The organism is Peribacillus sp. AS_2 (assembly GCF_026891895.1).
In the GTDB taxonomy this organism is placed as follows: domain Bacteria; phylum Bacillota; class Bacilli; order Bacillales; family DSM-1321; genus Peribacillus; species Peribacillus frigoritolerans.
Map to the genome: position 1 here is coordinate 1 of NZ_JAPTGA010000007.1, position 57,671 is coordinate 57,671.

Sequence of the window (57,671 nt, forward strand, 5' to 3'; positions counted from 1 at the left end):
TTCATGTCAGGACTTTTTTCAGGTTAATTCCTTTTTGACCTTTCCGTACTTTCCTCCGCCCCCCACTTCAAAAGAAAGCGTCCCTTTTCTGGCAGAATCGATGTAGACCGCCAATTTTTCAGGAACGATTTCCATTAGCTGTTCAAGCGTAACTTCATGAAGGATATTCATCTCTGTTCCAAATGCCACCAGCAGTTTTTCCATGGATTTAGGTCCGAGTCCCGGGATGAAGTCGAGTGGCACTTGATGGATATACGGCGGCCTTTCCTTTCCGTCTCTTCTGTCCATCCCGGAAACGGAGAGTTCTTCAATCCTGGCCGATACCCCTTTAATAATGGATTTATTACCACACTCAGGACATTGTTCACTATCCCTCAATACCTGATGTAAGCACCCTGAACATACGGTTTGATGATACTTTCCCAATAAGGGGTTCAATCCATAATTAACGGTCACCTTGCGATTCCCCGTTTCTTTAAGGGCTTTTGCCAGCTCATTGAAACTTGGCTCTTCAAGCAGGACTTTTTGATATTCACGAGCGATTTTCCCAAGCGAATGCGCATCGGAATTTGTTACGAATACATAGGAGTCCAACTCCTCGATATCCTTGACCATTTCTGTATCCGAACTTAAACCAAGCTCGATGGCATCAATTAGCTCCGGATCGAATACTTCAGTCAGACTGGATCGCACCCCTTTTCCATATAAGCTTTTAAATGGGGTGAAAACATGTGCCGGGATAAACAGGCCGCCCAGTGACTTCACGGTTTTTTGCAGCGTTCTTCCATCACAATAAATCCTTTGGGAGCTCAAGGTGATATTTTTAACATGTCCGCTCATCCATGAGGAGAATTCCTTCATCGCTTTTAAAGTGGGAAAATAGGCGAGGACATGGATCGGCCCATTACAATTTTGATCATAAATTTCAATCTCCGATCCCGGAATGATGGTTGTATTCTTGTATTGAAGTCCGCCTTCAGTCTTTTCCGTGATTTCGCCATCAAGAATCCCCGCTTCGATCTCTTCGATAATTTCAGGAGAATGACAATCGATTATCCCGATTAGATCAAGGCCCTTCCTTTCACTTGCCACTTGCAGCACATTGCTGAAGGTTAACGTTTTAGCACCTGTTATTTTCACGGCCCTTCCGCTTCTCGTTCTGCCTATATGGATATGCAGGTCAGCGTAATACTCTTTCATTTATGATGTCATCGCCTTTTTCAACTGCAAATACTGAACTGCATATGCCGTTTTGGCATCCTGGATCTTCCCTTCATCCATATAAGTTTGAGCTTCCTCCAGCGTGAGTTCAAGCATCTCGACAAATTCATCTTCATCCAGCGGTGCCGCATTTTCTTTCTTTTTCAAATTGTGGGCCACATACAGGTGGACCAATTCATCGGCGAAACCTGGGGATGTATAGAAGGATATGATGTGCTCCATTTTTTCACATTCATAACCTGTCTCCTCTTCCAGCTCCCGTTTAGCCGACAGGACCGGTTCTTCGCCTTTTTCAAGCTTCCCTGCAGGAATTTCCACCAAGCTTCTCTCCAGCGCTTTACGGTACTGTTCAACCATGATGATTTTATTTTCTGACGTGAGAGCTATGACGGCAACCGCTCCCGGATGCTTGATTATTTCACGTTTACCCGTTTTCCCATCAGGAAGCTCTACATCATCCACTTGCAGGCTGATTACTTTTCCTGTGAAGATTTTTTCCGAAGACAGCGTTTTTTCTTCAAATTTTTTCATCGTGACCACTCCTCTGTTCTAATTGCAGCATGATTCCTCATACATTTTACCATAATAGAGATGGAGGGCGATTTAATGAAAGTTTACGTATTGGAAAAAAGCGTTACTTTATCCGGAAAGAGTTGGGAAATTATTCAAAAACTAAAGCAATTACAAAATCAATATGTTTATGTCAATGATTGGATTGCCGACATTCACGATCAGGTGCCACCCACTCCTTTAAAACGGATCAAGTGAATTCTTTGAGTGAAATGGATTTCTCCTTTACAATGAATGTAAAGGGAGTGGATAACATGAAAAAACGCAGACTAGGAAATTCTGACTTGCTAGTTTCTGAAATCGGGCTTGGATGCATGTCACTGGGGACTGTTGAAAATCAGGCATCCGAAATCATACAGGCCGCTTTAGATGAAGGAATCAATTATTTTGATACGGCCGATTTATATGATTTCGGTATGAATGAAGAAATCGTCGGAAAGAATTTAAAATCGGTCCGCGATAAGGTATACATAGCCACCAAGGTCGGAAACCGCTGGAATGAAAATAAAGATTCCTGGAGCTGGGATCCATCCGGCGCTCATATTAAAACGGCAGTAAAAGATAGCTTAAAGCGATTGAGGACTGATTATATTGATCTTTATCAGTTACATGGCGGCACCATTTCAGACAATATCGAAGAAACGGTAGAAGCATTTGAAGATTTGAAAAAAGAAGGCTATATCCGATATTATGGAATTTCCTCGATTCGTCCGAATGTCATCAAGGAATTCACTGAAAAGTCTGAGCTTGATTCCGTGATGATGCAGTTTAATCTGCTCGACCGCCGCCCAGAAGAGTGGCTGTCCCTTTTAGCCAACAAACAGATCAGCGTGATCGCCCGTGGGCCCCTTGCCAAAGGGCTGCTCAGTGAAAAAATGCTTGAAAAGGCAAATGAGGATGGATACCTTGACTATAGCTATCACGAACTTAAAGATTTGCTTCCGCAAATAAAGGACAAACTTTCCGATAGGAAGTTGAATGAAACGGCACTTCAATATGTATTGTCCCATCAAAGCGTAGCTACCGTTGTTCCAGGAGCAAGCTCAGTACAGCAGCTACGTGATAACTGCCAAGCTGCCAACAGCCCTTCACTGTCCACAACCGAGTTGGATATCCTGAAGCGGTTGACCAAAGTGAACAAATATGAAAGTCACCGGAATTAAAAAAGAAATGTCTTGACAAACCTTTAGGCTGCTCTATCTCCGTTTAACCAACGGGATAGTCAGCCTTTTTCCGTTCCACCTTTTTTCGCCTTCTTTACCAACTTCAAGTTTCCGATCATTCTAATTCCTTCCAAAACCCATTTAGCGGTTTTAAACTTATCATTGGACACCCTAAAATTAATGTTGTACAATTCAGTTGTGCACAATTAAAAATAACAAAGATAAGGGAGAAAAAAAGATGACAAAAACATTATTTACAACGTCTGTAACAGTCGATGGCGGAAGAGAAGGAACGGCAATTTCTGCTGACGGCAACTTCACGGTTGATATTGCGATGCCTGGAACACCAAGGGCTAAACAGATGCCTGAAGCATCTAATCCGGAACAGCTTTTTGCAGCTGGATATGCTGCATGTTTTGATAGTGCTTTGCAATCAGTTGGTAAAATTGAACGCGTTTCTTTCGATTCAAAAGTCACCGCAAGCGTCAGTCTATTGATGGGTGAGATGCATCAGTACAGCTTGGCTATAACTTTGGCTGTGAAGGGAACCGGGGTCGACAAGGAGACATTCGAAACCCTTGTTCATAAAGCGCATCAAATGTGTCCTTATTCAAAAGCAATCAACGGCAATGTGGACGTCGCCTTTGAAATAGATGTAGATTAAATCCGACAAAAAGACGCTTGGGGAACCCCAAGCGTCTTTTCTTTGCTAAAATTGCTGTAAAGTTTTCAATAGTTGGAGCAGTGAAGCTTTTAAATCCTCGACCACCTTCTTATCCTCACCCGACATTGCCGAAATGCGATCGGGAATGAAACAGGCCTCTGCCTGTAAACCAAGTCCCTTTTCCGTCAGCTTAATCATGACAGACCGTTCATCTTCAGTGGAACGTTCACGGACAATCAAGCCATTCTGCTCCATTCGTTTCAACATGGGGGTAAGCGTTCCTGAGTCAAGGGCAAGGAGCTCCCCAAGTTTTTTTACTGTAAGTGTATCCTGTTCCCATAATAGAAGCAGAACAAGATATTGAGGATATGTCACTTCAAGTTTATCAAGCAACGGTTTATATTTCTTCGTCATTTCCCGCGAACTTGCATAAAGCAGGAAACATAATTGGTCTTCCAGCACTTTTTCTATTTTATTTTGCATCCCATCACCAGCTAATAGTAGTCCATCCGATATGAAAGCATATCGAACTTATCTTTAATATAATCGTTATACTTTATAAAATAAAGGAATTCCTGAACAGAAAAAGGGAGCCAGCCCTTTTAAAATTTTAACTGCTCCCTGTTCTATTTATAGTTCTTCCAGTTCAGATTGCTTTCACCCAATAGTTCTTCGAATGATTTATTCTTCTCCCGCTGCTTTCTTTCTTCCCGTTTTTTTTCTTCTTCCGCTTCCCTTTTCTCTTGTTCAGCCTCATTAAGTTCTTTTTGCTTTTGACGAAGCTGGGACATGATATCTTGATTGATCATATCACCGAGTTTCAATGAAGATGAATCTTTATCTTGGTTTTTGCTTTGAGTTTGTTTTCGCGGCTGTTTCTTTTTCATCCTTAAAACCTCCTGGCCATTTATGAAATAATTATATCACGACTGCCGTTTTCCTCATCATGGTTTTCAAACAGTGTTTTCCCATTTCCCTCATGGTAAAATAAAGAAAATCATTCGAGGAGGTCCTTTCATGAAGAAATGGTGGTTTACACTGGCTGGAATCCTAGCGTATATCATCGGCGTCGGCCTTTATTTTTCCAATCGGATCATGTATATGAAAAAGAAGGAAGATGATTTTATCCAAAATCGTGAAATCATGGCTAAACGCCTGATCACGGAGGATTTTGATAATCTGCCTAAATCGGAAATTTGGGTATCGTCACCATCCGGATATTCCTTGAAATGCTTATTTATCGAACCCCATGACACCAAAAAGTGGGTGGTCATTTCTCATGGTGTGACGGAGAACAAAGTCAATTCGATTAAGTACATGAACATTTTTCTTAAGCGGGGCTTCAATGCGATCATTTATGACCACCGCCGGCATGGGGATTCCGGCGGCAAGACGAGCAGTTATGGACATTATGAAAAATTCGACCTGAAGGCCGTAATCGATGAATTGAAAAGACGTAAAGGGCCCGACCTTCATATTGGCATTCATGGAGAATCCATGGGGGCCGTAACCCTGCTTTTATATGCCGGAATGCTTGAAGATGGTGCTGATTTTTACATTGCCGACTGTCCATTTTCAAACTTCGAGGATCAGATCAAACACAAGCTCAAGCATGAAGTCCCATTTCCTTCTTGGACCGTATTTCCGCTCGGGCGTACGTTCATCAAACTCCGTGACGGATATTGGACCAATGAAGTGTCCCCAATCGATTATATGAAAAATATCCGAAAACCCGTGCTGTTCATCCATAGTGAAAATGACAGTTTCATCCCCGCTTCCATGACAGCGGAATTATATGCAGCAAAAGAGGGCCCAAAACAGCTGTACATCGCTAAAAAAGGGGCCCACGCTCAATCTTATAATGAAAATCCAAAAGAATACGAAGATCAAATCGATCAGTTTCTAAAAAAACTTGTCTGAGAAGAAAAGAGAGGGTGTCCACGATCCCCTCTTTTGCTTTAGTTAGATTTTATTAAAAAAGCTCATCCTCGGATTTAAGATTTGATTCGGACTTTTTAATTGAAAGCTGTTCGCTTCCGGAACAAAGTCTATTTTCATGACTTCATCAAGAAAAATCATTTTTGATTTCTCAACATATAGCGGAATTCCGTTCGTTTCCACTTTTTCGGTACCTTCTTCAGGTTCGTTGACCCACCATAGCGCCGTCACACCACTTACCACGCAGCCGCAGCCATCAGTATCATATTTCAACTGTAAATATCCTTCTTGTCCCTGTACCTTACCGGCTATTTTCCCAGCCGCTGTTTCCGTCCATTCAATATACATGATTGCTGCCTCCCAATGACTTTGTATTCCCCCATTATAAACGATAAAAACGTTTCTGTTAAAGAAACTGCCTCCTTTGCAAGCGTCAGCCGACACGAAAATCACTTTCTTCATTGACGGTGCTAACAAATGCCGATTCTCATACTCCTCCGTGATACCTTTCATCACGATGCCGTTTTAAAAGGCTGTCCCTTGGGGAACAGCCCTTCCGCTCATCATTCCATTATCCTTACATCCGCTATATCGGAAAGCCTGATATAGTGAGCCTGCTCAAACCGGTCAACGATATGAAGCTTTTGGGTGAGCTCATTATAATAATGGATCCTGCCGATTAACAGCTGATACCGGTTTCCTTCATAATGAGCAATCGTGACATCCTTTCTTTCCTCCATCGCTTCCCCCATTACCGCATTCATTTCTTCCAGTTGCTGCTCATCCAGGATGCGCTTCGTTTCATAGCCATCCTCCACCGCCCAATCACGGAGCATCTTCACATGTTCCGGCAACATCATCGATGTCCATTTGATACGGCCGCGATCACGAATCATTTCTTTTCCCTCCTTTCAAAGTCAGCCTTACGCCTTACGCCTTATGCCCACCAAGCAGCTTGCTTCGGTATACGGCTGTACCTGCTTCTGTATACGAAACGGCACGCAATAACGATTTGGCTCCATATTTGTGGCGGATTCGATCAACCGTGTAACTCAATTCTCGCTTCTTCCAGCGCGAAGCATCAAATAGAGTCAGCTGCATTTCATTATCATCCACAATATTCGAGAGTCTGACCTCTATGCTTCGAACCGTTTTTTGCTTATAGTTCTCATGGAAAAGCTCCAGGCAAACTTTATATAACTCCATCGTGATGTTGGTCGGTTCGTTAATCGAACGCGAACGATGGAAACCTCCGCCAAACTCATCCTTGCTGTAACCAATGCCTAGGCTCACCGTTCTTCCTGCCTTACGATGGGTGCGTGCCCTTCTTCCAACTTCTTCGCAAATTTCCAGCATGACCTGCTTTACCTCATGCTCATCCTTATAATCCCGCAGCAGGATTTGACTTTTGCCGAAGCTGACCTGCCCTTCGATGATCGCTGCCCCCATATCGGATAAATCTATTCCCCAGGCATGGTGGTAAAGCTGATTGCCCATAATTCCAAACTTCGCTTCAAGTAATTCAAGATCATAATTGGCAAGCTGCCCAACCGTAAATATACCCATTCCATGAAGGGTTTTTTCTACGCGCCTGCCGATCCCCCACATTTCACGAAGCGGGGAAATCGGCCAAAGTTTGCTTGGCACATCCTCATACTTCCATTCCGCAATCCCTTTATGTTTGGCTTCCAAATCAAGGCAAAGTTTTGCCATGAGCATATTCGGTCCAATTCCAATGGCACAGGGGAGCTGTAATTCCCGTTCAATTTCATCTTTTATCTTTTCAGCTATCATGCGGGCATCTCCCCATAAAGAAGCAGCACCATCGACTTTCACAAAACTTTCGTCCACACTATATACGTGAATCGCTTCTTTTGGCACATAACGGTTGAACAAGCGGGTGATTTCCGTAGAAACCCTTAAATAAGTCGCCATTTTAGGTTCAACGACGACAATCCTCGGGTCATTCGGGATCTCAAACATCCGCGAACCTGTCTTGATGCCAAATTCCTTCTTCATCTTTGGAGAAGCCGCGAGCACAATGCTCCCTGTCCTCTTCAAATCACCAACCACCGCCAAATAACAATCAAGCGGGTCCAGACCAAGCATGACCGCTGAACAGCTTGCATAAAAACTTTTCATATCGATACACATAATTGATTGTTTCGGCATCGTCCCATAATCCATCATTTCTTCACCCTAACAAGAATATATGTTCGCTTTATTATATTCATAACTTTAACCGAATATACGTTCTTATTCAATGGAAGTTTTCATACAAATTTCTACTTTTTATTGTAATTTCCTTGAAAAATATAATAGATACTAAAAATGGATAAAATACCAAATTTAAACTTAGTATCCAGATTGTTTTTTTTGAAAAAGATTAATTGGTAGCTTGAATAATTTTAAGTAGGTCCATATGCTCGTTTTTTTAAAATCCCTCCACCCTTTTCAACAGACTTTCGTCTATTCGGAAGCCAGTCTTAATGCTCATTTTTTGTAATGAAATTGTAACCAAAATTATGTCTATTTGTCATAATGGTATTGTAGGATAATATTGTTAAGAAATAATAGAGAGATAGATAGAGAGGAAATGAAAACTATGAAGAAATGGATCGCTTCAGCTGCTGTTGCATCTGCCATGATGCTAACCCCACTGCAAGCCTTTGCCAATATTGGAGACCAAACCCTCAGACCCGGAATGACACATAGTGATGTCAAACAACTACAACAACTATTAAAAACCAAAGGTTATTTCACATATTCAGGTTCACTGACTACATATTACGGCACCTATTCTGTATCAGCAGTAAAAAAATTCCAAAAAGCCAAAGGGTTGACTGTTGATGGAATTGCCGGCCGAGGCACATTTAATGCGCTTGGTGTTTATAATGTCAATAATACTAGCTTGATCAGCTATGCAAAAACCTTAATAGGCAAACCTTACAAGTGGGGCGGAACAACACCAACTGGATTTGACTGCTCAGGCTTCGTCTATTACGTATTCCAGAAATCTCAAGGAATTACCTTACCGCGTACAACATCATTGCTCTATTCCAATACAGGTTTAAAAGTATCTTCACCAGCTAAAGGTGATCTTGTATTCTTTGATACTTCTTCTGGAAGAACAGGAGTATCCCATGTTGGGATCTATATCGGAAATGGCCAATTCATTAGTGCCACGTCTTCTAAAGGAATAACCATTACGGATATGGATAATTCTTATTGGAAACCAAAATATTTAGGTGCGAAAACTTTATAAAATCCAGGACAAACAACCGGACAGAATTCAAAGTGATTCAGTCCGGTTGTTTTATTTTATATATAATATTTCATCCGTTACATCCTCAACAGTCACAATGAATGAAGAATCCAAGTTGGAACGATTCATCATTTCGATATTATAAACATGCTCTGAGGGTAAATGGACGACTTCGAGAACCATGAATCGCTGACTTTCCGCTTTGCTGACATGATCGAGAGCAGCAATGACCGCCCTTTGTTCGGCTAAGCTGTTTTCATCCGTCAAAACAAGAATCAATTCAGCTTCCGCTTTCCCAGGAAATGATTTCTTCACCCCGCCCCGGTACCATGGTTTCACTTTCATCCCGATTTCCAGTTCGGAATAATCAAGGTCATTACCATGTTGATCTTGAATATATGTATCATTGGTCACCTTATAGTACGTCCCTTTAATCAAAATCCTCTTATCGTCAAGATCCGTAATGAAACCTTCTTCCCCTTTATCAATGGATTCATCCATGTTCCAATCGGGGGATTGACAGCTGCCCAGTATAAAGGCGACAAATAAATATATATAAAGGTTTACAATCATCTTCATGAAAATCCCTCCTAATAGAAATAGACGGATTCCCAATGAAATAGTTACCCATTCAAATGATAACTTTGGTTAATTCAAAAGGGGAATGTCATCGACATTCCCCTTTACCTATTATTGGACCAATTTTCATCTGGAATCGAAAGACTAGCCTACTTTTTAAAAAATGCTTTTTTTCCTAAAGTTTCGGTGATCTTCGGAAACATGTTATACCATTTCCCAGCTAAATTCATCCAGCCAGGGAGATTGATTTCCCTCTTGTTGGTCAGCATCGCCGCTACGATTTTAGCAGCGACATCTCGAGGCTTAAGCATGAATTTTTCAACGTTCTTTAAGTATGTACCTGATTCATCCGCAATGTTAAAGAAATTCGTTTCTATAGGGCCAGGATTGACTGTGGTCACAAAAACATGATCTTCCATCAGTTCGAGCCGAAGTGCGTTTGAATAGCCAAGAACTGCGAACTTGGTAGAAGAGTACAATGTTGATTTAGGAGTGGCGATTTTACCGGCCTGTGAAGCGATATTGATGATATGCCCCGATTTTCTCTGCTTCATATACGGCAGAACCAGCTTTGTGCAGGCCATTAAGCCAATGACGTTGACAGCAAACATTGCTTTCGTTTCATTTAATTCCGTATCCTGCGCTTCTTTAAACGTGCCGAAACCAGCATTGTTGACCAACACATCCACTTGACCTATTTGCTCATGGATGTCATTAAAAACATTTGTCACCTGATCAGTGTCTGCAACATCAAGCTTATAGGCATATGCATCAATCCCATATTGGGTGATCAGTTCCTTCTTTAGCAGCAGTAATTTATCCATGCTTCTGGCCAAGAGGACGAGACGGCCTCCCTGTTTTGCACTTTGAATGGCAACTTCCTTGCCAATCCCTCCGGAAGCACCGGTAATAACAATAACTTTACCTTGTAACTTATTCAAAAAAAGCGGCCTCCTTCGAACATTAAGCGATTGAATACAGAATGACCCCTGATTGGATTTCTGTTTGGACTTCACCCAATTCTTCTAAATAGTCCAGCTGACCGACCGTTTCCGAAAGTGTCAGGCCCACCTCCTGAAGGTATACTTTCGGAAACAACTGCTGACACACTTCAAAGACAGATAAAGGCTTATCTTGAAGCATGCTTTTCACTTGCATGGCACGGTTATGCTGCCGATCGAATCTATATTGAATCAAGTCTGCAACTGCATCCCCTGCCACTTCAGATCCATGTCCTGAGTAAACAGTGGATATGGGGAAATCCAATAATTTTTGAAGTGATGCATTATATTGCAGTAACGGACGAGGCCTCATGCCTCCAGGCAGTAAAGGTGGTTCCATTAATGGGTTAGGTGAAATCTTGGCAAGCAAGTGATCGCCAGCGATCATGACCCCGTCACTTTCCCGGTAAAAAGATAAATGGCTTTGCGCATGCCCTGGAGTCTCGATCACTTTCCAGCCTGGAAGACCAGGAAGCTCATCCCCCTCAGCTAAATATCCATGCAGCTTCCGTTCACTAAGGAAACGGATTTCGTCGCGGTTATGGATCAGTTTATTTTTCAGCTCTTCTGCCACTCCGAACTTTTTGGCATAATCAAGAAAAAAACGATTATGGGTTTCAAGGAATTCATCACTGATAGTCAGCCAGCGCTGATTATTTTTGTGTCCATAAACCGGGATATCCTTTTCAAAGAAATCGAGTGCACCAGCATGATCGGGATGATGATGGGTTAAAATGATTTGTTCGATATCAGTCAGTTTCAGACCTAAATCCCCAAGACCGTTAGTCAAGGCTTCCTTTGAACGTTTGGTTTTCACACCAGTATCGATTAATGTTAAAGCATCCCCTTTAACGACATAAACATTCACATCACCCACTGCAAACGGCGTGGGCAAAGCAATTTTCGCAATATCTCCATTCCAATTCGCCATAATCTTTTCCACCTTAGAAAATTATATTTATATAAATCTTTCTATACGCTAAACAGGATTCTAAGTATAGCTATCATGTATAATTAACATTTTACATGTATTTTAAATCACTGTCATTATTTTCACATAATTCATGTCTACTTTTTATCGTCCATGCATATATTATCATTGACAGAGTACTGATATATCCTTCATAATCACAAGTAATTAAAGACGGCATGGCATTGATTAAGGCCAAGTAAATTTATGATGGCGTAAAGAGAGTGAAGCTCGGAATGTGCTGAAAGGCTTCATCGCCCCCTCATTATTGAACCTACCTTATGAGCCTTCAGGAAAACCTGACGTAATTCCCGCGTTAGAGGAATCAAGTGCAGCTTTTCTGTATTTATTATGGAAAAGTTGAACAAAGGTGGTACCACGGAAGCTAGACCTTTCGTCCTTTATTGGATGAGGGGTCTTTTTGTTTTTCATAAAGGCTCTTTTCGTAAAGATTGTTGTTTTTAAAACGAAACTATTTAAGGTTGATTGGAGCGGAAGTGCGAGACTCCTGCGGGAGCAGCGGGCTCACCGCCCGCACCAAGGAAAGCGAGCATCTTGAAGGGAAATCAACCACAACTCACTACCTGGTAAATAGCAACAAAGTATGTGAAAACAGCCTTCATAAAATGGCCGAAAATTCAAAAGAAAAAGGAGCGGGAAATATGAAAAAAATCGCGTTTATCGGAGCTGGATCGATGGCAGAAGCAATCATTTCGGGGCTGGTGACCCAACAGGTAATTGAACCAGAAAATATTTTTGTAACAAATAAATCAAATGATGATCGGTTCGTTTATTTAAAGGACCAATATGGTGTAACTGCAACACGATCACTGCAGTTATTAGTACAGGATGCGGACCTTGTCGTACTGGCGGTGAAACCGAAAGATATTTTAGAAACGATGCAATCAATAAAAGAATACATTCGTGAAGAAATGCTGTTCATTTCCGTTGTTGCCGGGGTTCATACAACAAGCTTGGAAGGAATCGCCAACAAGCGGTTTTCGATCGTCCGTGCCATGCCTAATACATCGGCAGCTGTAGGAAAATCAGCAACGGCCCTTGCGGCTAACTGTCATACGGAAGACTCGCAATTACAAACGGCGATTACCCTTTTTGAAACGGTGGGTACGGTGGCAGTGGTCGAAGAATCCCAGCTAGATGCGGTAACAGGCTTATCAGGCAGCGGTCCTGCTTATATTTATTACTTGGTCGAGGCATTGGAAAAATCAGCGGAAAAAATAGGGCTCGATTCCGAAACTGCTAAGCAATTGATTCTCCAGACATTGATGGGCGCAGCCGACATGTTACAGAAATCACCTAAAACGCCTGCCGTACTAAGAAAGGAAGTAACTTCACCAGGCGGAACGACTGAAGCAGGTCTGAAAGCACTACAAGCACACCAAGTGGAAGATGCATTCATTGCCTGTGTACAAGAAGCGACAGAGCAATCGAAGCGAATGGGCAATCAAATAAGTAAAGAACTGGCCAAATATGTAGTTTCGCAGTAAGCCCCCTGATGATGATCGGCTGTTGCCTGGCCACTCCTGCAGCAGTGGCAGGCAACAGCCCTTTTTATGATCCATACGCCTTATAAAATCTTCTGAAGTGAGCGTTACTTTATAATCAGCATATCATTTTCATCGAAACTCCAGTCCTTCGAATACGCAACCTCCCAATAGTAACCATCGGGATCTGAAAAATATCCGCTGTATCCTCCCCAAAAAACATGCTGAGGTGATTTCTCGATTGTTCCCCCAGCATTTTCAGCCCTGTTGATCACTTCATCCACTTCTTCAATTGATTTAGCATTATAAGCGAGTGTAAGACCCGGGAAACCATTTTTCTTAGGCGGTTCCATCTCATTAATGTCTTTTGCTAGCTCCTCTAAAGGATACAAAGCAAGTTTCGTACCGGCATTATTAAAAAAAACGATTGCGGGATCGTCCTCTTTAATCAATGTACGGAATCCCAACCCGTCCCGGTAAAACCTTAATGATTGAGTAATATCCCTGACACCTAAAGTTATAATGTTGATCCTGTTCATGCTAGTCCTCCTTTTCCATGTTTTAAGGGTAAATTCGACATCTGGATCACTTTTCCCTTTTTAGCTTGATTGACCAGCACCCACACCATAGCAAATGCTTCTTAAAGACCACTTTGCAAAAAGCAGCTCAACGGGGAATTCCACCTTGGATTGCCCCTCATGCAAATTACGTAGGAATTCCACTTTCTTTGCCGAATGAATACATGTTTTGTCATCTGTAAAGGAATTCCCCCATACTTATCGAATTCAACAAGCAAAAGGGGGAATCTCGATGAATACAAGTGCAGTTGCCCGGTTACTGAATGTTTCCCATAGTACGATTCAACGCTGGGTCACCCAATTGAACATGGAAGTAGAACGGAATCAGCTTGGCCACTACCAGTTTTCGGATGAAGACATTGCATTATTGAGAAAAATCCAAGATCAGCTTAACGAGGGCATCATTCTCCAAAAGGTCAGCATCTCAGAGAAAAAGATTAGAAAAGCAACCCTCCAGAAACACTCCGAACCGAATAAAGAACATGATCAACTGCTTGAACGGGTCATCAGGCTGGAAAATGGCCTGAAAACAAAAGCGGACGATGTTGTATCCTATCAGCTTTTACAGCACAGAAGTGAAATGGAAGAAATGCACAAACTCGTTAAAAAGCTTGAAGCCCGTATCGAAGCGTTAGAAACACCAACGGGACAGCACTTTGATTATTTCCTCGCGGCTGAAGAGGCTGCTGCCACTAAAAAGACGAAGAAAAGGCCATTCATAAAAATGATTTTCGGAAACAGAAAGAACGATAGTTCATCATGGAGCACAGCCGACAGCGATTGACATCTATTATCAAGATCTTTCATGAGCACCCCACGAATAACCATTTTTGTTAGGCAAAGCATCTCTTCAAAAATAGGACCCGATCTTATTAATTACCCCAAAATAAAAAGGCCCTGACCCAAGATTAAACTCACCTGGGTCGGGCCTTTTCATCATTTTAAATCAACACTGCACGGTCATTGATCATTTTTTCGCCTTTGATGCGTTGGAATTCGTTAAGCAATTTTTCGACGGTTAACTTCTGCTTTGCAGCGCCTCTGGCTTCAAAAATGATCTGTCCCTTATCCATCATGATCAGGGAATTTCCAAGATCGATTGCCTGCTGCATATTATGAGTCACCATCAACGTCGTTAATTGGTTCTTTTCGACGATTTCCTTTGTCAGGTTTGTAACAAGTTCTGCCCGCGAAGGATCAAGCGCTGCAGTATGTTCATCAAGAAGCAGGATTTTAGGATCGGTGAAGGTCGCCATCAGCAATGATAGTGCCTGACGCTCCCCTCCTGACAATAATCCCACTTTTGCAGTCATCCGGTTTTCCAAGCCTAAATGAAGGGTGCCCAAACATTCTTTAAAAAGTTCTTTCCGTTTTTTTGTCACCCCAAAGCCAAAACCTCTTCTATTGGTTCTGCCATAAGCAATTGCCATATTTTCTTCAATCGTCATATGCGGTGCCGTACCCAGCATGGGATCCTGAAAAACGCGTCCAATCATTTTTGCACGGGCATGTTCTTCAATGGCCGATACGTTTTCACCATCGATGATGACTTCACCGGCATCAGGGAGAATCTTACCGGAAATCATATTCATCAAAGTCGATTTACCTGCTCCATTACTACCGATGACTGTTACAAATTCACCTTTTGTCATCTGCAGTTCCAGATTTCCAAGGGCTAGCTTTTCATCTGGTGTTCCCTCATTGAACACTTTATAAATCTGATTTAACCGAAGCATATTCTTCCCTCCCTTTCGGTAAAGTGCCATCATGACGCATCTGTATTTCTTTAAGCCGCCTTTTCTTCCGGGTTTTTTCCTTTTGTTTATCGGAAATTTTTGGAATGACAAGTGCCCCGACCACAATAAGTGCCGTAATTAATTTAACATCTCCCGTTTCAAGGAATTCAACGCGAAGTGCCAAGGTTACGACGATCCGGTAAATGATCGCCCCTCCAATGACAGCCAGCGTAGCACGTGCAATCGTTTTTGCCCCGAATAGAGCTTCACCGATTATGACGGATGCCAATCCGATGACAATGATTCCAATCCCCATGCCTATATCGCTAAAACCGTTATATTGGGCAACCAGGGATCCCGAAAAAGCCACAAGTGCATTTCCGATTGCAAGTCCTAAGATCTTCATGTTGCCAGTATGGGCGGAAAAACTCTTGACCATTGCTTCATTATCACCAGTCGCCCGTAAGGCAAGACCAATTTCCGTTTTTAAAAACGCTGACATTCCCGCTTGGATGACTACAGCCACAACCAGCATAACGATTAATATGGCCCACGTTTTTGGCAGGCTGTCACCGAGACCCACGAATGATAAAAGACCATTCAACAAATTGTCCAGCCCAGTGCCAGCCCAGACATCCTGGATATTCGTGATAATGGTTGTTTGGGAAAGCAACGGAATGTTGGATGCACCCATGATCCGCAAATTGATCGAATAGAGCGCAATCATCATTAAGATACCTGCCAAGAGAGGATTGATTTTCCCTTTTGTATGAAGGAACCCCGTTATCGTCCCAGCGATGAACCCTGCCACCATGGCACACAACGTGGCTACGATCGGCGAGTAACCGTTAACGATCATAATCGCGGCAACAGAGGCCCCTGTCACAAAACTGCCTTCCACAGTCATATCCGGGAAATCGAGAATCCTGAATGTTAAATAGACACCAAGTGCCATGATTGCATAAATCATTCCCGACTCAAAAGAGTTGAATAAGGCTGAGAACATTTTTTTCTTCCTTCCCCGAACAAAAGCAGAGTTTATTTTACAAACTCAGCATCTGCTTTCCATTCTTCTTTTATTTCAACACCCATATCTTTTGCTGCTTTTTCATTGATGACCAATTTCAGTTTTTGTGGATATTGAACCGGAATATCTCCAGGCTTTTTACCATCCTTCAGGATTTCAACCGCTTTTTGCCCCGCTTCATAACCAATATCATAGTAACTGAAGCCATATGCTGCAAAACCGCCAGCATTCACGGAATCAAGCTCGCCGACAAATAAGGGGATATCTTGATCATTTGCCACGGAAATGACCGATTCCAGTGCAGAGACAACTGTATTATCAGTAATGATATAGAAAGCATCCGCTTTTCCGATTAATGATTCCGTTGCCTGTTTAACATCCGCTGAAGTCGAGACGGACGCTTCCACGACTTTCAATCCAGCTTTTTTCGCTTCCGCCTTAACATTCTTTATTTGGACGACTGAATTTTGCTCTCCTGTGTTATAAACCGTTCCAATCGTTTTGGCGCCAAGCTCTTCCGCTAGAAATTTCATTGACTTGGCAATGGCTTCAGGATGGGAATCCGTCGTACCCGTCACATTTCCGCCTGGTTTTTCCAGAGAAGTGACAAGCTCCCCCGCTACAGGATCGGTAACCGATGTAAAGACGATCGGAATATCCTTGGTCGCATTTAAAGCACTTAGAGCACTAGGAGTCGAATTCGCAAATATCAGATCCACTTTATCCCCAACGAAGTTATTGGCAATCGTTTGGCTGTTGTTTTGGTCACCCTGAGCAATTTGAAGATCATACTTAGCATTGATGTCACTATCCTTCAATGCCGCCTGGAAGCCTTCATATGCTTGATCCAAGGAATCATGTTGAACGATTTGTGTTACCCCAATGTTAAAGGTATCCTTTCCGCTTTCATCCTTTGCCGCATCTTTTTCCTTTTCATTTCCACACCCAGCCAATAATAAACCTGCGACCAATGTCATGGCTGCAGTTGAATATAATTTCTTTTTCATATTTTCCCCCCGCTTTTTCCTTATTTAAAATAATGTTTTTCTATCGACGCCAGCTTTTTTCGCTTTTATTTCCTAAATTATAATCGTTTAGTCCCAATTATTCCAATATATTTTTTAACTTTTTAGAATTTTTTGAGTTCTGCATGTAAAACATGAAAAAAGCTGCTGTGAAAGGTATGGTAACTTTCACAGCAGCTTTTGAAAAATCAATGTTCGACAACCTGGCTGACAATTTCGGTAACGGTAGCCCGATCAATTTTTTCTTTACCTTCTTTTAAGGCTTTCAATGTAGCTTTTGCCAATTCCAAAGGTATCTTACAGAATTGGATGATGTCCTTCGTTTCAATCTCTTCAATGTACGCATCGGCTAATGCAAGATTACGCTCCGTATGGGCAAACATCTCGTCGAAACCCCAGCCATCCGGATAAAAGTTCACACCACGTTCTGCATCTTCCTCGCGGTTACGCAGGATATTGACCGTTTGGAGTCCACGGCCAAATGCGATGGCAAGTTCACGGTCCGTTTCGGTTCCATCGTACCAGTTCCACATATCAGACAGCATGACCCCGACTAAACCTGCAACATAATAAGTGTAATCATCGAGTTCCTCTTCATTATGGATTTGCCAGTCCTTAATAACCCATTTTGCCATGCCTTCGGCCATTTCCTTTGTTGACTCCAAGACTTTATCTTTTGCACCGGGTGGACAAAATTCAACCCAGTCCGAAAGAAACAGGGTCACCTCGGGCAGTTCATCCTTATATGGTTCAAATAACTTTTGTAGATTCTCTTCCTTGAAATCCGCATCCGGCAGCTCACTAAGGGCCTGTAACAAAGAAACCTTACTATCTGCAGGAAGACTTGGGTGGTCCTCGATCTCATCGATGGCGCGCATGCAAAGGTATGCAGCTCCAATACCCTCTTGCAATCCCTTTGGGAGATAACTGATTGGAATGAAAAAAGTCCGGCTTGTTTTTAGCAGAAAATCCATCGCTTTAGTATGTAGGTCACTTTTGTCAGTCATATTTACACTCCTTTAAATATCCAATGAACAATTGATTAATTATATCAAACATTGGCTTTGATTTCAGCTGTCCGATTCCTCTGAATACAAAGGAACTTTAATCGCCATCAGATCTTCACCCATGATCGTATTTGCAAAGATTGCTTTGCTTTCCTCTTTTAGCCTCTCAGCATCCTCTGGAGTATACCGTGAGCTGATATGCGTAAGGATTAGATGCTTAGCTCCCGCTTTCAAGGCCGTTTCTGCAGCCTGAACGGTGGTCGAATGATAATAGGCTGATGCCATTTCAGCTTCTTCCGCTGAAAATGTAGCTTCATGAACAAGGTAATCCGCCGATTCAGCAAGAATGAGCGTATTGCTACACATTCTTGTATCACCAAGAATCGTGATGATCCGGCCTTTTTTTGGAGTACTGATATAGTCCTTCCCATTTATGACACGGCCATCATCGAGACAGACTGTTTGTCCATTTTTCAATGCTTTAAAAAGAGGCCCCGGCTTCACACCTTCGGAACGCAGCCGGTCGACCAGCAGGCTACCCGGACGATCTTTTTCCACAATCCGATAACCGATGCTGTAAATGCCATGATCAAGCGACTTGGCAGTCACTGTGAATTGTTCGTCCTCAAACACTGTGCCTTCTTCTATTTCGATGATTTCCAAGGGATATTTTAAATGAGTCCCACTCACCTGTAAGCTCGTCTTAATGAATGAATCTATGCCTTGTGGACCATATACGGTCAATTTATCCACTCCGCCCTGAAAAGATCTGCTGCTTAAAAAACCAGGCAGTCCGAAGATGTGGTCACCATGTAAATGGGTGATGAAGATCTTTTCAACCTTTCGCGGTTTGACCGCCGTTTTTAATATTTGATGCTGTGTTGCTTCCCCACAATCGAATAACCAAATAGTCCCTCGTTCTTCCAATAATTGAAGGGCGATTGATGTCACATTCCGCGCTTTGGCCGGAACGCCAGCGCCTGTACCCAATAAAACGAAATCCACTCATACTACCTCCGTTGCAAATACTTTATGCCTTAACTATAGCATAACCAAGGTGCTCTTTCATTTATGACCCATTAAAACCGAAACCAAATTAAACTTTTAATGAAATCTGAGAAAAAATGCGCAAATTGATTGCTTTGAGGGAAAGCTAAACGTAAAATTAGAAATTGGTACACATACGGGAATTCCAACTTTATAGACAGATTTAACGGAAAGTTGAGGTTTTAACATGACAGAAAACAATAAACCCACAGCATTGATCATGATTTTTGGTGCTACCGGAGATTTAGCGAAAAGGAAATTGTTTCCTTCCATATATCGACTATTTCAAAAAGAGAAAATCAATAAGTTCGCGGTCGTCGGTGTGGCAAGGAGGCCATTGACGAACGAGGAGTTCCAAATAAGTGTCAAGGACTCGATTCTTACGTTCGGACATGCGGAAGAAAAGGTAGATGAATTCATTTCCCATTTCCATTATCACTCCCATGACGTCTCAAGTTCGGAATCATATTTGCAATTAAAAGACATTGCCGAACAATTAGACGGACAATATCAATTAGAAGGAAACAGGATCTTCTATTTGGCGATGGCACCTGAGTTTTTCGGAACGATTGCCGAACAGATTAAAGCTCAAGGCCTGAGTGACACGGATGGATATAAACGCCTGGTCATCGAGAAGCCATTTGGACACAGTTTTGAAACAGCACAACAATTGAATGAGCAGATTCGGACTGCATTCGCTGAAGATGAAATTTACCGCATCGATCATTATTTAGGTAAAGAAATGGTACAAAATATCGAGGTCATCCGTTTTTCCAATGCCCTTTTCGAGCCGCTATGGAATAACAGATATATATCCAATATCCAGGTTACTTCAAGCGAAACACTCGGCGTTGAAGAACGCGGGCGTTATTATGAAACCAGCGGTGCCCTAAGGGATATGGTCCAAAACCACCTGCTGCAAATGGTGGCCTTGCTTGCAATGGAACCCCCGATCGCTTTGACGACTGAAGAGATTCGAAGCGAAAAAGTACGGGCATTGCGTTCACTTCGACCAATGAAGGTCGACGAAGTCAACCAATACTTCGTTCGTGGCCAGTATGGTGAAGGAACGATAGACGGTCAAATGCTTCCGGCCTACCGAAATGAACATAATGTAAATCCCGAATCCAACACAGAGACCTATGTTGCGGGTAAATTGATGATTGATAACTTCCGTTGGGCCGGTGTTCCTTTTTATATCCGTACCGGTAAGAGAATGGATGTCAAATCAACGAATATCGTTGTTCAATTCAAAGATATTCCAATGAATCTGTATTATAAAACGGAAGAAACGCTGAATCCGAATCTTCTCGTCATCAATATCCAGCCTGACGAGGGTATCACATTGTACTTAAATGTCAAAAAATCCGGGACGACATCCAATACAAAGCCAATGAAGCTGACCGTCTCGAACAAAGGGATCGAACACATCAATTCTCCCGAGGCATATGAAAAGCTATTGTTTGACAGCATGCGCGGGGATGCTACAAACTTTACGCACTGGGACGAGGTTGCCCTCTCATGGAAGTTCGTCGATACCATTTCCAATGCATGGGAAAATACTAAAGAAGAGTCTTTCCCTAACTATGAAGCGGGATCAACAGGTCCACTTGCATCCGATGAACTTCTGGCGGAAGATGGACATATTTGGTGGCAAGTCAAGAAAAACGAAAATAATGATTGAAATGAAAAAGGGATGCAGATTTGAATCTGCATCCCTTCTTCTTCATGAAACACTCTTCCTCAGCAATTTATTCCGGATAATATGAAACATTTGCTTGGACTTGGACATTTCTTCCCCTTTTTCTGAATTGAGCCAAAATGAAACACCGGATTCTAAGGCAATGAAAAATAAAAAAATGGCTACAGCCCACCAGATGATGAACATAAAGTCCTCCGCTCCTTCTCTCTCTTTCTGCCTACTGTATTCTACGGCCCGCCCATCTCTTTCAATGTTTATATTCCTTTTTCCACAGGTGTTTAAACCTAAAAAAGCAAGGATGAATGTCATACATCATACTACGATTTCCCTAAAATAGGTAAATTAATTGGAACTATTTACAACTAGTTCATTTTTACCATTTTTACCTTATCTAAAAAGCATGGTAAGCCTTTGCTGAGGATACACTAAAAAAGGTGCTTAGTGACAGTACCGCTAACTTCGATGTGGAGGGATTAAACGATGGACATTCGTGAAGGGTTAATTCCAACAGCGTTGGGCACAGCCGTGACAGCTGCGGGTTATGCAATGAAGCAGACCCGGGGTTCAAACAAAATGGTAGCTAATACGGTTTTTGGTTTCGGTTTGGCACATGTTGTATTAGGGGTCATTGATCTTGTAGAGCATCGGAGATAGTAATAAAAGGGGGCGCCAAGCGCCCCCTTTTTACATGAAACAAAAAAGCCGGCTTAAAGGGGATCTCCTTTAAGCCGGGCTTGAACTTTTTATTTTTCCATCCATTCGGTATGGAACGTTCCTTCTTTATCAATGCGTTGGTAAGTATGAGCTCCAAAATAGTCACGCTGAGCTTGAATCAGGTTGGCTGGCAGCGTTTCTGTACGATAGCTGTCGAAATAGGCAAGTGCCGATGACAAGCAAGGAACCGGGATTCCGTTCATCACAGCCGTTGATACTACCTCACGTAAAGCTCCTTGATAGCTTTCGACGATCCCTTGGAAGTAAGGATCTAGAAGAAGATTGTTCAAGTTCGCTTCACGATCGTACGCTTCCTTGATTTTTTGGAGGAATTGTGCACGAATGATACAGCCGCCACGGAAAATCATCGCGATTTCCCCATATTGCAAGTTCCAGCCATTTTCTTCTGATGCTGCTTTCATTTGTGCAAATCCTTGTGCATATGAACAGATTTTGCTCATATAAAGTGCTTTTCGGATACTTTCAATCAAAGCCTTTTTGTCGCCTGTAAATGAATCGGTTTTTGGACCACGAAGGATTTTACTCGCTTCGACACGCTCGTCCTTGATTGCTGAAATAAATCGGGCAAACACGGATTCCGTAATGATTGGAAGCGGAACACCAAGATCAAGCGCACTTTGACTTGTCCATTTACCTGTACCTTTTTGGCCAGCTTTATCTAAAATGACATCGACCATCGGCTTGCCGGTTTCTTCATCATATTTTTTGAAAATATCAGCAGTAATTTCAATTAAATAGCTATCAAGTTCCCCTTCATTCCATTCAGTAAAGACTTCATGGAATTCTTCAGCAGATAGTCCAAGGAGATTTTTCAGAAGGAAATAAGATTCGGAAATCAATTGCATGTCCCCGTATTCAATACCATTATGTACCATTTTAACATAATGACCTGCCCCATCCGGTCCGATATACGTGCAGCAAGCATCACCATCGACCTTAGCTGAAATATCCTTCAAAATCGGTGCTACAAGTTCATATGCTTCTTTTTGACCTCCAGGCATGATGGAAGGACCTGTTAGAGCTCCTTCTTCCCCACCTGACACGCCTGTACCGATGAAATGGATGCCAAGCTTGCTTAACTCCTCATTGCGGCGCTGAGTGTCCTTGAAGAAGGTATTCCCTCCATCAATAACGATATCACCTTTTTCAAGCAACGGTTTTAATTGCTCGATTGTTGCATCCGTTGCCGCTCCGGCTTTAACCATCAATAAAATTTTCCGTGGTGTTTCCAAAGAATTGACGAATTCTTCAAGCGTATAAGCGGCTGTTACGTTTTTGCCTTCCGCTTCCTTCATCATCTCGTCCGTTTTTGATCCTGAGCGATTAAATACGGAAATTGAATATCCCCTGCTTTCAATATTAAACGCAAGGTTCTTGCCCATTACGGCTAGTCCGATAACGCCAATCTGCTGTTTTGTCATGATTCATCTTCCCTTCTCTCTATCTTTACACAGCTTGTACGCTATTCTTTGTCAAAAGAAGGATCTTTCCTCCTGGATTGCTCAAAGAAATCTTTGCTGAAGCTAGTGTCTGTTCCTATTGAACGTTTTTTCAAGGGTAATCCCTTTTTAATAATATTTTCTCCGTACTTATTTTGCAAGTGTTCCATCGCATCATACAGAGGTTCTTTTTCTGCATCCTCTTGAAAGGAGAAAATATCCAGTTGCTTGAAGGCCGACTCTTTTTCGATGACATCATAGGCTGTGACACCAAGAAGCCTGATTCCTTCCCCATTCCAATTTTTCATGAAGAGATCGATAGCTTCATCCAAAATATCCTTTTTTTCAAAAACTGGATTTGGAACAGTCCTGCTTCTCGTAATTGTCCGGCGGTCTTTGTAACGGATCGTCACACCTATTTTTTGACCAAGGAGGCGTTTATTTCTCAAGCGGACGGCAACTTTCCCGGAAAGCTTTTCCAATACACCGATCAATTCTTTTTGATTGGCGGAGTCATGCGGAAGAGTTGTCGAGTTCCCGATGCTCTTATGCTCAAAAATCGCTTCGGGATCCACTACCCTTGGGTCAATTCCATTAGCCCTATCTTTCAAACGGATGCCATTGATCCCAAGAAGCTGTTTAAGTTGACTATCATTGGCGTGTGCAAGGTCCCTGATCGTCATGATCCCGATAGTTTGAAGCTTTTCCGATGTCTTATCCCCGATGCCATGCATTTCGCCCACTTGTAAAGGCCAGAGCTTTTCCGGAATGTCCCGTTTCCTTAATACGGTGATCCCCATAGGTTTCTTCATATCAGAAGCCGTTTTGGCCAAAAATTTATTAGGGGCAATCCCGATACTGCAAGGGAGATCCATCGTATTAAAAATTCTTTCCTGAATGCTATTGGCTATATCTAAAGGCGAACCCAATTCGGCGCATTCACTGATATCCAGATACCCCTCATCAATCGAAACCGGTTCAACCATCCCTGTATATTGCCTCAAAACATCGAAAATAGCCAGTGATGCCTTTCGATAGCGCTCGAAATTCGGTTTCTGAATGACTAATTGCGGACATAATTTTTTCGCCTGCCAAATCGGCATGGTCGTTTTAACCCCGAACTTCCTCGCCTCATAGCTGCAGGTGACGATTATGCCCCTTCTCTCTTCAACATTGCCTGCAATGGCAAGCGGTTTGCCTTTCAATGAAACATCATATGACATTTCCACTGAAGCATAGAAACTATTCATGTCTACATGGAGAATGACCCTGCCATTTTTGGGATACATGTCCTTCATGTTTGACCGTCACATCCTTGTAAAAATAAAAAACATTTCTATTAAAGTATCCCTATTTATCTTTGGTAACCACGCTGAAAGATGCTTCCACTCCAAGAAAAACAGCCATCATATCATTGATGACTGTACATATATCCTTCAATACTTTGAACATCTTGACCTATTATGGGTGATTATTCCCCTGAAACTTCTTTGATGATAGTGATGACCATTTCAGCTAGCTTCGTTAATTCCTCAACTGGAATTCTTTCATTCGTAGTATGGATATCTTCATAGCCCACTGCGAGATTGACAGTAGGGATGCCAAAGCCTGCAATGACATTTGCATCGCTTCCACCGCCGCTTTTAACCAGCTCGCATGGACGGCCGATTTTCTCTGCTGCCTTTCTTGCGATTTCGACAACATGGTCACCAGCACCATATTTAAAACCAGGATACATGACGGTAACTTCAACTTCAGCACGTCCGCCCATTTCAATGGCTGCAGTCTCGAAAGCCTCTTTCATTTTCGCTACCTGTATTTCCATTTTTTCAGGGATCAAGGATCTTGCTTCTGCAAGGATTTCAACATGGTCACAAACAATATTGGTTTGCTGTCCCCCCTGGAAACGTCCGATATTGGCTGTCGTTTCTTCGTCGATTCTGCCTAATGGCATTCTAGAGATTGCTTTGGCTGCGATCGTAATGGCCGAAACGCCTTTCTCTGGAGCGACACCAGCGTGAGCAGTCTTGCCTAAAATGGTTGCGGACACTTTCGCCTGAGTAGGTGCAGCAACAACCACATTGCCCACTTTTCCATCACTATCAAGTGCAAAACCGAATTTAGCCGTTACAAGGGAGCGATCCAATGCCTTTGCCCCTACCAAGCCAGATTCTTCACCGACTGTAATGATGAATTCAATTGTACCATGTTCGATATTCTGTTCTTTCAACACTTTAAGCGTTTCTAACATGACCGCCAATCCAGCTTTGTCATCCGCCCCTAATATGGTCGTTCCGTCTGACACTATGTATCCATCTTTGATGGAAGGCTTGATTCCATTCCCCGGTACAACCGTATCCATATGGGAGGTGAAATAAATGGTATCTACGCCTTCTTTCGTTCCTTTTAAAGTACATACTAAATTCCCTGCACCATGACCGGTGACTGCTGTTGTATCATCTTCAAAAACTTCTACACCAAGTGCCCCGAATTTTTCTTTCAGCACTTTGGCGATGGCTGCTTCATTTTTCGTTTCGGAATCGATCTGCACCAATTCCATAAATTCATTAACTAAACGTTCTTCATTAATCATAAAATAAAACCTCCAAAAAAGTTTTCCTCTTCAATTATACTTCTAAAAGCGGCGCCCCGGCAAATAATGTGGCATGCTGGTCCTAAGACCGTTTTAAAAAGTGAATGATGACTTATTTCAAAATGATATCTTCCCCCGTATGGAAAAGAGCCCAAAACAGATCGTTAGGGCTCCTTGTAAAGATTGATCACAACGGGATATTACCGTGTTTTTTCCATGGTCGAGTTTCTTTTTTGTTGCGTAGCATATCAAGAGATTGAATGATCTTAATCCTGGTTTCACGGGGATCGATAACATCATCCACCATCCCAAGACTTGCGGCGACATATGGATTGGCGAACTTCTCACGGTATTCTTCAATTTTAGCTGCTCGTGTCGCTTCCGGATCCTGGCTATTTTGAATTTCACGCGCAAAAATGATATTTGCCGCTCCAGCAGAACCCATTACAGCGATTTCAGCATTCGGCCATGCAAACGTAAGATCCGCACCGATGGATTTACTATTAAGAGCCACATAAGCTCCTCCGTATGCTTTTCGCAGAATGATCGTCAATTTAGGTACTGTTGCTTCCGAATAAGCATATAGCAGCTTTGCACCGTGGCGAATGATTCCGCCATGTTCTTGTTTAACGCCGGGGAAAAACCCTGAAACGTCTTCAAACGTAATAAGCGGAATGTTAAACGAGTCACAAAAACGAATAAAACGGGCAGCTTTATCTGATGAATCTATATCAAGCCCCCCTGCCAATACCTTTGGCTGGTTACAGACAAGCCCCACTGATTTCCCTTTGATCCGCGCCAAGCCGACCACTATGTTTTTCGCAAAGCCCTCTTGCACTTCCATAAAGGAATCCTCATCGACAACCTGCTCCAATACTTTCCGAACATCATATGGCCGGATCCCTTCATAAGGGACTACATCCGTTAAGTCCGGCCGGTAGTCATCTCCCTCATCCGCTTCCAAAACCGGCGGCTTCTCTTCATTATTTTGTGGAAGATAGCTCAAGAGACGTCTAACGTCTGCCAAAACTTGCTCCTCAGATGCTCCTTTGAAATGGGCATTACCGCTTATGGTATTATGTACAGCCGCTCCGCCCAATCCTTCGGATGAAATCTTTTCGCCTGTAACCGTTTCAATGACTTTAGGACCTGTTATGAACATTTGGCTCGTTTTTTCAACCATGAAGACAAAGTCGGTAATGGCTGGGGAATATACGGCTCCGCCTGCACAAGGTCCCATAATAACCGAAATCTGTGGAATGACCCCTGAATATATGGAATTCCGGTAAAATATTTGGCCATATCCGTCAAGCGAAACTACGCCTTCTTGAATTCGCGCCCCACCAGAATCGTTTAAACCGATGAAAGGGGCGCCATTTTCCGCTGCCAAATCCATAACATTGGCAATTTTCAGGGCATGCATTTCACCGAGTGCACCGCCAAAAACAGTGAAATCCTGTGAAAACAGATAAATGTCGCGGCCGTTGACCTTTCCGTAACCGGTGACAACCCCTTCTCCCGGCCCTTCTTCCTTTTCCATGCCGAAATTGGTATTACGATGTTTGATGAAAGGATTAAGCTCGATGAAAGTACCTGGATCAACTAGAAGTTCAATTCTTTCCCTTGCCGTAAGTTTACCCTTTTCATGCTGCTTATCGATTCTTTCTTCACCGCCGCCCATTTCCACTTTTCGGCGTCTGTCATATAGGTCATTGATCGTATCATAAATGTCTGTCATTTCTGCTCCTCCTTTGATAATGCTTGTTCACAAAGCTCATATAATACTCCCGCGGTAGACTTTGGATGAACGAAAGCAACATCCGCATTGTGCGCTCCCTTTCTTGATGAATCATCAATCATGCGCAATCCAGCTTCTTTGATTTCTTTTATTCTATCTTCGATGTCATCGACGCCTAGTGCCACATGATGAATCCCTTCACCGCGTTTTTCGATGAATTTAGCGATTGGGCTTACAGGTGACAACGCTTCCAACAATTCCAAACGGGTATTGCCTGCCAGGATGAAGGCCACTTTCACTCCTTGGCTCTCCACTGTCTCGATTCCTTCAAGTTTCAACTTCAACGTTTCCGTGTAAAGCGGCAAGGCTTCATCTAGTGACTTGACGGCAATACCGATATGATCGATATTTTTAATCATCATAAAAACCCCCATGCTATGTATTATTGGATGACTCCATTAAAATACTACTAATCTTGCATTAAAGCCTTTTAAGATTCGGAATAATATGAACATTATACTTTTACTTGTTTCTACTAAATGTTCAAGTTAAAATAAAATCAATCAAACTGTATTAAGGGAGAGAGCATATGGGAAACAGGAAAATCAGAAAGATCGTCGTGTATTTAATGCTTATCTCAATGTTATTAATGAGCTTATTATCAGGTATCGCATTTCTTTTGTAATAGACACCGGGGAGGGGAGCAAAAAGCTTCCCTCTCTTTATTTTATCGCTCCGTTTTTCTTAGCCAGCGTTTTGAAATCCTCGTTCGATAGGGTGATCAACACCTTAGTGCCGATGGGGACTTTTTCGTACAAACGCTCCACATCGGATTTATGCATCCGTACACAGCCATTTGAAATATATTCACCAATCGATGATGGCTGATTCGTACCATGTATGCCGTATATCCTCCCATCGGTATTTCGCGCATCGAATCCGATCCACCGCGACCCCAAAGGGTTCCTGGGATCACCGCCAGGAATATTCTTTTTCCGGTAATATGGATTGACCGCTTTTACTTTGACCGTGAAGATCCCTTCAGGTGTCAGTTCCTGACTCTTTCCCGTACCGACCGGCAGAATCTCCTTGACCTCGTTATCATCAATGAACGCCAATTTATTGTTGGCTTTATTGATGATGATAAACGGATCGCCAGGCTTAACCGATTGAGGCTGGGCCTGTACCTGTAACGGCCACAAAGATAGCATAAGCAACAAAGAAAGGATCCATTTCATTTGTATCATTCCTTTACTTTTTTGCTTAGTTTAAGCCAAGTGCCTCTTTTTCATTCGGTTGCCGGTCAGCTTGGGTAATCCCTTGAAGGAATGCTTCAACAATAAATAGCGCTCCATTTCCTTCATGAGCTGCAGTAATGCAGCCCTGGATTCGAACTCTTCACGTGTCTGCGGCAGTGGCATTCCCCTAAAATGAATCTCCATTTCTTCAAGCTTCCTCAGATAAAGGATGGCCGTATTTTGTGGGTGGACGTTTTCTGCCAAATCCTCTATAAAATCAGCCACTATCCCGCTTTGCTTGACGACCAACGGAATATTCGTGACCAGGGGAAGAATTCGTTCAATTATTTCAAATTGCTTTTCACGCATTTTGAAATAATGGTAATACAGGTCTTCTTCCCTTAAGAAATGATTTTCCACGTCCCTGAAGGCAAGGCTCTTGGCTTGATTAAGAAGGTTGGCTGTTTCGGTGATTTCCTTACCATCCCATGTGTGATCATTATCCCTCAAATAGCGGACAATTCCCATCAAGATCGCACTGAAGTTCGTTTCGATACTTTCCTGATAGGCCAGCAGTTTGTCATCGACACTGGGCATGTACAGATTCATGACAAGTGCCACTCCGACTCCAACTGCAATTAATATCGTTTCATTGATCAGCAGGGAAAAAGTGATGTTACCGGACCCATATAGGTGCATGATGATGACGCTGCTCGTCACGATCCCCTCATTAATCTTCAAGGCAACTGCCGTTGGAATGAAAATCAAGAGAATCAAACCTATTATCAGCGGATGGAATGCGATGAACTGAAATAATAGGGATGCATAGGCCATTGCGATCAAACAAGCTAAAAACCGGTGCCAGGAGGCATACACCGACTTCTTTTTTGTAACTTGGATGCATAAGATCGCAATGATTCCCGCGGCAGAGAAATATTCGAGATTAAGCATTTGTGCAATAATAATTGCCAGGGTGGCCCCCAAAGCAGTTTTAATCGTCCTGTATCCGATTTTAAACATTGTTATGTATCACCTGGCTCTTTCTCCATCTATTATAATACTATCAGGAAATCAGAAATTTTTACAGTCCTTTGCGAGTTAAATTTCCAATTTTTCTAAATACATGCACGCAAAAATACATTATAGGAAAAAAATAAAAAAGGTAACTAAACGTTACCTTTTTTCACAATTATATACTATTTGCTTTAGCTTATAAAACTTTTTTCAAGAAGTCTTTTGCACGCTGGCTTTTCGGATTGGAAAAGAAATCTTCCGGAACACTTTCCTCAACGAGCAGACCCCCGTCCAGGAATAGTACTCGATCGGCCACTTCTTTGGCGAAGCCCATTTCATGCGTTACAATCAGCATGGTCATCCCCGTATGTGCCAGTGACTTCATAACCTCGAGCACTTCTTTTACCATCTCGGGGTCAAGCGCTGAAGTCGGCTCATCGAAAAGCATTACTTCCGGGTTCATTGCCAATGCCCGTGCAATCGCGACCCTTTGTTTTTGTCCGCCTGACAGACGATTCGGATAAGTCGATTCTTTATCGGCCAAACCGACTTTAGTCAACAGCTCACGAGCCTGTTTTACAGCCTCGGCCTTTGATAATTTTTTCACCTTCATAGGTGCATATATCAGATTCTCCAGTACGGTTTTATGTGGAAATAAATGAAAATGCTGAAATACCATTCCGACATTTTCACGCACTTTCATGATATTGGTCTTTTTATCAGTGATGATTTGATCTTTAAACCTGATTTGACCATCAGTTGGAGTTTCAAGCATATTGATGCAGCGCAAGAAAGTTGATTTTCCCGAACCGGATGGACCGATGATCGCTACCACTTCACCCTGTCCTATCTCGGTGCTGATTCCTTTTAAAACTTCGAGCTTACCATAATTTTTTTTGAGTCCATCAATTTTAATCACTGCGTCTCATTCTCCTTTCAATCACTTTGCCTAAGATGGTGAGAATCATGACCATCACATAATAAATGAGACCGGCAAATAAAATCGGCTCGAAGAATTTATATGTCTCACCGCCGACAATATAAGCACGGCGCATGATATCCCCTAATCCAATAATTGTGACAACGGCTGATTCCTTCGTTAAGGAAATCAATTCGTTAACAAGGGACGGCAGGATGTTCTTGATGGCCTGCGGAAGGATAATATTAAGCATCATCCCTGAATAGGGAACCCCAAGTGCAAGTGCAGCCTCTCGTTGGCCTTTATCGACCGCTAAAATGCCTCCCCTGATAATTTCAGAGATATATGCAGCTGAATTTAGCCCGAATGCTAAAAATGCTGCTTGGAACGCTTCGATTTGAATCCCTAATATTTGTGGTGAACCAAAATAAATCAGCATTAATTGCAGCACCAAAGGGGTACCGCGAAAAATGGATGTATAAAAGTCAGCAATCCAATTCAATGGCTTGATTCTGCTGATTTTAAGTATAGATAATAATATTCCCAAAACAAATCCGATTACTGCCGCTACCGCTACAACCTTTAATGTAGTCGGCATTCCCTCCAGGATATATGGAAGGGAAGGCATAATCCTTTCAAATTCCAGATTCACTCCATTCATCCTCTCTTATGAAGGCCGTTATCTTGGGCCTTCCTCCTGCTTCATTTTATTAACAATAAAGCGCGGAAAAACGTTCAGAAGGCATTCTGAACGCTTTTCATCTCTCTGTTTTATTCAGTTTCACTGCCACCGAACCATTTTAATATTAATTTTTCCATTTCACCATTTTCCATCATTTTTTTCAACTCGGCATTGAATTCTTCAGTTAACTTGCTTCCTTTTTGGAAAGCGATTGCCGAACCGGCATCTTGATCACCAGACTTGATCAAATGGCCAACCAATTCTTTATTATCTTTCAAGTAGCCTTTTGCAACAGTATCTTCCATGATCACGGCGTCAAAACGTCCTGTTGACATTTCTTGAACAACCTCAGGAATACGATTCCGTTTTTCAACTTTCATCCCGATATCTTGGGATTTATTCAAGTCATTTGCCAATGTCTCCTGAATGGATGCAAGCTGTACGCCTACCGTTTTCCCTTTTAAATCTTCAACAGTTTTGATTTTACTGTCCTTTGTCGTGATGATCATGTTTTTAGCTGTATAGTAAATATCACTGAAATCGACTGATTGCTCACGTTTTTCTGTTGGAGTCATTCCGGAGATAACGAAATCGACCGATTTATTTTCCAGGGCAGGCACAAGACTATTAAAGTCAATGTCCTTCACTTCGACCTCATAACCTAATTTTTTTCCGATTGCTTTAGCGATATCAATGTCAAATCCTTGGATTTCATCACTTTTAGATGTTTCAACAAATTCAAATGGCGGATAATCCGCAGATGTTCCCATTACCAGGACCTTCTTGTCTTCATTGTCAGCTGTGTTCTTATCTTCTTTCTCTGATGTTCCGCATGCCGCTAAAATACCTACTAATAAAATAGAAGTAAGCAACAATGCTAACTGCTTTTTCAACTTCATTATTATTCCTCCAAAATGATATTTTCAATTCTCTTGTTATTAAATTAGGTTAGTTAAATTTCGAATAACTAATATTCATACACTAATGTGTATTTTAACACACTCTAATAATTATTCAATAACGTAAATAATAGATTCATTTTTCAGAATATTATCATAATTCAACATCTGGGCTTCGTGCTTTCTCATCAAAGGTAATATATCCGCCTCCATATCTATCTTCTTTCCCAAAAGTTCCTGACTTATGCAATTTCATGAATAAAAAAACCCACCGATTGGGCGGGTTCAGACTGTAGACAAAATTCGAACAAAAGCATTTTTTTCTTAAAAAAGTATTTCTATTGATTCCAGAAATCCGCTCCCTGTCTGCCAATGCCTCATTAAAGCAAGCACCTAAAGGGGCATAAAAGCCAATTATCCGGGAGGGCTGTCGTAATCGCTGCAATCCAATTATGATTTAAAGTAATAACCACCTATGATGATCTAGCCTTGTTTGAAGATCCTGTTCAGGATGGGATCATTCCGAATCTCTTTTTGTTAACAAACTAAAACCCGCCGATTGGGCGGGTTTTAGTTTGTCGATATGGATTAAACTTCTTCGCAATATTGATCGAAGTAGTCTTGTAATTTTTCTACTACAGACATCGGGTGGTGCCCTTCAATTTCATGGCGTTCTATCATGGTGATGATTTTTCCATCCTTCAGCAATGCAAATGATGGGGATGACGGCGGATATCCTTCGAAATAATCACGGGCTTTTTCCGTCGCCTCTTTATCTTGCCCAGCAAAAACGGTTACAAGCTGATCTGGGCGTTTATCATTATGGATTGCATGAGCAGCTGCAGGTCTAGCTATTCCCCCAGCGCAGCCACAAACGGAGTTTACCATAACAAGTGTCGTTCCTTTTTGTGCAAATACTTCCTCTACTTCTTCGGGAGTGGTCAGTTCTGTATATCCAGCAGTCTTAATCTCATCGCGAGCCTGTTTGACTACGTCGTTCATTAAAAAATTAAAATCCATATTCATGGCATTTGCTCCTTCCAAGTTTTCTCTTCAATCCTATCATAACAATTGCCTCTTCGTGATTCAATAAATTTACCTATTAAAACCGCATAATCCGTTCCGAACATGTTTAAAACGAAAGGGGAGCGGGAATCATGTGTGTAACAACAAGACTTACAAAAGGATGGGGCAGGCGTGGGAATAGATCCATGCCTGCCCCATCCCATTTATTTTTCATTAGACTTAAATGTTTCTGCAAAAGATTGAAAGGCCTGCTTAACAGCAGCAGTGACCGTTTTATTCCCTGACATCACTTGATTCTCGAGCATAGGGAGAAGACTCTTGACGGTTTCATTCTTATAAAACATCGTTTTAAGCTGGTGATCGATCAATGAATAAAGCCATTCCCTAGATTGCATTCTTCTCCGTTCTTGAAAAACACCCGATTCCTTGGTCATTTGGGAAAATTCATTCAATACATCCCAAAGCTCAGGAATTCCTTTACCGGTTATGGCGGAACAAGTATATGCCTTTCCTGCCCAACCCTTTGTGGCTGGCTGAAGGAAGTGCAAAATTCTGCTATATTCGGATTTCGTCCTATTCGCCAGGGGGAGGTTCTCGCCGTCGGCCTTATTGACAACAATACCGTCCACAAGTTCCAGAATCCCTTTTTTCATCCCTTGCAATTCATCTCCGGCACCCGTTAGGACAAGGAGCATGAAGAAGTCGACCATACTTCGAACTATAGCTTCACTCTGACCGACCCCGACAGTTTCTATCAGTATCACATCAAAACCTGCCGCTTCACAAAGCAACATCGTTTCCCTCGTTTTGCGGTGAACCCCGCCCAGAGTTCCTTCGGATGGTGAGGGTCTTATGAAGGCATGAGGGTTTCTAGCCAGTTCCTCCATCCTTGTCTTATCGCCCAGTATACTTCCGCCATTGACCGAAGAGCTTGGGTCGACGGCTAGAACGGCAACCTTATGGCCCCTGTCACATAAGTAGGTTCCGAACGTCTCGATGAAGGTACTTTTCCCGGCACCGGGCACTCCGGAAATCCCGATGCGCATTGAGTTCCCTGTATGAGGAAGGATGGCTTGCAATAATTCCTGTGCATGATCCAAATGGTGGGATGCATTGCTTTCAACCAATGTAATCCCTTTGGCTAGCTTGGCCCTGTCCCCTTTTATGATTCCCTCTTTAAGTTCATGGACCGGTATGTTTACATTATGTTTTTTGACGAATTTGCTTTTTGAAGGTTTGTTTTGGCTGGCTGCTAATTCCACACCTGGCTTTAATGAAGAAGCAAAACCTTCCTTATTGTTAAGATCGACCCATTCCGGCTTCTTGTCTTCACTCATTATTGGGCCACTTCCTCATATCCGAGGCGATTGTATATTTCCTGAAGCACTTTCTTTGCTGCCTGCGGAATGACCGTCCCAGGTCCAAAAATGGCTGTAGCGCCATTTTCCATAAGATAATCATAATCCTGTGCAGGGATGACGCCGCCTACGATCACTATGATGTCCTCTCGTCCCAAGTTCTTCAGTTCCGTCATAAGCTGCGGCAACAATGTTTTATGGCCGGCAGCTAGGGAACTCATTCCGACTACATGCACATCATTTTCCACGGCCTGGATGGCGGTTTCTTTCGGTGTTTGGAATAATGGACCGATATCGACATCATAGCCTAAATCCGCAAACCCCGTTCCGACTACTTTAGCTCCGCGATCATGACCGTCCTGGCCCATTTTAGCCATTAACAAACGCGGTCTTCTTCCTTCATTTTCAAGGAATTCTTCCGTCATGCGGACGACTTCCTCAATTTCCGCTTCTTTTGAGTAAGCCGAGCTGTATACGCCGCTGATAGAACGGATCGTTGCTTTGTGACGTCCAGCCACCTCTTCGATCGCATCGGAGATTTCACCTAATGAAGCCCGTACTCTTGCTGCTTGCACAGCCAGTTCAAGAAGGTTACCCTCTCCAGTTCTGGCCGCCATTGAAAGCGCTTTAAGAGCTTCATCCACCTTTGCCTGATCACGTTTCGCCTTCAATTCGCTCAATCGCTTAAGCTGACTTTCGCGAACTGCTGTATTGTCAATCTCCAGTATTTCAATCGGATCTTCTTTTTTCAACCGATACTTATTGACGCCTACGATCGTTTCATCTTGAGAATCGATTTTAGCCTGACGCTTTGCAGCGGCTTCCTCGATCCTCATTTTTGGAAGGCCGGTTTCAATTGCCTTCGCCATTCCTCCCAGACCTTCGATTTCCTCTATGTGAGCCCAAGCCCGTTCGATCAATTCATTAGTGAGCGATTCTACATAGTAAGAACCTGCCCATGGATCGATTACTTTTGTGATTCCGGTTTCCTCCTGCAGATAGAGCTGTGTATTACGTGCAATACGAGCCGAGAAATCCGTTGGCAGGGCAATGGCCTCATCCAATGCGTTCGTATGGAGCGACTGTGTATGTCCAAGTGCAGCCGCATGCGCTTCAATAAGGGTCCTTGCGACATTGTTAAACGGATCCTGCTCGGAAAGGCTCCAGCCGGAGGTTTGGGAATGAGTCCTCAATGCCATCGCTTTATTATTTTTCGGTTCGAATTGTTTCATCAGTTTTGACCAAATGAAACGAGCCGCCCGCATTTTCGCCACTTCCATGAAATAGTTCATTCCTACAGCCCAGAAGAATGACAGGCGTGGTGCAAATTTATCGATATCAATGCCTGCTTTCATTCCGGTACGTGCATACTCAAGCCCATCCGCCAACGTATAGGCAAGTTCGATATCAGCCGGCGCCCCCGCTTCTTGCAGATGATAACCGGAGATGGAAATGGAATTGAACTTGGGCATATATTTGGAAGTATACTCAAAGATATCAGCTATGATTTTCATGGACATTTCAGGCGGGTAGATATACGTATTCCTAACCATGTATTCCTTTAAGATGTCATTTTGAATCGTGCCTGAAAGCTTATCCTGTGTTACGCCTTGTTCTTCAGCTGTCACGATATAAAACGCAAGGATCGGTAATACTGCACCGTTCATTGTCATTGACACGGACATCTGATCAAGCGGAATGCCGTCGAACAGGATCTTCATGTCAAGAATGGAATCAATGGCAACTCCCGCCTTCCCCACATCACCGACAACGCGCGGATGATCGGAGTCATAACCGCGGTGTGTAGCTAAATCAAAAGCAACTGAGAGCCCTTTTTGCCCCATAGCCAGATTACGTCTGTAAAACGCATTGGATTCCTCAGCAGTCGAAAAACCTGCATACTGCCGTACCGTCCAAGGACGATTGACATACATCGAAGGATAGGGACCCCTTGTAAAAGGAGCGATGCCTGGCACACTTTCCATATGCTCCAGGCCGCGAATATCTTCCTCAACATAAAGCGGCTTGATTTTTATTTGTTCATTGGTTTCAAACAGAAGATCCTCAATGTTTTTCCCAACGGCCTTTTCGACTTCCTTTTTCCATGCTTCCACTGTACCTTTCATCTCGGACTTAGCAGGATTTATAGCAGAAAAATTCGGTTTTTTCATTTCAGTTCACCCCTAGCTTCTGCAATAATTCAAGTAAAATGGATATTGCATTCATTTTAACATGGATAAAATCTTTGACCCCGGCTTCTCTTAGTGTAATCTCCAATTCTTCTTGCTGCTTGCCGGCACTATAAATAGTGATTTCAGGGAATTGCTTTTTAATTTCTTTGATGATGACTGGCGCTAATTCCGAATAGTCACCATCACTGCCGCAAAGACAATAGATTGGGAGCTTGGTCGCAGCTACATAATCGATTGCTTCCTCAACGGTTTGACATCCCTTACTGCCGATTGTTTCAATACCACCTGCTGCGGCAAGACTTTGAACGAAATCTGCACGAGGTTTATAGGATTTGAGATTTATCAAATTAATTAAACCGATAGTTGGAGCCATTCCGCTTATTCCTTTAAACTTTTCACTGCGCAGTCTTATCTGTTCGAACTGACTGGATACCCGTTCCAATTCAAGTGGGGTAATGCCAACCGGCTTCGCAACTTTCATATATGACACATGTTTATCCTTTGTGGTGTTTTTAATCTTATCAGCGGGATTCGGATATACATTCGTTCCGATGATACTTTCTTTTCTGAAAGACGCATTTTGAACTCTTCCTTGGTAAACTTCAGCTATTTCTTTCTGAAGGGTACCTTGTTTAATTAGCTCCAGAATCCCTCCAGCTGAATCGATTTCAAGGAATTTTGCCCAAGCCTTTTCAGCCAATTCATCCGTTAGTTGCTCAACATACCATGAACCGCCAGCAGGATCGACAACTGTTGTAATATTTGTTTCTTCTTTTAAAATCAAGTGAATATTACGGGCAATTCTTTCTGAAAACTCATCGGTTTCACCGGTTGCGTGTGTAAATGGATGGATTTGAAGATATTGAATGCCTCCAATAGCTGCTGAAAAAGCCTGGTTCGTGGTCCGAAGTATATTGACGTGCTGATCATATAGCGTTTCCGTCAACTCGGAAGTTACGGCATGTATCGTCATTTTAAAATGGTCCGATGCTGTATCGAAAGCTTCTGCAAGACCTGCCCAAAGCCTTCTGGCAGCCCTCAGTTTAGCGATGGACATGAAGTAATTTGAATCCACTGCAAACGAGAATACTATTTTTTCGGAAACCGCAGCAATAGAAAGCCCCTGCTTTTGCCCTTCCAATAGATATTGGACGGCTGCCGATAATCCGTAAGCTATTTCTTGTACGGCATTGGCTCCTCCATTATGGTAGACTGCCGTATTAATCAAAACTGTTTTTAAATCACTGCCTACCTTCTGATAATCCTGGATCGTCTTCAGCCAGTCTGCAAAATAGTTATCCGTATCTTCTGGCAGCTGACCGCAAATGAGCCATTCTGCAATTGGATCTTCAGCAATGACGCCTGTCAATTGGGTATTTTGTGCTTCGGCAACAGCTTTGAATTGAGGGAATAATTCTTTTTGTTTCCCCTTAAGGTCAATGAAAACCGGCATTTCTTTTAATGGGATTTCCTTAAACAATGTTTCAGCCCTTGCTCCCCCGGAAAGCAATCGTGCAGGGTATGCCACGACATTTTGACCGCGCTTGAATGCAGCCCTCATCTTTTCATTTGCTTCTTCAGCCGTGATACCGCTTACAGGTTGAACGGCAAGCCAAGGTTTGTCATGATATCCCGTTGGAGACGTTCCTCGGGTGAAAGGGAAAAATCCTGGCAATTCAGCTACTTTTTCCGTTGATTCCGCCTTTTCTGTATAGAGTGGATATAAAGCGATGCCCTCATATGTATTCGTTTTAAGCTTTTCTACACTTTTCCCTTTTAAACTTGCTTCCGCAGCTTCTTTCCACTCTTCATAAGAAGGCTTAGGAAAGGTTATGTTTTTTACATCTTTCAGTTCCATCTGTAATCGCTTTCTTATCCTCATACGCCCTCTTCCATCATTGGTAGAACGAACGCTCAGTCAGTTTTGGATAAGAAAACCACCCTCCCGTCTATTTGATCTGGATTATACTAACATTCTACCATAATTTTCTTGAAATTTAAGACAATAGAAATTAGCAAACCTGTTATTAGGGAAACCACTAGCCAATTTTGCCTCTTCACATCAAGTACAGCCCCTGACCTGTATTAGAACAGCCCTTAATAAAATAATAGCAAAAATAAATTTTTTGTCGATGTTTTTCTACGGAAAAGCGAAGTGCAAAAAAAAGGAAGGACCTTCCGGCCTTCCTTTTCTTCATTTTAGTATATGGGAGTGTTGTCTTTGGAAATCTTTTCGATGATTTCTTTAACCCTCGCGAGGAATCGTCCGCATACCAGTCCGTCCAAAACACGATGATCAAGTGATAAACAGAGATTCACCATATCTCGTACTGCAATCATGTCATTAATGACCACTGGACGTTTTACAATCGTTTCAACCTGTAAAATGGCTGCCTGTGGATAATTGATGATTCCCATTGACTGGACAGAACCGAATGAGCCAGTGTTATTAACAGTGAACGTACCACCTTGCATATCCTCTGCTTTTAACTTACCTGACTTCACTTTGGATGCAAGTTCCTGTATTTCCCTTGCTATACCTTTGATTGATTTTTCATCTGCATTTTTAATGACCGGAACAAATAGGGCATCTTCAGTTGCAACGGCTATCGATATATTGATTTCTTTCTTTTGTACGATTTTTTCGCCGGCCCACATCGAATTCAGTTCTGGAAATTCCGTAAGGGCTTGAGCAACCGCTTTTACGAAAAAGGCAAAGTACGTTAAATTATAGCCTTCTTTTTGTTTAAAATCGGATTTTAGATTATCACGCAACTTCACCATATTGCTGGCGTCAACTTCCACCATCGTCCAAGCATGCGGAATTTCGTGCTTACTTTTCAACATATTGGACGCAATTGCCTTACGGATGCCGGTGACCGGTATTTCCTTGTCACCAGCCGCAGTCGGCACGTTTGTTACAGGACTTGTTTGACGATTGACTTGAGGGGCGATCTCTTCAGGAGCCGCATCGGAAATTGCGGAAGGCTCATCCGCCTTAGGAAGATTCCCTGATTCAACAAGTTTCAGTAAATCTTTACGGGTGATCCGTCCCTCATTCCCCGTTCCTTTAACTTTTGATAGATCGATTCCATGCTCCTGGGAAAGTTTTAACACAGCTGGTGAATAGCGAGCTTTCCTTGATGGTTCTGCCGCTTGCTGTACATCTCTTATAACAGGTGCATCAACTTTTTCCTCATTATGAGAAATTTGCCCAGCATTTTCATTATCCGTCTTTCCCGTTTCAACTTCAATCGAGCAAATGACTTCTCCGACTGCCAATGTTTGATTCTCATCCGCTTTCAATTCCTTGATGATGCCGGTGAAGGAAGAAGGAACCTCAGCATTTACTTTATCCGTCATCACTTCAGCTAGCGGGTCGTATTTCGTGACATGATCTCCAGGCTTCACAAGCCATTTACTGATGGTTCCCTCTGTGACACTTTCGCCTAGTTGGGGCATCTTCATTAATTCCATAGCCATAATTCGTTCCTCCTTCTTAACAGTCATTAATACTCGGCCAATTCCCTCATTGCTTTTTCCACTTTATCGGGATTCACCATGAAATGTTTTTCCATCGTTGGCGCATAAGGCATGGCAGGTACATCCGGGCCGGCCAATCGTTTTACAGGGGCATCCAAATCAAAAAGGCAATGCTCGGCAATTATGGCTGCGACCTCACTCATGATGCTTCCTTCTTTATTATCTTCCGTAACCAGTAATACTTTCCCCGTTTTAGAAGCTGCTTCTATGATGGCATCCTTATCCAAAGGGTACACGGTACGCAAGTCAAGAACATGTGCAGAAATTCCATCTGCAGCTAATTTTTCTGCTGCCTGAAGGGCAAAATGCACACAAAGGCCATAGGAGATGACTGTAATGTCTTCCCCTTCCCTTTTCACATCCGCCTTACCGATTGGAAGTACATAATCTTCAGTAGGCACCTCACCCTTGATCAAGCGGTATGCACGTTTATGTTCAAAGAAAAGCACTGGGTCTTCATCGCGAATGGCAGCTTTAAGCAAACCCTTTACATCATACGGAGTGGAAGGCATCACAATTTTCAAGCCCGGCTGATTGGCAAAGATCGCTTCAACCGATTGCGAATGATAAAGAGCTCCATGAATTCCCCCTCCATATGGAGCACGGATTACCATAGGACAGCTCCAGTCATTATTGGAACGGTATCTGATTTTGGCTGCCTCTGAAACGATTTGGTTAATGGCTGGCATGATGAAATCAGCGAATTGCATCTCGGCTATCGGCCGAAGCCCATACATGGCGGCTCCAATTCCAACTCCTGCGATTGCAGATTCTGCGAGCGGGGTATCGATGACCCTGTCTTCACCGAATTGGTCGTATAAACCATTAGTGGCTTTAAAGACCCCACCTTTTTTTCCTACATCCTCTCCCAATACGAATACACGGGAATCTCGTTCCATCTCTTCCCTCATTGCCATTGTCACGGCATCTATATAAGAAATCACTGGCATTCTATTACCCCCTTACTTTTGTGCATACACATGATTCATAGCACTTTCAGCCTTTGGATATGGAGCATTTTCAGCATAATCGGTTGCTTCGTTGACTATCTTCATTACTTCATCATTCATTTGTTTCTCAAGGTCATCATCCATGATTCCCACTTCTTTTAAATAGGCTCCAAACGTCATTATGGAATCCTTCGTTTTGGCTTCGGCCACTTCGTCCGCCGTCCGGTAGCTTCGGTCATCATCATCACTTGAATGTGGTGTGAGCCTGTATGAGACGGTTTCCACTAGTGTAGGGCCTTCTCCCCTTCGTCCACGGTCAGCCGCTTCTTTCACCGCAGCATACACGGCCAATGGATCATTGCCATCCACCGTTATTCCAGTCATCCCATAGCCAATCGCCCTGTCGGAAACATTTTCACACGATAGCTGTTTCTCTATAGGAACGGAAATCGCATATTTATTATTTTCACACATGAAAATGACCGGTAGCTTATGCACACCTGCAAAGTTGGCCCCTTCATGAAAATCGCCCTGATTGGATGAACCTTCCCCAAACGTTACGAAAGTCACCAAATCTTTACCTTCCATCTTCCCTGCAAGGGCAATTCCGACTGCATGCGGGACCTGTGTCGTTACAGGCGATGAACCAGTGACGATCCTATTTTTCTTTTGACCAAAATGACCTGGCATTTGGCGCCCGCCGGAATTGGGATCTTCCTCTTTCGCGAAACCTGAAAGCATCAAATCTTTTGCGGTCATTCCGAAGGTAAGCACCACACCTACATCCCGGTAATAAGGCAGTACATAATCCTTTTGCCGATCAAGCGCAAACGCTGCCCCAACCTGTGCAGCTTCTTGCCCCTGGCAGGAAATCACGAAGGGAATTTTCCCGGATCGGTTTAGAAGCCACATGCGCTCATCAATTCTGCGGGACAAAAGCATTGTCCGGTACATATCTAAAACCGTTTCCTCATTTAAGCCTAATTGTTCATGACGTTTTTCTACCATCATAAAACCTCCTGACCTTATTCTTTAAGAATGTATGGCACGTCCATCGACAGCAAGGGCCGCCTCCCCGATTGCTTCGGAAAGACTTGGGTGCGGATGAATTGTCTTGCCTATCTCCCAAGGTGTCGCATCAAGCACTTTTGCAAGTCCAGCTTCTGAAATCATATCCGTAACATGTGGCCCGATCATATGAACGCCCAGTATATCATCCGTTTTCTTATCGGCGATGATTTTGACAAAACCATCAGCTTCCCCAAAAACAAGGGCCTTACCGACTGCACGGAATGGGAATTTCCCTATTTTAAGGTCATAGCCTTCCTTATTTGCCTGCTCTTCCGTCAAACCGACACTTGCAGCCTCAGGGCTTGAATACACACATTTAGAAATGAGCGAATAATCCAGCGGTTCCGGTTTTTTGCCTGCAATATGTTCAACGGCCGTAATACCTTCATGGGAGGCAACGTGTGCCAATTGCAGACCGCCGATACAGTCACCGATCGCATAGATATGTGATTCCTTCGTTTGGAAGAAGTCATTGGTTTCAATAAAACCTTTTTCTTTCACAATCTCCGTATTTTCAAGGCCGATCCCTTCAACATTTGCTGACCTTCCTACGGAAACCAGCATTTTTTCAGCTGTGAATTCCTCTACCGAACCTTTGACTTCAGCAGAAATGGATACTGACTCACCCGTTTTCAGGGTTTCAGGCAATACCTTGGCACCTGTAACGAATTTGACGCCTTTTTTCGTTAGGAGACGAAGCATTTCACTGGAAATATCATGGTCTTCTGTCGGGATGATTCTATCTGCATATTCCAGTACTGTCACTTCCACACCAAAATCATTGAGCATCGAAGCCCATTCAATGCCGATAACTCCACCGCCTACAATAATCATCGATTTTGGCAGGCTCTCAAGCTTTAGAGCTTCATCCGATGTAAGTACCATTTCCCCATCAACCGCTAAACCAGGCAGTGTCCTCGGACGCGAACCGGTTGCAATGATGACATTCTGGGGAATGAGCATTTCATTTTCACTGCCATCATTCATTTCCACGGAAATTGTCCCAGGCATCGGTGAAAATATAGAAGGACCAAGTATACGCCCTAACCCTTCATAAACCTTTATCTTTCCTTGTTTCATCAAGTGCTGAACTCCTTTATAGAGTTGATCGACCACTTTAGTCTTTCTTTCCTGCACTTTAAGGAAATCTACCTTTACATCCCCGGTAACAATACCGAATTCCTCACTTTTCACTGCAGTCTGATAAACTTCCGCACTCCTTAAAAGTGCTTTCGAAGGGATACAGCCTTTATGTAAACACGTTCCGCCGAGCTTGCCTTTCTCCACGACAGCCGTTTTCAATCCTAATTGAGCAGCCCTTATTGCCGCCACATACCCGCCTGTTCCTCCTCCGAGGATAACGAGGTCAAATTCTTCAGCCAAAACCACTCCTCCTCACAAATACATACAATTTGTCACCATTTTTACTTGCCCTATGTTTATTACGTTATCCATGTTGAAAATTCCTGTGTTTATTTAAAAAAACACAGGAATCTAATCTTGTAAAATTACATTCATTTTCTTCCATTCAGGATATGTTTTTCATTTTGCAGGAATTGGCTCCTTGAATTCCTCATGCGAGCAATTCGCTCCTCTGCCATCCTATCCGCTGCTTTATAAGTTGGGATTTGATCACGTTTTGCAATCTCGATGACTCTTTCAATTGTATCATAAACCGTTTCCACTTTCTTAAGGGCTCTTTCTCGATTATACCCTAAAAGCTCATCGGCCACGTTTATGACTCCCCCTGCATTAATTACATAATCAGGAGCATATATAATCCCTTTTTCATGAATTTGATCGCCATGAACAGTTTCCTTTAATTGATTATTCGCAGCACCTGCAATGACCTTCGCCCTGATTTGATTGATTGTTTGATCATTTATGACAGCCCCTAATGCACAAGGTGCATAAATATCACATTCGACTCCATAAATTTCATCTGGATTCACTGCAGTCGCCCCAAAGGATTCAACCGCACGGGCCACGCTTTCTTTATTGATATCCGTAACGATGAGCTTGGCGCCCTCCTCATGAAGATGACGGCATAAGTTATAAGAAACATTCCCGACGCCTTGGACAGCAACAACCTTGCCTTCTAAGGAATCAGTTCCGAATGCCTCTTTTGCAGCAGCCTTCATACCGCGGTATACCCCATATGCCGTTACTGGGGAAGGGTTACCCGAAGAACCGAATGCAGGGGAAATCCCCGTGACAAAATCCGTCTCCTCATGAATGAGATCCATATCCTCAACCGTTGTACCTACATCTTCAGCTGTTATATAACGGCCATTCAGCCCTTGGATATACCTTCCGAATGCACGGAACATTTCTTCATTTTTATCCTTACGCGGATCGCCGATGATAACTGTTTTCCCCCCGCCTAAATTCAAGCCGGCAGCGGCGTTTTTATATGTCATTCCTCTCGAAAGCCTTAAGGCATCTTCAATGGCATCTTCTTCAGATGCATACGTCCACATCCTTGTGCCTCCAAGCGCAGGCCCTAATGTTGTATCATGAATGGCAATAATCGCTTTCAAACCCGATTGTTTATCCTGACAGAATAGCAGTTGCTCGTAATCATACTTCTCAAGATATTTAAAAATTTCCATAAAGGAATCCTCCCTAGATGTTTTAATACATGTCAGATATGAGACTAATGAATTTCTCCTCATTCTTACTTGTTCCTACGTTCGTTTTAAATAAAATCCGCTACTCACATGATATTTTCCCCATGGGGAATGGTTCCCTTGAAAAACCCATGCACCTTTAAATATGCAAATAACATGCCAATAAAATACATAATCAACATCTTTTTATCCAAAAAAAGGACATGCTGGTTAATATGTCGGGCAACTATAGCCTATAACAAATTCAAAAAAATTTCATGTCAGAAGTGGAGTCTCGCTTAAATTAAAATAAATCAGAAAATTCCATGCATTATTTTTCATAGTATGCAAATAATTGCATGCAAAATTTTTCACAGTTTTAGTTTTTCCATTTTATAATATAGATTTCTAACTGAAATCCCCAGCGCTTTTGCCGTAAGTGTTTTATTTCCCTTGTGGGTATGGAACGCTTGCTCAATGATTTCGGCTTCATACTGGTCTATTATCTCCGAGAGCGGTTTCCCCGATACGTAGCCGGAAGGCTTCATTAATAATTTCTCTTGATTTAATGGAAGCTCTTCGATAAAATCCGGAATATGATGGATATCAATGATTGTCTCGTTCAATTTCATGAAAATGATTGCCCGTCCTAAGATATTTTCCAGTTCCCTCACATTTCCCGGCCAGTTATAGATTTGCATCTTATGTATAGCTGCTGCTGTAATTCCCTCTATGCTCCGTCCATACTCCTGATTGATTTTATTAATCAAATGCTCCGCCAATTCTCTCAAATCTTCTTTTCTCTTTCTTAATGGAGCAATGAAAATAGGCATGCGGTTCAGCCTGAAATATAAGTCTTCCCTGAATGAACCGTTTGCGATCGCCTGTTCAAGATTGATGTTCGTAGCGGCTATGACCCGGACATTGATGGGGATCGGCTTCGTCCCCCCCACCCTGACGATTTCCTTTTCTTGTAAAACCCGCAGTAATTTAGCTTGGATGTTGGCTGGCAATTCACCAATTTCGTCCAAAAAGATACTCCCTTGATTTGCCTCTTCAAAAAAACCGACCTTTCCGCCCCTGCTTGCCCCGGTAAAGGCTCCTTCATCATAACCGAATAGTTCACTTTCAAGTAATGATTCCGAGATGGCCGCACAATTTACCCGAACGAATTTATTGAACTTCCTATCGCTCGCATTATGGATGGCATGTGCAAATAACTCTTTTCCCGTCCCTGATTCCCCTCTTAATAAAACAGTAGCAGGTGTTCTAGCCGATAATTTCGCCTGTTCAATGGGAAGCTTCATCTCTTCGGAAGCCCCAATTATATCATCAAAGGAATATTTAGCCTGCAATGTTCGGATGATCTGTCTTGCCCGATTAAGTTCGTGGGTCAAGGCTTGAATTTCCGATACATCATGAATGACGCCAACACTTCCTTTCAGGCACCCATCCACGATGATTGGAGCAACATTCACGATCACTTCCTTGTGTTTTGGGCCAACACGCATATTGACACCACGAACAGGTTTTTTTGTCTGAAGCACTTTCATATGCATACTTTCGCCTTCGTAAATATCGATGGAAGCCGGTTTACCGATCACTTGGGTCTTTGTTAAGCCAGTGATTCTTGTATATGCCGGATTGATCAAAAGCCCCCTTCCTTGATCATCCACAACAGATATGGCTTCATCACTGGATTGAATGATTGCCTGGAGCATCGTCTGTATCTCTTTTAAATCAGTGATCTGCTCCGCCAATTGCACAGCTTCCATCTTATTCCTAAACACGGCAAAAGCCCCTATGATTTCCTTATCGGCATTCACCAGAGGTATCCTTGTCGTTATGAGTTCCATCCCATTGCCAAGGGTGATTTCCTGATTCACTTCTTTTTGGTTCGTTTGCATCACTCGCAGCAATCCTGTTGATGGGATGAAATCTTTGATATGTCTCCCAATTACATCCTCACGCTTTGTGTCTGATGCACGTTCCGCACTATCATTGAACATGATGATGAATCCTTCATGGTCAATCACCACCATCCCTTCACTCGTCGTATTAAGGATCAAATCCATTTTTGCAGAGGTATTCTCCAATTTACTTATTAAACGATTTTTCTCTTCAAACAACTTAGTCATAATGAGGGCGACACTTCCAGGAATGAGAATCGTTTGTTCGCCCATGTCCCTTTTTATCTTTTTATAGACAGACGGGTCACCGGTCGTATCAAATATGATGTCCAAATCCCACTTCAATCCCATGGTCCAATTAGTCATGGTAGGAATCCTTCGTTCCTTCGCAGCAAGCATCCCTTCAGCGGATTCATTCGTATCAGCCATACAAACAATGGAGAATACTTCACTTTCCGATAGGAGTTTCAACACGGTCGTCCCTCCCACTCCTCCCCCTACAATCATGACCTTTTGCATCAGCCATCCCCCTTAAAAAATAATTACCCCTTTAAATAGATCATTCCCTGCAATTTTTTTCATACTCCACACCATTTTACCATATCGGCCCCCATTAAAAACAGCCGCCAACTCCCAGTCATTATCTAGATTCCCGTTACTTGACAAATAATTTATATCCTTTATCATTTTTTAAAGATGGAATTTTCGGAAGGGATTTGACTGCATGAAACGTTTAATCGCTTTTTTGATTCTTTTTATACCCGGTGCCTTTGCTGCCTATGGCATAAAAATAATGAGGGACATGGTATTCGGTATTTTACAGCCCCCCTATCCATTCCTTTGGCTGCAATTTTTAATAGGACTGCTCATTACGATAGGCGGAATAGCCTTTATCGCCGGCTTCATCCTACATCGAGATCGAAAACAAAATAAGGTCCAGAGCAGGTTCAATAAATTTTAAACGCAAAAAGAAGGTGCCTTGTATGGCACCTTCTTTCTTTATCTTGACTTCAATTCTTCTCTTATCCGTACCGCTGCTTTGGGGAAATCGGTTATGATGCCGCTGCACCCCAATTTGAATAACCGCTTCATCTCGGTTTCTTCATTAATGGTATAGGGCCTTACAGGAACACCCATACTAACCGATGATTGAATGAGTGCATCAGGGGCAGCCCGGATATTGGGGTGAATTGCACTTCCGCCTATTGCCTTAGCATATATCCATGGCATGTATAGGCCATCCCTATATAGCGGTGCCGTTTCCAATTCTGGTGCCAATCGATGGCAATTGACCAAACTGTAATGATTGAAAGAAGAAAGGATTATCCTTTCCTCCATTTCGTAGGTACGGATGAGCCGGATGACTTTCTCTTCCAAGCCTGGATACAGAAAAACCGTATTTTTCAATTCAATATTGCAAAAAAGCTGATTATCATTAAGCCAAATAAACAGTTCTTCAAGCGTGGGAATCTTTTCTTCACCAAAATTACCCTTATGGGTTGCGGAAGCATTAAGGGTTTTCAACTCCTTTAATGTCCGGTCTTTTACATACCCCGAGGCATTCGTGGTCCGATCGAGCTTTTCATCATGGATGATGACCACTTCTCCATCTTTCGAGAGCTGGACATCCGTTTCAATTCCGTCCGCACCGACACGGGCAGCTTCCTTGAACGCCGACATCGTATTTTCCGGATGAGTTCCTGCAGAGCCTCGATGTGCAAAGATTAAGGTCATGATGAAACGCCGCCTCTCTCAAAAATTGTTATACACCGATTTTATGAACAGAAACAGCAAATTATTTTCATCTAGATCAATTCTACAATCAAAACGCAGGTGATTATTTTCTGCATAGAAGGTTCCTTTCCTCAAATCACTCCATTCCCTTTTACTATGTGCCGATTTTTAAACCAAACAAAAACGCCTTTTATTTATGGGATTTGCTGCAAAATCCAATAAATAAAAGGCGTTTAATTTTTTTAACCGGCGTAAAAAGATTTGAAGTTGCCGATTAGAAAAAATCACGAAGCAACTTCTTCCTGTCCTTTACCTCCAGACGGAGAGTTCCTATTTATATTTAGCGGCTCTAGCCTTTATAAGGTCAATAGTTACCCTGAGTCTTAACAACCGGTATTACCCTACCCCTGTCAAGAAGCTTTATGTTCGAGGCGCAGCTTATCGGCAACCATGGCAATGAATTCGGAATTTGTAGGTTTTGCCTTTGTCATGCTTACGGTATAGCCGAAAAGAGATGATATGGATTCTATATTTCCACGGCTCCAGGCCACTTCAATCGCATGCCGGATAGCACGTTCAACTCGGCTGGCCGTAGTATTGTATTTTTTTGCGATATCCGGATATAAAACTTTGGTGATGGAACCCAATAATTCTATATCATTATATACCATGGATATGGCTTCCCTTAAATACAAATAGCCCTTAATATGTGCAGGCACTCCAATCTCGTGAATGATGCTGGTGATGCTTGCATCAAGGTTCTTCGGTTTGGATTCATTTTGGGGACGATAGCTAAATTGACTATGATTTTTTAAAACCGCCTGCCCTTTACCGCTTACCTGACGGATGTGATTGGCCAGATTTTCCATATCAAATGGTTTCAGGATGAAATAAGACGCACCCAAATCAACTGCTTTTTTCGTAACATCTTCTTGACCAAAGGCAGTAAGCATTATCACATTAGGCATGGCACCCCGTTTTACTTCACGAAGTTTCTCAAGTACACCTAACCCATCTAAATGAGGCATGATAATATCGAGGATCAAAATATCCGGATCAACGCTTTCTAGCATACCCAGGCAATCTTGACCGTTATGTGCCACCCCAATCACTTCCATGTCTTCCTGTGCAGAAATGTATTCTTCCAGAAGGCCAACAAGTTCTCTATTATCATCTACAACGCACACCTTAATTTTTTTCACGCTTGATTTCCTCCTCAACTACAATTGGTCTTTTTTTCTATATGACTAAATTCTATTGTAATTGAACTTTTCGACAATGGAAACTAAATTCCTTTTATTTTTGAAAAAATATAAGGAATTCAATATTATTCTCCGGATATCTCTTGTTTTCGACTTCGTTTGCTATTGGAATAAACCGTTTGTCGAAAAATCTTCATAACGTTTTCATTTTATCACATCGTTCCAAAAAAACCTCTATTTTTTGAAGAAATCAAAATTAATTCCGACCTAAACATATGCTAATCATAATTTTCCATTAAAAAGGGGCATCCAAAAGGATACCCGGATTCTTAGCTTGCCTTTTCATAATTATCTTTGTCGTATATATTTATACCGGCTTCGTTTAACATCCATTCGATATGGACTCCATACCCACTTGTAGGATCATTAACGAATACATGGGTGACTGCACCGATTAATTTCCCATTTTGAATGATAGGACTGCCGCTCATACCTTGAACGATCCCACCCGTTTTTTGAAGCAATTCTTTATCCGTCACTTTTAAGACCATTCCTTTGATTGCAGGAAACTTCTGTGGGATGGAACTGACGATTTCGACATCGAATTCCTCCACTTCAGAACCATTCACCACTGTAAGGATTTTTGCTGGCCCTTCCTTTACCTCATGGGAAAGGGTGATGGGGAGTGGTTTGTCGTTAATTCCATTTTTAAAATCTTGATTTAATTTCCCAAAAATGCCAAAGGGACTATTACGATTGATATTTCCTATTTTTTCTTTATTGGAAGAAAAGCGTGCCAATTTTTCTCCCGGATCACCATTGCTTCCTTTTTCGATGGATGTGACCGTCGATTGAACGATCTGTCCGTCCTTAACAACAATCGGCTTTTTTGTATCCATATCGGATATGACATGTCCCAACGCCCCATATTTTTTTGAATCCGGGTGATAAAACGTCATCGTTCCGATGCCAGCTGCCGAATCACGGATATACAAACCCAATTTGTAAGTTCCTTCATTCTTATCTTTTAGCGGGAATAAGGTACTATGAAGCACTTTATTATCACGGTTAATGACAATTTTCAACGCCTCACCCTTTTCACCTGCCTGCTGAACAAAAGGGGTTACATCCCCCATCTTCTTTATCGTCTGACCATTGATTTCTGTAATAATATCACCGATTTCAATTTTGGCTTTTTCTCCCGGTGATTTTTTCCCCTGCGCCGTATCAATAAGATGATGACCTACTACGAGCACCCCAAGAGTATTAAGCTTCACTCCAATGGATTGGCCTCCAGGCATGACCCTAAAGTCTTTTAACACCCTGATGTCGACCTTTTTGGCAGGCAAGCCTGCTACATCGAGTAACACTTCATTCGTACCTGGTTTCTCGGCACCAAGCGTAATCGAAGCTTGTTCATCATGAAGTGAAATTCCATCACTGGATCCCGAAGTTTTTGCAGAAACAGGCAATGATTTGGAAATACTATATTGACTTCCTTCAAATAGTACAAGATGATTTGGAATTAAAAAATATTCACGAGATGGCTGGTATAACCCTAATGTTAATAGCGAAACAAGGAGAATTCCACCGATGATCCTGTTTATCCATATAAATTTCAATCCATTCACTCTCCTCGCTCTCTGAAACTTTATGGCTACACCTTTAATTTAGCCCTCATGACAGTCATTTATAACAGGTGCAAAAAATAAAAGCTATCCGTTTTTGGATAGCTTTACAATGAATGCTTATGATAAGTTTAAATAATCTTCTTACAGGCCCATCAAGATGTAATCTTCAGCCTTTTGGCCAGCTGGATTAATTCATTGGCATGTTGTTTCGTCAAGTCCGTAATCTCTACTCCCGAAATCATCCTGCCAATTTCTTTTATTTTTTCAGTTTCAATTAGCGGCTTGACCGAGGTATTCGTGCGTCCGGCCCTTACATTTTTCGCTATGAAAAGGTGAGTATCCGCCATGGCTGCCACCTGTGGCAAATGGGATATGCACAAAACTTGTGATCCAGTTGCCACTTTATAAATCTTTTCGGCAATGGATTGTGCAACCCGTCCGCTCACACCTGTATCCACTTCATCAAATATAATGGATGTTATGCCTTGATGCTTGGAGAAAATGCTTTTCAAAGCCAGCATGATCCTCGACAGTTCTCCACCAGATGCGATTTTAGAAAGAGGTTTTAACGGTTCACCTGGATTGGTGGAAATATAAAATTCCATTGAATCCAGCCCTGACTGATTAATGCCCCTATCTGACAATTCATCGAAAGTATAGGCTGTCTGAAGGAAATGAGGTTCAAAAATTGTTTTTTCCATATATAGATCCTTTAATTCCTGATGAATCTTTTTGGTTAGCTGCTGAGCGAATTTCTGGCGAAGTTCAGACAGATTCTTTGCTTCGACGATAAGATCTGCCTTGATGGATTTCATTTCCTTTTCAAGCTTCGCGATATGGGTTTCCCTATTTTGCAGCTTTTCGACTTCTTCTTCAATTGCGGCCCCATATTCCAGGATTTCCTCGATGGTCCGTCCGTATTTACGCTTTAATTGATTTATTTCATTAAGTCGACTTTCAATGAATTCAACACGTTCTGTATCATAATCCAAAGAGTCCAATTGGTCCCGGATGTTTGACACAGCCTCTTCGAGCAGGAAGTAGCTATTTGAAACGGTTTCAGAGCTGTGCTTTAAACCTTCATCAAGCCCTGCCGCTTCCTCCAAATTATTCATGGCCACGGAAAGCCAATCAATTGCATGCTGCTCACCATTTAAAGCATTATAACTGGTTTGCAGCGCTTCATGGATTTTTTCGAAATTATTAATTTTCTTCCGTTCTTCCATCAATTCTTCATCTTCGCGTAATTTCAAATCAGCTTTTTGGATTTCATCGAATTGAAACTGGATCAAATCAAGGCGGTGGACCATTTGCTGTTCATTTTGGCTCAAACCATTCAATTGTTTAGAAGCGGTTTCATATCGTTTATATAGCTTTTGGTATTCAGTGAGTGCAGATGCGATTTTTTCACCTCCGAATTGATCGAGCAGCGGAAGATGGAGTCGTTCATCCATTAATTCCTGATGTTCATGCTGACCATGGATGTCTATCAATGTTCGCCCTATCTCACGTAAAGTGGAAATCGTCACCAGCTTCCCATTTACCCTGCAAACGCTTTTACCGCTTTGTGAGATATCCCTTCGAAGTATCGCCATCCCATCATTCATATCCAGGCCAAACTCTTCCGCTTTGGCAAAGACCGGGTGTTTTTCATCTTCAATTTGGAATAATCCTTCTATTTCAGCCTTCGACTCACCATGCCGAATGAACTCTGCAGAACCACGTCCCCCAACCAACAGATGAATGGCATCTATTATGATTGACTTCCCTGCCCCTGTTTCTCCTGTCAAGACCGTCAAGCCTTTCTCAAATGAAACGGACAGGCTGTCTATGATCGCAAAATTCCTAATCGATAGTTCTGTTAACAAACTAGATCACCTCACAACATTATTAGAGCATGTCCAAGAATTTGCCGGAAATGATCTTTGCATCTTCCTCGGAACGGCAGATAATTAAACATGTATCGTCGCCGCCGATCGTCCCGAGTATTTCTTGCCAATTTAAATTATCAATCAATGCACAGATGGCCTGGGCATTACCCGGGAGCATTTTCATAACCAGCAAATTATTGGCTGAGTCAATGCGTACAAAGGCATCGACAAGGATTCTCTTTAATTTTTGAAGTGGATTGAAACGTTGGTCGGCCGGCAGACTGTATTTATACCTTCCATCCGTTAAAGGAACTTTTACAAGGTGAAGCTCTTTAATATCCCTTGAAACGGTGGCTTGAGTTACATTGTATCCAGCTAATTTCAATTCTTCAACTAACTCATCCTGTGTTTCGATATCATTATTCGTTATAATGTCCCTTATTTTTATATGTCGTTGTCCTTTATTCATAAGTAGAAGCACCTCTTCTCAACTGTTGCTCATTTAATGGTAATGGTATCACTTTCAATATTAATGTTATCGGATTTTTATGCAATTGTACAACTTTTTTCTCTAAAATGAATACAAGTCTAATTTTTTCACTTACCTATTTTATGTATCCACTCATAAAGGATTCAATTCCATGACGACAATGCATAGTCAAAAAGCTCCTTTAGCCAACCATTCAGCCAAAGGAGCCATACAAAGTTCTAGCTATTCTTTTTTAAATTGGGCATGGGCCTCTCCAACGATGTCATCAACCGTTTTCGAAAGCAATAATGCTCCATCTTCCTTCGGCCCTTGCCAGTGTAAGTGAAGTAAGAATTCAATATTTCCATCACCGCCGGTAATCGGTGAGAAGGAGGCATCCTTAATATCATAGCCTTCCTTTAAAGAAAAAGAAATGATCTTATCCAACACTTGTTTATGAATTTTGGGATCACGAACAATCCCCTTTTTACCCACTTGATCCTTCCCGGCTTCGAATTGCGGTTTAACCAAGGCAACGATATCACTATTCGGGACGAGCAAGGTCTTTAGTACCGGTAAAATTAACGTAAGCGAGATGAAGGAAACATCAATGCTTGCGAAGTTTGGCATCTCCCCGTCGAGATCGGCGGGTGTAACATAACGGAAATTGGTTCTTTCCATTACTTTTACCCGCTCATCCTGCCTAAGCTTCCAGGCAAGTTGATTATAGCCGACATCAAGCGCATAAGACATTATGGCGCCATTTTGCAAAGCACAATCCGTAAACCCGCCAGTTGATGATCCGATATCAAGCAATATTTTTCCATTCACTTGTAAATCGAATTCCCTTAATGCCTTCTCAAGTTTAAGACCGCCTCTTGAAACGTAAGGCATGACTTTTCCTTTGATCGTGAATTCTAGATCGACCGGCACTTTTTCCCCCGGTTTTTCGTATCTCTCTTCATTCGCGTAGACAAGGCCTGCCATAACCATACGCTTCGCTTTTTCACGTGTATCGGCCAAGCCTTGTTCTACAAGTAATACATCCACTCTTTCTTTCATCACTTTCATATTTTCAGGCCCTTTTTTCTTTTTTGGGTGTTATCATTTTAATCTTTTTGATGGCTGTCTCAGTCGTCAGACCGATTTCTTCAAGAAGTTCATCGACGCTTCCATGTTCAATGAAATAATCAGGTATCCCCATTCGATCTATAATTGCCCCATAAAATCCTTGATCATGAGCATATTCAAGAACAGAACTACCAAAACCACCTTGAAGAACCGCTTCTTCTATTGTCAGGATTGGCATTTTTTCACCAAGGAGACTGCTTAGCATGTTCTCATCCAAAGGCTTAATGAACCGGGCATTGACCACCTTCACTGAATAATCCTCTTTCTCGAGCAGTTCTGCCGCTTCAAGAGCCATGGGAATCGTAGTGCCGAAAGTTAAGATGGCAGCATCCGTTCCTTCTTTAAGAACTTCCCACGAACCGATCGGAATCTGCTGTAATTCAGCATCCATCTCTACTCCCCAACCATTCCCACGAGGGAAACGCATGGCAATCGGACCATCATTATATTTTAAGGCCGTATTGACCATATGCTGGCCTTCGTTTTCATCTTTCGGCATCATCAGCACCATATTCGGTACGTGGCGCAAGAAAGCAATGTCGAAAACGCCTTGATGCGTTTCACCATCGGAACCAACCAATCCGGCACGATCGATTCCTATGAATACGTTCAAATTTTGACGGCAAATATCATGCACCACCTGGTCATAAGCCCTTTGCAGGAAGGTTGAATATATAGCCAGGAATGGTTTCATTTTTTGCGTTGCCAATCCGGCTGCAAAAGTTGCAGCATGCTGCTCGGCAATCCCAACATCATAGAAACGCTCTGGGAACTCTTGAGAGAAGCCCACCAATTTCGAACCTACGGGCATTGCAGGTGTAATCGCGACAATCCGCTCATCGTCACGGGCTAGCCTGCTGACAGTATCGCTTACGAGAGCGCTCCAAGCAGGACCCTTACTAGGGGATTTCACGAAATCTCCTGTCTCGATCTTATATGGGCCAGTCCCATGCCAGTTCCCCGTTGTGTCCAACTCGGCAGGTGAATATCCCTTGCCTTTTTTCGTGATGACATGCAGCAGGACCGGTCCCTTCGTTTTCTTGGCATATCTTAAATTCTCAAGCAATTCTTCATAATTATGTCCATCTACTGGTCCAAGATAAGTGAATCCGAGTTCTTCGAAAAAGATTCCTGATACCAATAAATATTTCATGCTATCCTTCAAACGTTCAGCTGTAGCCGCAAGTTTACCACCGACTGCAGGAATTTTTTTCAAAAGCAGCTCCAATTCATCTTTTGCCCAGTTATATTTACCTGCTGTCCGCAATCTTCCCAATATCGTGTGTAAGGCACCTACATTGGGGGCTATGGACATTTCATTATCATTCAGGATAACGATCATGTCCTTTTTTTCATCACCGATATGATTCAACGCTTCAAGCGCCATCCCCCCTGTTAGGGCACCGTCTCCGATTACAGGCAAAATAAAGCTGTTTTCCCCTTTGATATCACGGGCAGCCGCCATCCCCATTGCAGCTGAAAGGGAAGTCGAACTGTGACCGGTTTCCCAAACATCATGGGGGCTTTCAATCATTTTAGGAAAACCGCAAAGACCTTTATATTTCTTTAAGGTGTCGAACTCTCCTGCTCTGCCAGTCAGGATTTTATGGACATATGATTGATGTCCGACATCCCATAAAATTTTATCATTCGGACTGTCGAATTCTTTATGCAAGGCTATAGTCAACTCGACGACACCTAAATTGGGACCAATGTGCCCACCGGTCACCGATAATTTTTCCACAAGGAATTTCCGTACTTCCACACTTAACTCGACAAGTTCTTCATTATTCATCTTCTTCAAAAAAGAAGGGTCTTTTATAGATAGAAGATCCAAACAGGACCACTCACTTTCTGTCATTTTCGGTGGTTAGCATAAACAAAGCCTCATGAAAGAGGGCTATGGAAGACTTGACCGAAAAATTGGTTTTAAGTTAAAAAATAGCCGCCAACACCCAGGTGATTTCGGCGGCTTATTATACCTATTTTATCACGTATCTCAATTTAAAAATTCATTTTGATTTTCACATATTTTTGCACAATGAGTATACCACAAAACCTCAATTGATAACAAATTTAGCCACAATCAATGATTACGGTTCGCAATTAAATCAGTTAGTTCATTCAACAAACCCGTTTGTAAGGTTGTTTTTCCTAAAGCGGCATGGGCAAGTTCTATATGATGTTCCAACTTTTGCTTTGCCCCTTGAAGGGTTAGCAATGAAGGATATGTGCTTTTATGATTCCCCACATCACTGCCAACCGGCTTGCCGATCAACTCGACTGACCCTTCAATATCCAGAATATCATCGCGAATTTGAAAAGCAAGCCCCAGGTGGTATGCAAAGTCACGTAAATGCAGTTGCTGTTCTTCACTCGCCCCTGCTAATATAGCACCGGAAAGGATGCTTGCAGTCAATAACTTCCCTGTTTTATGTTCATGTATATACTCCAATTCCTGAAGGGTCAGCTGTTTATTCTCACCTTCCATATCGGCAACTTGCCCCCCAACCATTCCTTCGGCTCCGGCGGACTTCGCAATTTCACTTACAAGGTTCAGCTTCATTTCAGCCGTGACCTCGGGATTGGTCATATCCGTCACCAATTGAAAGCTATAAGTAAGAAGTGCATCACCTGCCAGTATGGCCACCGCTTCACCGAACACTTTATGATTCGTCGGTTTTCCGCGGCGGAGATCATCATCATCCATTGCCGGAAG

56 protein-coding genes (1 of these 56 running past the window's edge) are annotated in these 57,671 nt (G+C 42.5%); 11 read left to right on the forward strand and 45 right to left on the reverse strand.

All coding sequences use genetic code 11. From position 1 onward, the window contains the following. Nucleotides 1-18: 18 nt before the first annotated feature. Both OTG27_RS13770 and OTG27_RS13775 read right to left on the reverse strand, forming a co-directional pair. Nucleotides 19-1,200: an endonuclease Q family protein gene (locus OTG27_RS13770; protein ID WP_057278763.1), complete on the reverse strand. Its 1,182-nt coding sequence runs from the start codon at nucleotides 1,198-1,200 to the stop codon at nucleotides 19-21. Beyond that, nucleotides 1,201-1,752: an NUDIX hydrolase gene (locus tag OTG27_RS13775; protein WP_034308163.1), complete on the reverse strand. Its 552-nt coding sequence runs from the start codon at nucleotides 1,750-1,752 to the stop codon at nucleotides 1,201-1,203. A 75-nt stretch (nucleotides 1,753-1,827) separates the two neighbouring features. Between OTG27_RS13775 and mciZ the strand changes: the two genes are divergently transcribed. The 3 genes from mciZ to OTG27_RS13790 all read left to right on the forward strand — a co-directional run bounded on the left by mciZ (nucleotide 1,828) and on the right by OTG27_RS13790 (nucleotide 3,618). Next, entirely contained in the window at nucleotides 1,828-1,989 is a 162-nt protein-coding gene (mciZ, locus tag OTG27_RS13780) for a Z-ring formation inhibitor MciZ (RefSeq protein WP_082854579.1), read from the forward strand. A gap of 56 nt (nucleotides 1,990-2,045) precedes the next feature. Next, nucleotides 2,046-2,954 (forward strand): aldo/keto reductase, encoded by a 909-nt coding sequence (locus OTG27_RS13785; protein WP_268937232.1) that lies wholly within the window; start codon nucleotides 2,046-2,048, stop codon nucleotides 2,952-2,954. Nucleotides 2,955-3,192: 238 nt separating this feature from the next. Further along, complete coding sequence (locus tag OTG27_RS13790) at nucleotides 3,193-3,618, forward strand: Ohr family peroxiredoxin (protein WP_268937233.1); 426 nt, start codon at nucleotides 3,193-3,195, stop codon at nucleotides 3,616-3,618. A 45-nt stretch (nucleotides 3,619-3,663) separates the two neighbouring features. Here the strand turns inward: OTG27_RS13790 and OTG27_RS13795 are convergent, their stop codons facing one another. Beyond that, nucleotides 3,664-4,101, reverse strand: coding sequence for a MarR family winged helix-turn-helix transcriptional regulator (locus OTG27_RS13795; protein ID WP_057278765.1), 438 nt, complete (start codon nucleotides 4,099-4,101; stop codon nucleotides 3,664-3,666). 143 nt (nucleotides 4,102-4,244) lie between these two features. Then, entirely contained in the window at nucleotides 4,245-4,505 is a 261-nt protein-coding gene (locus tag OTG27_RS13800; RefSeq protein ID WP_268937234.1) for a YqkE family protein, read from the reverse strand. Between the two features lie 130 nt (nucleotides 4,506-4,635). Between OTG27_RS13800 and OTG27_RS13805 the strand changes: the two genes are divergently transcribed. After that, the gene (locus OTG27_RS13805) at nucleotides 4,636-5,538 is read left to right on the forward strand and encodes an alpha/beta hydrolase (protein ID WP_057278766.1); all 903 of its coding nucleotides are present in this window, start codon (nucleotides 4,636-4,638) and stop codon (nucleotides 5,536-5,538) included. A gap of 42 nt (nucleotides 5,539-5,580) precedes the next feature. Here the strand turns inward: OTG27_RS13805 and OTG27_RS13810 are convergent, their stop codons facing one another. The 3 genes from OTG27_RS13810 to OTG27_RS13820 form a co-directional block, all read right to left on the reverse strand. Continuing rightward, the gene (locus tag OTG27_RS13810) at nucleotides 5,581-5,904 is read right to left on the reverse strand and encodes an iron-sulfur cluster biosynthesis family protein (RefSeq protein WP_034308178.1); all 324 of its coding nucleotides are present in this window, start codon (nucleotides 5,902-5,904) and stop codon (nucleotides 5,581-5,583) included. A gap of 215 nt (nucleotides 5,905-6,119) precedes the next feature. Further along, nucleotides 6,120-6,452: a YolD-like family protein gene (locus tag OTG27_RS13815; protein WP_034308183.1), complete on the reverse strand. Its 333-nt coding sequence runs from the start codon at nucleotides 6,450-6,452 to the stop codon at nucleotides 6,120-6,122. A gap of 34 nt (nucleotides 6,453-6,486) precedes the next feature. Continuing rightward, a complete protein-coding gene (locus OTG27_RS13820) occupies nucleotides 6,487-7,746 on the reverse strand; it encodes a Y-family DNA polymerase (RefSeq protein WP_034308185.1) in 1,260 nt (419 codons plus the stop codon). A gap of 415 nt (nucleotides 7,747-8,161) precedes the next feature. On the opposite strand from OTG27_RS13820, the gene OTG27_RS13825 reads away from it, so the two are divergent. Continuing rightward, the gene (locus tag OTG27_RS13825; RefSeq protein WP_063575710.1) at nucleotides 8,162-8,821 is read left to right on the forward strand and encodes a C40 family peptidase; all 660 of its coding nucleotides are present in this window, start codon (nucleotides 8,162-8,164) and stop codon (nucleotides 8,819-8,821) included. Nucleotides 8,822-8,872: 51 nt separating this feature from the next. Here OTG27_RS13825 and OTG27_RS13830 read toward each other — a convergent pair whose 3' ends face one another. From OTG27_RS13830 to OTG27_RS13840, 3 genes are all read right to left on the reverse strand, one after another. After that, nucleotides 8,873-9,400 (reverse strand): DUF3221 domain-containing protein, encoded by a 528-nt coding sequence (locus tag OTG27_RS13830; protein WP_268937235.1) that lies wholly within the window; start codon nucleotides 9,398-9,400, stop codon nucleotides 8,873-8,875. A gap of 149 nt (nucleotides 9,401-9,549) precedes the next feature. Beyond that, nucleotides 9,550-10,341, reverse strand: a complete 792-nt coding sequence (locus tag OTG27_RS13835) for an SDR family NAD(P)-dependent oxidoreductase (protein ID WP_268937236.1) — start codon at nucleotides 10,339-10,341, stop codon at nucleotides 9,550-9,552. Nucleotides 10,342-10,363: 22 nt separating this feature from the next. Next, entirely contained in the window at nucleotides 10,364-11,332 is a 969-nt protein-coding gene (locus OTG27_RS13840; RefSeq protein ID WP_268937237.1) for an MBL fold metallo-hydrolase, read from the reverse strand. A 701-nt stretch (nucleotides 11,333-12,033) separates the two neighbouring features. Between OTG27_RS13840 and proC the strand changes: the two genes are divergently transcribed. Further along, nucleotides 12,034-12,879, forward strand: coding sequence for a pyrroline-5-carboxylate reductase (proC, locus tag OTG27_RS13845; RefSeq protein ID WP_095678598.1), 846 nt, complete (start codon nucleotides 12,034-12,036; stop codon nucleotides 12,877-12,879). Between the two features lie 104 nt (nucleotides 12,880-12,983). Here proC and OTG27_RS13850 read toward each other — a convergent pair whose 3' ends face one another. Then, nucleotides 12,984-13,415: a VOC family protein gene (locus OTG27_RS13850; protein ID WP_034308199.1), complete on the reverse strand. Its 432-nt coding sequence runs from the start codon at nucleotides 13,413-13,415 to the stop codon at nucleotides 12,984-12,986. A gap of 271 nt (nucleotides 13,416-13,686) precedes the next feature. On the opposite strand from OTG27_RS13850, the gene OTG27_RS13855 reads away from it, so the two are divergent. Next, a complete protein-coding gene (locus tag OTG27_RS13855; protein ID WP_052137288.1) occupies nucleotides 13,687-14,238 on the forward strand; it encodes a MerR family transcriptional regulator in 552 nt (183 codons plus the stop codon). A gap of 157 nt (nucleotides 14,239-14,395) precedes the next feature. Here the strand turns inward: OTG27_RS13855 and OTG27_RS13860 are convergent, their stop codons facing one another. The 5 genes from OTG27_RS13860 to rnz form a co-directional block, all read right to left on the reverse strand. After that, the gene (locus tag OTG27_RS13860; protein WP_268937238.1) at nucleotides 14,396-15,190 is read right to left on the reverse strand and encodes an ABC transporter ATP-binding protein; all 795 of its coding nucleotides are present in this window, start codon (nucleotides 15,188-15,190) and stop codon (nucleotides 14,396-14,398) included. Next, nucleotides 15,165-16,196, reverse strand: coding sequence for an ABC transporter permease (locus OTG27_RS13865; RefSeq protein ID WP_268937239.1), 1,032 nt, complete (start codon nucleotides 16,194-16,196; stop codon nucleotides 15,165-15,167). The genes OTG27_RS13860 and OTG27_RS13865 overlap by 26 nt, the downstream gene beginning before the upstream one ends. Before the next feature lie 32 nt (nucleotides 16,197-16,228). Beyond that, complete coding sequence (locus tag OTG27_RS13870; protein WP_053535655.1) at nucleotides 16,229-17,224, reverse strand: ABC transporter substrate-binding protein; 996 nt, start codon at nucleotides 17,222-17,224, stop codon at nucleotides 16,229-16,231. Between the two features lie 206 nt (nucleotides 17,225-17,430). After that, complete coding sequence (locus tag OTG27_RS13875; RefSeq protein WP_268937240.1) at nucleotides 17,431-18,249, reverse strand: phytoene/squalene synthase family protein; 819 nt, start codon at nucleotides 18,247-18,249, stop codon at nucleotides 17,431-17,433. Between the two features lie 63 nt (nucleotides 18,250-18,312). After that, nucleotides 18,313-19,254 carry a ribonuclease Z gene (gene rnz / locus OTG27_RS13880; protein WP_268937241.1) on the reverse strand — a complete coding sequence of 314 codons (942 nt, stop codon included), beginning with the start codon at nucleotides 19,252-19,254 and terminating at the stop codon, nucleotides 18,313-18,315. Nucleotides 19,255-19,483: 229 nt separating this feature from the next. Between rnz and zwf the strand changes: the two genes are divergently transcribed. Then, nucleotides 19,484-20,980, forward strand: coding sequence for a glucose-6-phosphate dehydrogenase (gene zwf / locus OTG27_RS13885; RefSeq protein ID WP_268937242.1), 1,497 nt, complete (start codon nucleotides 19,484-19,486; stop codon nucleotides 20,978-20,980). 42 nt (nucleotides 20,981-21,022) lie between these two features. Here the strand turns inward: zwf and OTG27_RS13890 are convergent, their stop codons facing one another. Beyond that, nucleotides 21,023-21,184 (reverse strand): hypothetical protein, encoded by a 162-nt coding sequence (locus tag OTG27_RS13890; protein WP_268937243.1) that lies wholly within the window; start codon nucleotides 21,182-21,184, stop codon nucleotides 21,023-21,025. 294 nt (nucleotides 21,185-21,478) lie between these two features. Here OTG27_RS13890 and OTG27_RS13895 point away from each other — a divergent pair, with 294 nt between their 5' ends. Further along, a complete protein-coding gene (locus tag OTG27_RS13895) occupies nucleotides 21,479-21,652 on the forward strand; it encodes a hypothetical protein (protein WP_034308217.1) in 174 nt (57 codons plus the stop codon). Nucleotides 21,653-21,741: 89 nt separating this feature from the next. Here the strand turns inward: OTG27_RS13895 and gndA are convergent, their stop codons facing one another. The 5 genes from gndA to mce all read right to left on the reverse strand — a co-directional run bounded on the left by gndA (nucleotide 21,742) and on the right by mce (nucleotide 27,925). After that, on the reverse strand, nucleotides 21,742-23,154 hold the full coding sequence (gene gndA, locus OTG27_RS13900; protein ID WP_034308220.1) for an NADP-dependent phosphogluconate dehydrogenase: 1,413 nt from the start codon (nucleotides 23,152-23,154) through the stop codon (nucleotides 21,742-21,744). Nucleotides 23,155-23,195: 41 nt separating this feature from the next. Beyond that, nucleotides 23,196-24,470, reverse strand: coding sequence for a DNA polymerase IV (locus OTG27_RS13905; protein ID WP_268937244.1), 1,275 nt, complete (start codon nucleotides 24,468-24,470; stop codon nucleotides 23,196-23,198). Between the two features lie 173 nt (nucleotides 24,471-24,643). Next, on the reverse strand, nucleotides 24,644-25,765 hold the full coding sequence (locus OTG27_RS13910) for a tripeptidase T (protein WP_048678525.1): 1,122 nt from the start codon (nucleotides 25,763-25,765) through the stop codon (nucleotides 24,644-24,646). Nucleotides 25,766-25,952: 187 nt separating this feature from the next. Further along, a complete protein-coding gene (locus OTG27_RS13915) occupies nucleotides 25,953-27,503 on the reverse strand; it encodes an acyl-CoA carboxylase subunit beta (RefSeq protein WP_063590658.1) in 1,551 nt (516 codons plus the stop codon). Next, a complete protein-coding gene (mce, locus tag OTG27_RS13920; RefSeq protein WP_063594078.1) occupies nucleotides 27,500-27,925 on the reverse strand; it encodes a methylmalonyl-CoA epimerase in 426 nt (141 codons plus the stop codon). The genes OTG27_RS13915 and mce overlap by 4 nt, the downstream gene beginning before the upstream one ends. A 167-nt stretch (nucleotides 27,926-28,092) precedes the next feature. On the opposite strand from mce, the gene prli42 reads away from it, so the two are divergent. Beyond that, complete coding sequence (gene prli42, locus OTG27_RS13925; RefSeq protein ID WP_156500278.1) at nucleotides 28,093-28,188, forward strand: stressosome-associated protein Prli42; 96 nt, start codon at nucleotides 28,093-28,095, stop codon at nucleotides 28,186-28,188. A gap of 37 nt (nucleotides 28,189-28,225) precedes the next feature. On the opposite strand, the gene OTG27_RS13930 is transcribed toward prli42, so the two are convergent. The 15 genes from OTG27_RS13930 to OTG27_RS14000 form a co-directional block, all read right to left on the reverse strand. After that, nucleotides 28,226-28,741: a L,D-transpeptidase gene (locus tag OTG27_RS13930; RefSeq protein ID WP_034308230.1), complete on the reverse strand. Its 516-nt coding sequence runs from the start codon at nucleotides 28,739-28,741 to the stop codon at nucleotides 28,226-28,228. Between the two features lie 30 nt (nucleotides 28,742-28,771). Further along, complete coding sequence (locus OTG27_RS13935; RefSeq protein WP_063575703.1) at nucleotides 28,772-29,761, reverse strand: aromatic acid exporter family protein; 990 nt, start codon at nucleotides 29,759-29,761, stop codon at nucleotides 28,772-28,774. 190 nt (nucleotides 29,762-29,951) lie between these two features. Continuing rightward, entirely contained in the window at nucleotides 29,952-30,674 is a 723-nt protein-coding gene (locus OTG27_RS13940) for an amino acid ABC transporter ATP-binding protein (protein ID WP_268937245.1), read from the reverse strand. Beyond that, complete coding sequence (locus OTG27_RS13945) at nucleotides 30,667-31,326, reverse strand: amino acid ABC transporter permease (RefSeq protein WP_057278878.1); 660 nt, start codon at nucleotides 31,324-31,326, stop codon at nucleotides 30,667-30,669. Before OTG27_RS13945 ends, OTG27_RS13940 begins: the two co-directional genes overlap by 8 nt. A 119-nt stretch (nucleotides 31,327-31,445) precedes the next feature. Next, nucleotides 31,446-32,249 carry a transporter substrate-binding domain-containing protein gene (locus OTG27_RS13950; RefSeq protein WP_170946886.1) on the reverse strand — a complete coding sequence of 268 codons (804 nt, stop codon included), beginning with the start codon at nucleotides 32,247-32,249 and terminating at the stop codon, nucleotides 31,446-31,448. 594 nt (nucleotides 32,250-32,843) lie between these two features. Then, nucleotides 32,844-33,281 (reverse strand): BrxA/BrxB family bacilliredoxin, encoded by a 438-nt coding sequence (locus OTG27_RS13955; protein WP_034308239.1) that lies wholly within the window; start codon nucleotides 33,279-33,281, stop codon nucleotides 32,844-32,846. Nucleotides 33,282-33,484: 203 nt separating this feature from the next. After that, entirely contained in the window at nucleotides 33,485-34,618 is a 1,134-nt protein-coding gene (gene meaB / locus OTG27_RS13960) for a methylmalonyl Co-A mutase-associated GTPase MeaB (RefSeq protein WP_268937246.1), read from the reverse strand. Beyond that, a complete protein-coding gene (scpA, locus tag OTG27_RS13965; RefSeq protein WP_057278782.1) occupies nucleotides 34,618-36,810 on the reverse strand; it encodes a methylmalonyl-CoA mutase in 2,193 nt (730 codons plus the stop codon). The genes meaB and scpA overlap by 1 nt, the downstream gene beginning before the upstream one ends. Before the next feature lies 1 nt (nucleotide 36,811). Continuing rightward, nucleotides 36,812-38,713 (reverse strand): methylmalonyl-CoA mutase family protein, encoded by a 1,902-nt coding sequence (locus OTG27_RS13970; RefSeq protein ID WP_268937247.1) that lies wholly within the window; start codon nucleotides 38,711-38,713, stop codon nucleotides 36,812-36,814. A gap of 317 nt (nucleotides 38,714-39,030) precedes the next feature. Continuing rightward, a complete protein-coding gene (locus OTG27_RS13975; protein WP_063575700.1) occupies nucleotides 39,031-40,314 on the reverse strand; it encodes a dihydrolipoamide acetyltransferase family protein in 1,284 nt (427 codons plus the stop codon). Between the two features lie 26 nt (nucleotides 40,315-40,340). Then, nucleotides 40,341-41,324: an alpha-ketoacid dehydrogenase subunit beta gene (locus OTG27_RS13980; RefSeq protein WP_053535667.1), complete on the reverse strand. Its 984-nt coding sequence runs from the start codon at nucleotides 41,322-41,324 to the stop codon at nucleotides 40,341-40,343. Nucleotides 41,325-41,336: 12 nt separating this feature from the next. Further along, complete coding sequence (locus OTG27_RS13985; protein WP_268937248.1) at nucleotides 41,337-42,332, reverse strand: thiamine pyrophosphate-dependent dehydrogenase E1 component subunit alpha; 996 nt, start codon at nucleotides 42,330-42,332, stop codon at nucleotides 41,337-41,339. Between the two features lie 24 nt (nucleotides 42,333-42,356). Beyond that, nucleotides 42,357-43,778, reverse strand: coding sequence for a dihydrolipoyl dehydrogenase (gene lpdA / locus OTG27_RS13990; protein WP_268937249.1), 1,422 nt, complete (start codon nucleotides 43,776-43,778; stop codon nucleotides 42,357-42,359). A 131-nt stretch (nucleotides 43,779-43,909) separates the two neighbouring features. After that, complete coding sequence (gene bcd / locus OTG27_RS13995) at nucleotides 43,910-45,007, reverse strand: branched-chain amino acid dehydrogenase (protein WP_048679307.1); 1,098 nt, start codon at nucleotides 45,005-45,007, stop codon at nucleotides 43,910-43,912. A gap of 368 nt (nucleotides 45,008-45,375) precedes the next feature. Next, a complete protein-coding gene (locus tag OTG27_RS14000) occupies nucleotides 45,376-47,433 on the reverse strand; it encodes a sigma-54 interaction domain-containing protein (protein WP_268937250.1) in 2,058 nt (685 codons plus the stop codon). Between the two features lie 205 nt (nucleotides 47,434-47,638). On the opposite strand from OTG27_RS14000, the gene OTG27_RS14005 reads away from it, so the two are divergent. Beyond that, nucleotides 47,639-47,875 carry a DUF2627 domain-containing protein gene (locus tag OTG27_RS14005; protein ID WP_076365441.1) on the forward strand — a complete coding sequence of 79 codons (237 nt, stop codon included), beginning with the start codon at nucleotides 47,639-47,641 and terminating at the stop codon, nucleotides 47,873-47,875. A gap of 38 nt (nucleotides 47,876-47,913) precedes the next feature. On the opposite strand, the gene OTG27_RS14010 is transcribed toward OTG27_RS14005, so the two are convergent. The 8 genes from OTG27_RS14010 to OTG27_RS14045 all read right to left on the reverse strand — a co-directional run. Then, a complete protein-coding gene (locus OTG27_RS14010) occupies nucleotides 47,914-48,648 on the reverse strand; it encodes a glycerophosphodiester phosphodiesterase (RefSeq protein ID WP_191928966.1) in 735 nt (244 codons plus the stop codon). A 410-nt stretch (nucleotides 48,649-49,058) separates the two neighbouring features. Then, a complete protein-coding gene (spo0A, locus tag OTG27_RS14015; RefSeq protein ID WP_034308269.1) occupies nucleotides 49,059-49,850 on the reverse strand; it encodes a sporulation transcription factor Spo0A in 792 nt (263 codons plus the stop codon). 329 nt (nucleotides 49,851-50,179) lie between these two features. Further along, nucleotides 50,180-51,472, reverse strand: a complete 1,293-nt coding sequence (gene spoIVB, locus OTG27_RS14020; protein WP_063575695.1) for a SpoIVB peptidase — start codon at nucleotides 51,470-51,472, stop codon at nucleotides 50,180-50,182. Nucleotides 51,473-51,633: 161 nt separating this feature from the next. Further along, nucleotides 51,634-53,349 (reverse strand): DNA repair protein RecN, encoded by a 1,716-nt coding sequence (recN, locus tag OTG27_RS14025; protein WP_268937251.1) that lies wholly within the window; start codon nucleotides 53,347-53,349, stop codon nucleotides 51,634-51,636. Between the two features lie 22 nt (nucleotides 53,350-53,371). Then, nucleotides 53,372-53,821, reverse strand: coding sequence for a transcriptional regulator AhrC/ArgR (gene ahrC / locus OTG27_RS14030; protein ID WP_034308279.1), 450 nt, complete (start codon nucleotides 53,819-53,821; stop codon nucleotides 53,372-53,374). Between the two features lie 243 nt (nucleotides 53,822-54,064). Then, complete coding sequence (locus tag OTG27_RS14035) at nucleotides 54,065-54,892, reverse strand: TlyA family RNA methyltransferase (RefSeq protein ID WP_268937252.1); 828 nt, start codon at nucleotides 54,890-54,892, stop codon at nucleotides 54,065-54,067. A 4-nt stretch (nucleotides 54,893-54,896) separates the two neighbouring features. Then, nucleotides 54,897-56,789: a 1-deoxy-D-xylulose-5-phosphate synthase gene (dxs, locus tag OTG27_RS14040; protein WP_239858471.1), complete on the reverse strand. Its 1,893-nt coding sequence runs from the start codon at nucleotides 56,787-56,789 to the stop codon at nucleotides 54,897-54,899. 249 nt (nucleotides 56,790-57,038) lie between these two features. Continuing rightward, a protein-coding gene (locus OTG27_RS14045; RefSeq protein WP_057278792.1) for a polyprenyl synthetase family protein crosses the window boundary here: on the reverse strand, nucleotides 57,039-57,671 show its 3' portion. Its footprint extends 261 nt past the window's final position; only the last 633 of its 894 coding nucleotides appear in the window; its start codon lies off the right edge, out of view; its stop codon occupies nucleotides 57,039-57,041.

Bases quoted from the DNA above. Each gene is read 5' to 3' on its own strand.
- OTG27_RS13770 (WP_057278763.1), bottom strand. From the start codon at position 1,200: ATGAAAGAGTATTACGCTGACCTGCATATCCATATAGGCAGAACGAGA.
- OTG27_RS13775 (WP_034308163.1), bottom strand. From the start codon at position 1,752: ATGAAAAAATTTGAAGAAAAAACGCTGTCTTCGGAAAAAATCTTCACA.
- mciZ (WP_082854579.1), top strand. From the start codon at position 1,828: ATGAAAGTTTACGTATTGGAAAAAAGCGTTACTTTATCCGGAAAGAGT.
- OTG27_RS13785 (WP_268937232.1), top strand. From the start codon at position 2,046: ATGAAAAAACGCAGACTAGGAAATTCTGACTTGCTAGTTTCTGAAATC.
- OTG27_RS13790 (WP_268937233.1), top strand. From the start codon at position 3,193: ATGACAAAAACATTATTTACAACGTCTGTAACAGTCGATGGCGGAAGA.
- OTG27_RS13795 (WP_057278765.1), bottom strand. From the start codon at position 4,101: ATGCAAAATAAAATAGAAAAAGTGCTGGAAGACCAATTATGTTTCCTG.
- OTG27_RS13800 (WP_268937234.1), bottom strand. From the start codon at position 4,505: ATGAAAAAGAAACAGCCGCGAAAACAAACTCAAAGCAAAAACCAAGAT.
- OTG27_RS13805 (WP_057278766.1), top strand. From the start codon at position 4,636: ATGAAGAAATGGTGGTTTACACTGGCTGGAATCCTAGCGTATATCATC.
- OTG27_RS13810 (WP_034308178.1), bottom strand. From the start codon at position 5,904: ATGTATATTGAATGGACGGAAACAGCGGCTGGGAAAATAGCCGGTAAG.
- OTG27_RS13815 (WP_034308183.1), bottom strand. From the start codon at position 6,452: ATGATTCGTGATCGCGGCCGTATCAAATGGACATCGATGATGTTGCCG.
- OTG27_RS13820 (WP_034308185.1), bottom strand. From the start codon at position 7,746: ATGATGGATTATGGGACGATGCCGAAACAATCAATTATGTGTATCGAT.
- OTG27_RS13825 (WP_063575710.1), top strand. From the start codon at position 8,162: ATGAAGAAATGGATCGCTTCAGCTGCTGTTGCATCTGCCATGATGCTA.
- OTG27_RS13830 (WP_268937235.1), bottom strand. From the start codon at position 9,400: ATGAAGATGATTGTAAACCTTTATATATATTTATTTGTCGCCTTTATA.
- OTG27_RS13840 (WP_268937237.1), bottom strand. From the start codon at position 11,332: ATGGCGAATTGGAATGGAGATATTGCGAAAATTGCTTTGCCCACGCCG.
- proC (WP_095678598.1), top strand. From the start codon at position 12,034: ATGAAAAAAATCGCGTTTATCGGAGCTGGATCGATGGCAGAAGCAATC.
- OTG27_RS13850 (WP_034308199.1), bottom strand. From the start codon at position 13,415: ATGAACAGGATCAACATTATAACTTTAGGTGTCAGGGATATTACTCAA.
- OTG27_RS13855 (WP_052137288.1), top strand. From the start codon at position 13,687: ATGAATACAAGTGCAGTTGCCCGGTTACTGAATGTTTCCCATAGTACG.
- OTG27_RS13860 (WP_268937238.1), bottom strand. From the start codon at position 15,190: ATGCTTCGGTTAAATCAGATTTATAAAGTGTTCAATGAGGGAACACCA.
- OTG27_RS13865 (WP_268937239.1), bottom strand. From the start codon at position 16,196: ATGTTCTCAGCCTTATTCAACTCTTTTGAGTCGGGAATGATTTATGCA.
- OTG27_RS13870 (WP_053535655.1), bottom strand. From the start codon at position 17,224: ATGAAAAAGAAATTATATTCAACTGCAGCCATGACATTGGTCGCAGGT.
- OTG27_RS13875 (WP_268937240.1), bottom strand. From the start codon at position 18,249: ATGACTGACAAAAGTGACCTACATACTAAAGCGATGGATTTTCTGCTA.
- zwf (WP_268937242.1), top strand. From the start codon at position 19,484: ATGACAGAAAACAATAAACCCACAGCATTGATCATGATTTTTGGTGCT.
- OTG27_RS13890 (WP_268937243.1), bottom strand. From the start codon at position 21,184: ATGTTCATCATCTGGTGGGCTGTAGCCATTTTTTTATTTTTCATTGCC.
- OTG27_RS13895 (WP_034308217.1), top strand. From the start codon at position 21,479: ATGGACATTCGTGAAGGGTTAATTCCAACAGCGTTGGGCACAGCCGTG.
- gndA (WP_034308220.1), bottom strand. From the start codon at position 23,154: ATGACAAAACAGCAGATTGGCGTTATCGGACTAGCCGTAATGGGCAAG.
- OTG27_RS13905 (WP_268937244.1), bottom strand. From the start codon at position 24,470: ATGAAGGACATGTATCCCAAAAATGGCAGGGTCATTCTCCATGTAGAC.
- OTG27_RS13910 (WP_048678525.1), bottom strand. From the start codon at position 25,765: ATGATTAATGAAGAACGTTTAGTTAATGAATTTATGGAATTGGTGCAG.
- OTG27_RS13915 (WP_063590658.1), bottom strand. From the start codon at position 27,503: ATGACAGACATTTATGATACGATCAATGACCTATATGACAGACGCCGA.
- mce (WP_063594078.1), bottom strand. From the start codon at position 27,925: ATGATGATTAAAAATATCGATCATATCGGTATTGCCGTCAAGTCACTA.
- prli42 (WP_156500278.1), top strand. From the start codon at position 28,093: ATGGGAAACAGGAAAATCAGAAAGATCGTCGTGTATTTAATGCTTATC.
- OTG27_RS13930 (WP_034308230.1), bottom strand. From the start codon at position 28,741: ATGAAATGGATCCTTTCTTTGTTGCTTATGCTATCTTTGTGGCCGTTA.
- OTG27_RS13935 (WP_063575703.1), bottom strand. From the start codon at position 29,761: ATGTTTAAAATCGGATACAGGACGATTAAAACTGCTTTGGGGGCCACC.
- OTG27_RS13955 (WP_034308239.1), bottom strand. From the start codon at position 33,281: ATGAATATGGATTTTAATTTTTTAATGAACGACGTAGTCAAACAGGCT.
- meaB (WP_268937246.1), bottom strand. From the start codon at position 34,618: ATGAGTGAAGACAAGAAGCCGGAATGGGTCGATCTTAACAATAAGGAA.
- scpA (WP_057278782.1), bottom strand. From the start codon at position 36,810: ATGAAAAAACCGAATTTTTCTGCTATAAATCCTGCTAAGTCCGAGATG.
- OTG27_RS13970 (WP_268937247.1), bottom strand. From the start codon at position 38,713: ATGAGGATAAGAAAGCGATTACAGATGGAACTGAAAGATGTAAAAAAC.
- OTG27_RS13975 (WP_063575700.1), bottom strand. From the start codon at position 40,314: ATGGCTATGGAATTAATGAAGATGCCCCAACTAGGCGAAAGTGTCACA.
- OTG27_RS13980 (WP_053535667.1), bottom strand. From the start codon at position 41,324: ATGCCAGTGATTTCTTATATAGATGCCGTGACAATGGCAATGAGGGAA.
- OTG27_RS13985 (WP_268937248.1), bottom strand. From the start codon at position 42,332: ATGGTAGAAAAACGTCATGAACAATTAGGCTTAAATGAGGAAACGGTT.
- bcd (WP_048679307.1), bottom strand. From the start codon at position 45,007: ATGGAAATTTTTAAATATCTTGAGAAGTATGATTACGAGCAACTGCTA.
- OTG27_RS14000 (WP_268937250.1), bottom strand. From the start codon at position 47,433: ATGCAAAAGGTCATGATTGTAGGGGGAGGAGTGGGAGGGACGACCGTG.
- OTG27_RS14005 (WP_076365441.1), top strand. From the start codon at position 47,639: ATGAAACGTTTAATCGCTTTTTTGATTCTTTTTATACCCGGTGCCTTT.
- OTG27_RS14010 (WP_191928966.1), bottom strand. From the start codon at position 48,648: ATGACCTTAATCTTTGCACATCGAGGCTCTGCAGGAACTCATCCGGAA.
- ahrC (WP_034308279.1), bottom strand. From the start codon at position 53,821: ATGAATAAAGGACAACGACATATAAAAATAAGGGACATTATAACGAAT.
- OTG27_RS14035 (WP_268937252.1), bottom strand. From the start codon at position 54,892: ATGAAAGTGATGAAAGAAAGAGTGGATGTATTACTTGTAGAACAAGGC.